The sequence below is a fragment of the Shewanella sp. genome (assembly GCF_013214165.1).
In the GTDB taxonomy this organism is placed as follows: domain Bacteria; phylum Pseudomonadota; class Gammaproteobacteria; order Enterobacterales; family Shewanellaceae; genus Shewanella.
Window position 1 is genome coordinate 1 of the sequence record NZ_JABSSM010000029.1, and the last position, 56,176, is coordinate 56,176.

General features: G+C 46.8%; 65 protein-coding genes and 1 riboswitch (1 of these 66 cut by a window edge). Of the genes, 8 read left to right on the forward strand and 57 right to left on the reverse strand.

Going from position 1 to position 56,176, the window contains the following annotated elements:
* Window positions 1-21: 21 nt before the first annotated feature.
* The 16 genes from HRU42_RS10295 to HRU42_RS10370 all read right to left on the reverse strand — a co-directional run bounded on the left by HRU42_RS10295 (window position 22) and on the right by HRU42_RS10370 (window position 11,553).
* Entirely contained in the window at window positions 22-2,610 is a 2,589-nt protein-coding gene (locus HRU42_RS10295; protein ID WP_295030855.1) for a phage tail tape measure protein, read from the reverse strand.
* Between the two features lie 51 nt (window positions 2,611-2,661).
* Entirely contained in the window at window positions 2,662-2,805 is a 144-nt protein-coding gene (locus HRU42_RS10300; protein ID WP_295030856.1) for a hypothetical protein, read from the reverse strand.
* A gap of 41 nt (window positions 2,806-2,846) precedes the next feature.
* Entirely contained in the window at window positions 2,847-3,113 is a 267-nt protein-coding gene (locus tag HRU42_RS10305) for a putative phage tail assembly chaperone (protein WP_295030858.1), read from the reverse strand.
* Window positions 3,110-3,376: a hypothetical protein gene (locus HRU42_RS10310; protein WP_295030859.1), complete on the reverse strand. Its 267-nt coding sequence runs from the start codon at window positions 3,374-3,376 to the stop codon at window positions 3,110-3,112. Before HRU42_RS10310 ends, HRU42_RS10305 begins: the two co-directional genes overlap by 4 nt.
* Window positions 3,373-3,942, reverse strand: a complete 570-nt coding sequence (locus tag HRU42_RS10315; protein ID WP_295030860.1) for a hypothetical protein — start codon at window positions 3,940-3,942, stop codon at window positions 3,373-3,375. Before HRU42_RS10315 ends, HRU42_RS10310 begins: the two co-directional genes overlap by 4 nt.
* A 2-nt stretch (window positions 3,943-3,944) precedes the next feature.
* On the reverse strand, window positions 3,945-4,493 hold the full coding sequence (locus tag HRU42_RS10320; protein WP_295030861.1) for a glycoside hydrolase family 108 protein: 549 nt from the start codon (window positions 4,491-4,493) through the stop codon (window positions 3,945-3,947).
* Window positions 4,493-4,693: a TraR/DksA C4-type zinc finger protein gene (locus HRU42_RS10325; RefSeq protein ID WP_295030864.1), complete on the reverse strand. Its 201-nt coding sequence runs from the start codon at window positions 4,691-4,693 to the stop codon at window positions 4,493-4,495. Before HRU42_RS10325 ends, HRU42_RS10320 begins: the two co-directional genes overlap by 1 nt.
* A 38-nt stretch (window positions 4,694-4,731) precedes the next feature.
* Window positions 4,732-5,181, reverse strand: coding sequence for a phage protein (locus tag HRU42_RS10330; RefSeq protein ID WP_295030865.1), 450 nt, complete (start codon window positions 5,179-5,181; stop codon window positions 4,732-4,734).
* A 60-nt stretch (window positions 5,182-5,241) separates the two neighbouring features.
* A complete protein-coding gene (locus HRU42_RS10335) occupies window positions 5,242-6,348 on the reverse strand; it encodes a DUF2586 domain-containing protein (protein WP_295030867.1) in 1,107 nt (368 codons plus the stop codon).
* Window positions 6,349-6,380: 32 nt separating this feature from the next.
* Window positions 6,381-7,028 carry a hypothetical protein gene (locus HRU42_RS10340; RefSeq protein WP_295030868.1) on the reverse strand — a complete coding sequence of 216 codons (648 nt, stop codon included), beginning with the start codon at window positions 7,026-7,028 and terminating at the stop codon, window positions 6,381-6,383.
* Window positions 7,025-7,510: a phage tail protein gene (locus tag HRU42_RS10345; protein ID WP_295030869.1), complete on the reverse strand. Its 486-nt coding sequence runs from the start codon at window positions 7,508-7,510 to the stop codon at window positions 7,025-7,027. The genes HRU42_RS10340 and HRU42_RS10345 overlap by 4 nt, the downstream gene beginning before the upstream one ends.
* Window positions 7,507-8,004, reverse strand: a complete 498-nt coding sequence (locus tag HRU42_RS10350; RefSeq protein ID WP_295030870.1) for a head completion/stabilization protein — start codon at window positions 8,002-8,004, stop codon at window positions 7,507-7,509. The genes HRU42_RS10345 and HRU42_RS10350 overlap by 4 nt, the downstream gene beginning before the upstream one ends.
* Window positions 8,005-8,131: 127 nt before the next feature.
* Complete coding sequence (gene gpM / locus HRU42_RS10355; protein ID WP_295030872.1) at window positions 8,132-8,758, reverse strand: phage terminase small subunit; 627 nt, start codon at window positions 8,756-8,758, stop codon at window positions 8,132-8,134.
* 44 nt (window positions 8,759-8,802) lie between these two features.
* A complete protein-coding gene (locus HRU42_RS10360; protein ID WP_295030874.1) occupies window positions 8,803-9,450 on the reverse strand; it encodes a hypothetical protein in 648 nt (215 codons plus the stop codon).
* Between the two features lie 108 nt (window positions 9,451-9,558).
* Entirely contained in the window at window positions 9,559-10,587 is a 1,029-nt protein-coding gene (locus tag HRU42_RS10365) for a phage major capsid protein, P2 family (protein WP_295030876.1), read from the reverse strand.
* Window positions 10,588-10,635: 48 nt separating this feature from the next.
* Window positions 10,636-11,553: a GPO family capsid scaffolding protein gene (locus tag HRU42_RS10370; protein ID WP_295030878.1), complete on the reverse strand. Its 918-nt coding sequence runs from the start codon at window positions 11,551-11,553 to the stop codon at window positions 10,636-10,638.
* A gap of 208 nt (window positions 11,554-11,761) precedes the next feature.
* On the opposite strand from HRU42_RS10370, the gene HRU42_RS10375 reads away from it, so the two are divergent.
* The 4 genes from HRU42_RS10375 (at window position 11,762) to HRU42_RS10390 (ending at window position 15,516) form a co-directional block, all read left to right on the forward strand.
* Window positions 11,762-13,570: a terminase family protein gene (locus HRU42_RS10375; RefSeq protein WP_295030880.1), complete on the forward strand. Its 1,809-nt coding sequence runs from the start codon at window positions 11,762-11,764 to the stop codon at window positions 13,568-13,570.
* Window positions 13,552-14,586 (forward strand): phage portal protein, encoded by a 1,035-nt coding sequence (locus tag HRU42_RS10380; RefSeq protein ID WP_295030882.1) that lies wholly within the window; start codon window positions 13,552-13,554, stop codon window positions 14,584-14,586. Before HRU42_RS10375 ends, HRU42_RS10380 begins: the two co-directional genes overlap by 19 nt.
* Before the next feature lie 100 nt (window positions 14,587-14,686).
* Window positions 14,687-14,938 carry an ogr/Delta-like zinc finger family protein gene (locus HRU42_RS10385; RefSeq protein WP_295030883.1) on the forward strand — a complete coding sequence of 84 codons (252 nt, stop codon included), beginning with the start codon at window positions 14,687-14,689 and terminating at the stop codon, window positions 14,936-14,938.
* A gap of 335 nt (window positions 14,939-15,273) precedes the next feature.
* Window positions 15,274-15,516: a helix-turn-helix domain-containing protein gene (locus HRU42_RS10390; protein WP_367227165.1), complete on the forward strand. Its 243-nt coding sequence runs from the start codon at window positions 15,274-15,276 to the stop codon at window positions 15,514-15,516.
* 221 nt (window positions 15,517-15,737) lie between these two features.
* On the opposite strand, the gene HRU42_RS10395 is transcribed toward HRU42_RS10390, so the two are convergent.
* From HRU42_RS10395 to HRU42_RS10450, 12 genes are all read right to left on the reverse strand, one after another.
* Window positions 15,738-16,043, reverse strand: coding sequence for a hypothetical protein (locus HRU42_RS10395; protein WP_295030887.1), 306 nt, complete (start codon window positions 16,041-16,043; stop codon window positions 15,738-15,740).
* A 27-nt stretch (window positions 16,044-16,070) separates the two neighbouring features.
* Window positions 16,071-16,334 (reverse strand): PapB/FocB family fimbrial expression transcriptional regulator, encoded by a 264-nt coding sequence (locus tag HRU42_RS10400; protein WP_295030889.1) that lies wholly within the window; start codon window positions 16,332-16,334, stop codon window positions 16,071-16,073.
* Complete coding sequence (locus tag HRU42_RS10405; protein ID WP_295030890.1) at window positions 16,334-17,809, reverse strand: DNA cytosine methyltransferase; 1,476 nt, start codon at window positions 17,807-17,809, stop codon at window positions 16,334-16,336. Before HRU42_RS10405 ends, HRU42_RS10400 begins: the two co-directional genes overlap by 1 nt.
* Window positions 17,802-18,029, reverse strand: a complete 228-nt coding sequence (locus HRU42_RS10410) for a hypothetical protein (protein WP_295030893.1) — start codon at window positions 18,027-18,029, stop codon at window positions 17,802-17,804. Before HRU42_RS10410 ends, HRU42_RS10405 begins: the two co-directional genes overlap by 8 nt.
* Window positions 18,016-20,355, reverse strand: a complete 2,340-nt coding sequence (locus HRU42_RS10415; protein WP_295030895.1) for a replication endonuclease — start codon at window positions 20,353-20,355, stop codon at window positions 18,016-18,018. Before HRU42_RS10415 ends, HRU42_RS10410 begins: the two co-directional genes overlap by 14 nt.
* Window positions 20,355-20,918, reverse strand: a complete 564-nt coding sequence (locus tag HRU42_RS10420; protein ID WP_295030896.1) for a DNA methyltransferase — start codon at window positions 20,916-20,918, stop codon at window positions 20,355-20,357. Before HRU42_RS10420 ends, HRU42_RS10415 begins: the two co-directional genes overlap by 1 nt.
* A gap of 205 nt (window positions 20,919-21,123) precedes the next feature.
* Window positions 21,124-21,360, reverse strand: a complete 237-nt coding sequence (locus tag HRU42_RS10425; RefSeq protein ID WP_295030898.1) for a hypothetical protein — start codon at window positions 21,358-21,360, stop codon at window positions 21,124-21,126.
* Window positions 21,361-21,594, reverse strand: coding sequence for a hypothetical protein (locus tag HRU42_RS10430; protein ID WP_295030900.1), 234 nt, complete (start codon window positions 21,592-21,594; stop codon window positions 21,361-21,363). It lies immediately after the preceding gene.
* A 79-nt stretch (window positions 21,595-21,673) separates the two neighbouring features.
* Window positions 21,674-22,099: a hypothetical protein gene (locus HRU42_RS10435; protein WP_295030902.1), complete on the reverse strand. Its 426-nt coding sequence runs from the start codon at window positions 22,097-22,099 to the stop codon at window positions 21,674-21,676.
* Window positions 22,100-22,131: 32 nt separating this feature from the next.
* Window positions 22,132-22,395 (reverse strand): pyocin activator PrtN family protein, encoded by a 264-nt coding sequence (locus HRU42_RS10440; RefSeq protein WP_295030903.1) that lies wholly within the window; start codon window positions 22,393-22,395, stop codon window positions 22,132-22,134.
* A gap of 9 nt (window positions 22,396-22,404) precedes the next feature.
* Window positions 22,405-22,947 (reverse strand): phage regulatory CII family protein, encoded by a 543-nt coding sequence (locus HRU42_RS10445; protein ID WP_295030906.1) that lies wholly within the window; start codon window positions 22,945-22,947, stop codon window positions 22,405-22,407.
* A gap of 46 nt (window positions 22,948-22,993) precedes the next feature.
* Window positions 22,994-23,236 carry a DNA-binding protein gene (locus HRU42_RS10450; protein WP_295030908.1) on the reverse strand — a complete coding sequence of 81 codons (243 nt, stop codon included), beginning with the start codon at window positions 23,234-23,236 and terminating at the stop codon, window positions 22,994-22,996.
* Window positions 23,237-23,307: 71 nt separating this feature from the next.
* Between HRU42_RS10450 and HRU42_RS10455 the strand changes: the two genes are divergently transcribed.
* Genes HRU42_RS10455 through HRU42_RS10465 form a run of 3 tightly spaced genes read left to right on the forward strand, consistent with a single transcriptional unit; the run spans window position 23,308 to window position 25,370 of the window.
* On the forward strand, window positions 23,308-24,312 hold the full coding sequence (locus HRU42_RS10455) for a helix-turn-helix domain-containing protein (protein WP_295030910.1): 1,005 nt from the start codon (window positions 23,308-23,310) through the stop codon (window positions 24,310-24,312).
* Window positions 24,313-24,327: 15 nt separating this feature from the next.
* Window positions 24,328-25,032 (forward strand): BRCT domain-containing protein, encoded by a 705-nt coding sequence (locus HRU42_RS10460; protein WP_295030912.1) that lies wholly within the window; start codon window positions 24,328-24,330, stop codon window positions 25,030-25,032.
* Between the two features lie 59 nt (window positions 25,033-25,091).
* Entirely contained in the window at window positions 25,092-25,370 is a 279-nt protein-coding gene (locus tag HRU42_RS10465; RefSeq protein ID WP_295030914.1) for a hypothetical protein, read from the forward strand.
* Between the two features lie 223 nt (window positions 25,371-25,593).
* On the opposite strand, the gene HRU42_RS10470 is transcribed toward HRU42_RS10465, so the two are convergent.
* The 29 genes from HRU42_RS10470 to dnaB form a co-directional block, all read right to left on the reverse strand.
* Window positions 25,594-27,015 (reverse strand): HEPN domain-containing protein, encoded by a 1,422-nt coding sequence (locus tag HRU42_RS10470; protein WP_295030915.1) that lies wholly within the window; start codon window positions 27,013-27,015, stop codon window positions 25,594-25,596.
* Window positions 27,016-27,861: 846 nt separating this feature from the next.
* A complete protein-coding gene (locus HRU42_RS10475; protein ID WP_295030917.1) occupies window positions 27,862-27,999 on the reverse strand; it encodes a hypothetical protein in 138 nt (45 codons plus the stop codon).
* The gene (locus HRU42_RS10480; protein ID WP_295030919.1) at window positions 27,996-28,553 is read right to left on the reverse strand and encodes a bifunctional adenosylcobinamide kinase/adenosylcobinamide-phosphate guanylyltransferase; all 558 of its coding nucleotides are present in this window, start codon (window positions 28,551-28,553) and stop codon (window positions 27,996-27,998) included. The genes HRU42_RS10475 and HRU42_RS10480 overlap by 4 nt, the downstream gene beginning before the upstream one ends.
* A complete protein-coding gene (locus HRU42_RS10485; protein WP_295030921.1) occupies window positions 28,546-29,376 on the reverse strand; it encodes a cobalamin-binding protein in 831 nt (276 codons plus the stop codon). Before HRU42_RS10485 ends, HRU42_RS10480 begins: the two co-directional genes overlap by 8 nt.
* Entirely contained in the window at window positions 29,373-29,909 is a 537-nt protein-coding gene (gene cobU, locus HRU42_RS10490) for a bifunctional adenosylcobinamide kinase/adenosylcobinamide-phosphate guanylyltransferase (RefSeq protein WP_295030923.1), read from the reverse strand. The genes HRU42_RS10485 and cobU overlap by 4 nt, the downstream gene beginning before the upstream one ends.
* Entirely contained in the window at window positions 29,910-30,920 is a 1,011-nt protein-coding gene (locus HRU42_RS10495) for an iron ABC transporter permease (protein WP_295030925.1), read from the reverse strand.
* Entirely contained in the window at window positions 30,907-31,722 is an 816-nt protein-coding gene (locus HRU42_RS10500; RefSeq protein WP_295030927.1) for an ABC transporter ATP-binding protein, read from the reverse strand. The genes HRU42_RS10495 and HRU42_RS10500 overlap by 14 nt, the downstream gene beginning before the upstream one ends.
* A gap of 59 nt (window positions 31,723-31,781) precedes the next feature.
* Window positions 31,782-33,617 carry a TonB-dependent receptor gene (locus tag HRU42_RS10505; RefSeq protein WP_295030929.1) on the reverse strand — a complete coding sequence of 612 codons (1,836 nt, stop codon included), beginning with the start codon at window positions 33,615-33,617 and terminating at the stop codon, window positions 31,782-31,784.
* 168 nt (window positions 33,618-33,785) lie between these two features.
* Window positions 33,786-33,956: riboswitch (cobalamin riboswitch) on the reverse strand.
* A gap of 177 nt (window positions 33,957-34,133) precedes the next feature.
* Window positions 34,134-35,258 carry an ethanolamine utilization protein EutH gene (gene eutH / locus HRU42_RS10510; RefSeq protein WP_295030931.1) on the reverse strand — a complete coding sequence of 375 codons (1,125 nt, stop codon included), beginning with the start codon at window positions 35,256-35,258 and terminating at the stop codon, window positions 34,134-34,136.
* Between the two features lie 270 nt (window positions 35,259-35,528).
* Window positions 35,529-36,077 carry a BMC domain-containing protein gene (locus HRU42_RS10515; RefSeq protein ID WP_295030933.1) on the reverse strand — a complete coding sequence of 183 codons (549 nt, stop codon included), beginning with the start codon at window positions 36,075-36,077 and terminating at the stop codon, window positions 35,529-35,531.
* Between the two features lie 2 nt (window positions 36,078-36,079).
* Window positions 36,080-37,462 carry a 4Fe-4S dicluster domain-containing protein gene (locus HRU42_RS10520; RefSeq protein WP_295030935.1) on the reverse strand — a complete coding sequence of 461 codons (1,383 nt, stop codon included), beginning with the start codon at window positions 37,460-37,462 and terminating at the stop codon, window positions 36,080-36,082.
* 15 nt (window positions 37,463-37,477) lie between these two features.
* Window positions 37,478-38,134 (reverse strand): ethanolamine utilization microcompartment protein EutL, encoded by a 657-nt coding sequence (gene eutL, locus HRU42_RS10525; protein ID WP_295030937.1) that lies wholly within the window; start codon window positions 38,132-38,134, stop codon window positions 37,478-37,480.
* Window positions 38,135-38,149: 15 nt separating this feature from the next.
* The gene (gene eutC / locus HRU42_RS10530) at window positions 38,150-39,046 is read right to left on the reverse strand and encodes an ethanolamine ammonia-lyase subunit EutC (RefSeq protein ID WP_295030939.1); all 897 of its coding nucleotides are present in this window, start codon (window positions 39,044-39,046) and stop codon (window positions 38,150-38,152) included.
* 10 nt (window positions 39,047-39,056) lie between these two features.
* On the reverse strand, window positions 39,057-40,421 hold the full coding sequence (locus HRU42_RS10535) for an ethanolamine ammonia-lyase subunit EutB (protein ID WP_295030941.1): 1,365 nt from the start codon (window positions 40,419-40,421) through the stop codon (window positions 39,057-39,059).
* Window positions 40,422-40,434: 13 nt separating this feature from the next.
* Window positions 40,435-41,865 (reverse strand): ethanolamine ammonia-lyase reactivating factor EutA, encoded by a 1,431-nt coding sequence (locus HRU42_RS10540; protein WP_295030943.1) that lies wholly within the window; start codon window positions 41,863-41,865, stop codon window positions 40,435-40,437.
* On the reverse strand, window positions 41,865-43,109 hold the full coding sequence (locus HRU42_RS10545; protein ID WP_295030944.1) for an iron-containing alcohol dehydrogenase family protein: 1,245 nt from the start codon (window positions 43,107-43,109) through the stop codon (window positions 41,865-41,867). Before HRU42_RS10545 ends, HRU42_RS10540 begins: the two co-directional genes overlap by 1 nt.
* A gap of 3 nt (window positions 43,110-43,112) precedes the next feature.
* Window positions 43,113-43,952 carry an ethanolamine utilization protein EutJ gene (gene eutJ, locus HRU42_RS10550; RefSeq protein WP_295030945.1) on the reverse strand — a complete coding sequence of 280 codons (840 nt, stop codon included), beginning with the start codon at window positions 43,950-43,952 and terminating at the stop codon, window positions 43,113-43,115.
* Between the two features lie 3 nt (window positions 43,953-43,955).
* Window positions 43,956-45,389 carry an aldehyde dehydrogenase family protein gene (locus HRU42_RS10555; RefSeq protein WP_295030946.1) on the reverse strand — a complete coding sequence of 478 codons (1,434 nt, stop codon included), beginning with the start codon at window positions 45,387-45,389 and terminating at the stop codon, window positions 43,956-43,958.
* Between the two features lie 40 nt (window positions 45,390-45,429).
* Window positions 45,430-45,723 (reverse strand): EutN/CcmL family microcompartment protein, encoded by a 294-nt coding sequence (locus HRU42_RS10560; protein ID WP_295030947.1) that lies wholly within the window; start codon window positions 45,721-45,723, stop codon window positions 45,430-45,432.
* A 62-nt stretch (window positions 45,724-45,785) separates the two neighbouring features.
* Window positions 45,786-46,067 carry an ethanolamine utilization microcompartment protein EutM gene (eutM, locus tag HRU42_RS10565; protein ID WP_367227168.1) on the reverse strand — a complete coding sequence of 94 codons (282 nt, stop codon included), beginning with the start codon at window positions 46,065-46,067 and terminating at the stop codon, window positions 45,786-45,788.
* A gap of 24 nt (window positions 46,068-46,091) precedes the next feature.
* A complete protein-coding gene (eutM, locus tag HRU42_RS10570; RefSeq protein WP_295030950.1) occupies window positions 46,092-46,421 on the reverse strand; it encodes an ethanolamine utilization microcompartment protein EutM in 330 nt (109 codons plus the stop codon).
* A gap of 39 nt (window positions 46,422-46,460) precedes the next feature.
* Window positions 46,461-47,432: a phosphate acetyltransferase gene (pta, locus tag HRU42_RS10575; protein ID WP_295030952.1), complete on the reverse strand. Its 972-nt coding sequence runs from the start codon at window positions 47,430-47,432 to the stop codon at window positions 46,461-46,463.
* On the reverse strand, window positions 47,419-48,294 hold the full coding sequence (gene eutT, locus HRU42_RS10580) for an ethanolamine utilization cob(I)yrinic acid a,c-diamide adenosyltransferase EutT (protein ID WP_295030954.1): 876 nt from the start codon (window positions 48,292-48,294) through the stop codon (window positions 47,419-47,421). The genes pta and eutT overlap by 14 nt, the downstream gene beginning before the upstream one ends.
* 2 nt (window positions 48,295-48,296) lie before the next feature.
* Entirely contained in the window at window positions 48,297-49,013 is a 717-nt protein-coding gene (gene eutQ, locus HRU42_RS10585; RefSeq protein WP_295030956.1) for an ethanolamine utilization acetate kinase EutQ, read from the reverse strand.
* Window positions 49,014-49,043: 30 nt separating this feature from the next.
* Entirely contained in the window at window positions 49,044-49,514 is a 471-nt protein-coding gene (locus HRU42_RS10590) for a EutP/PduV family microcompartment system protein (protein ID WP_295030957.1), read from the reverse strand.
* Window position 49,515: 1 nt separating this feature from the next.
* Complete coding sequence (gene eutS, locus HRU42_RS10595) at window positions 49,516-49,866, reverse strand: BMC domain-containing protein (protein ID WP_295030959.1); 351 nt, start codon at window positions 49,864-49,866, stop codon at window positions 49,516-49,518.
* Between the two features lie 605 nt (window positions 49,867-50,471).
* Complete coding sequence (locus HRU42_RS10600; protein WP_295030967.1) at window positions 50,472-51,800, reverse strand: hypothetical protein; 1,329 nt, start codon at window positions 51,798-51,800, stop codon at window positions 50,472-50,474.
* Window positions 51,801-51,904: 104 nt separating this feature from the next.
* Window positions 51,905-52,981 (reverse strand): alanine racemase, encoded by a 1,077-nt coding sequence (alr, locus tag HRU42_RS10605; protein ID WP_295030961.1) that lies wholly within the window; start codon window positions 52,979-52,981, stop codon window positions 51,905-51,907.
* A gap of 181 nt (window positions 52,982-53,162) precedes the next feature.
* On the reverse strand, window positions 53,163-54,575 hold the full coding sequence (gene dnaB, locus HRU42_RS10610; protein ID WP_295030962.1) for a replicative DNA helicase: 1,413 nt from the start codon (window positions 54,573-54,575) through the stop codon (window positions 53,163-53,165).
* A 110-nt stretch (window positions 54,576-54,685) separates the two neighbouring features.
* Here dnaB and HRU42_RS10615 point away from each other — a divergent pair, with 110 nt between their 5' ends.
* A protein-coding gene (locus tag HRU42_RS10615) for a S46 family peptidase (protein ID WP_295030964.1) crosses the window boundary here: on the forward strand, window positions 54,686-56,176 show its 5' portion. 732 nt of this gene lie beyond the right edge of the window; the window shows 1,491 of its 2,223 coding nt (coding positions 1-1,491); it begins with the start codon at window positions 54,686-54,688; its stop codon lies beyond the right edge, outside the window.

Sequence of the window (56,176 nt, forward strand, 5' to 3'; positions counted from 1 at the left end):
GGCTCTGATTCGTGTCAGTGGTCATCCGGTCATTAACTCCTGTTGGTCGGCGATTTCAGCAAGGCTAAAGTTCTTTGGTGGATGCTTAATGATCACATCGCCAAAGCTCAGGCTCTTGCTGTTTGATTGGCTGGCCGCTCTGCTAGCCTTGGCGCTCATTGCAGCTTGTTGATTAATGCGCGGCTTAATGGCGTTGGCCATAGACTCGTTTGCCACAGGCTTGATATCGAGTTGCTGGGTCATGGCTTCGGGCTGATAAGGAGATAAGGCGCTTCGCTGCATCTCTACTGTTTGAATCAGTGATGGTGCGGCTACCAATGGCAGCTGGTCGCGTTGTATTTCAACAGGCTGAACCATTGGCTGTGTTGACACTGTTGGCAGTTGGCCACCCTGCAGATCCACGGTTTGCATTAATGACTCAGGCACCATAGGCGAAAGCTGGTTTTGCTCAACCGGTAAGCGGGTGACGTTATCGCCTGTTGCTTGCACGACCGGGTTAGTCATAGCAGGCGCATTTAGCCAAGGGCCATTCATGGGGGCCGCGTTCGCTGCATCATTGGCAGCGGTTTGCTGCATCCAAGCAGGCACAGCTTGTTGATTATGGTTTTGAATAAACTCTGGGATCACTTGCTTTGGTATGCTGTCGATGGCTTTGGTCGCTTCGCTGGTATCTACATTGGGGATTAAATCAATATCAATACCTGGCAACATATTAATATTGCCGATCATGAAATTAAGGAAATCAATGACCATGCTTTTTAACGATGCCCACACATCTTTGAACACCTTAACTAGCCCTTGTACCCATCCCCATTCAGACATGGTCGCGACAAGTTCCGCCCAGCCTGCCCCCACAAAATTAAACGCCGCGGTAAAAGCATCACCAATACCGGTGCCAATCCATGCCAACCCGTCCACAATCAAGGTTAACCCATTAACGAGCGCACCGATCCCATAGGCTATGGCACCAAACACGGCCAAGCAAACACCGCCGATTAATTTGAGGGCAAACACAACGACATCAAGCAAGAAACTCGCAAGTGGTTTTAGCGCATTGAATACAGTGGCAACAATACTGAAAAAGCTACCAAACACGCTGAGTGCAATGCCGCCTAAGGTTTTAACTAAATCAGCAATAGCATCTATTGCAAATAGAATTGGCTCACCCCACGCAGTACCTGACATCATGTTGCGTAGGTCGTCAAAATAATAAACGGCCAGCCCTATCACGCCGATTAAAGCTGCAATACCTGCAACAACCAGCCCTATCGGGTTGGCATACATAGCAAGGTTCACCGCTAGCATCATGCCGCGAAGGCCTGCCATACCAGAGGTTAGCACCGCATTGATGCCCGCCCATGCCATAGCGGCAACGCCATAGGCAGTCATGGCCATCTTGCCGACACCCATCATCACGGTAAACGCACCACCTGCGGCAACTAGGCCGAGAATAGCTATGGCGCCATAACCAAGAACACGGGTTAAGTTAGGGAAGGTTTGGGTAAACCAGATTATTTGTTTACCCATGTCTGCTATCCAACCGACAAACTGATTGAAAGCCGGTAGTACTGCAGAGCCAAAGGCAGCGCGGATAACGAACCAAGACTGAGATAATCGTTCGCTTTGGTCTGTCATATCTTTAGCCATCTTCTCAGCTGGCCCCATACCTTTAATATTTTTAAAACTGTCGATATTGGTTTTAAGACTGTCCAAGTCTTTACTCATATTAATGATAGCGAGTGCACCATCACCAAGTCCTGCATCATCAAGGAAGGTGCGGGCATCAAGCCCAGACATACCCTCGATCATCGGTTTGATTTTTTCTATAACATCAATAATGGGCAGCAAGTCGCCCTTGCTATCAGTCAGTTTTACGCCCAGCTTTTCTTGGGCTCCGGCAACACCTTCTAGATAGTTGGTGTATTGAGTAACGGCATCACCCTGTCCCATTGATTGACTCAACATGCCCAGCACAGCAAACTGCTCCTCCATGGAAACACCCATTGTCGATGTTAAGGAGTGCATTCCGTCAGCCATGCCCTCCATATCAGCCATAGATGTGCCGAACAGCTGCTTTGCCATGGCAGTCATGCCCGTTATTTTCTCGATAAACTTATCTTGGCCCATCGCGTCTGCTTGGCCTTTATTGTTGCCGTACAGAGTTTTGAAATACTTAGTTACCGTATCGGCGTCAGACTTCATCACCATGGCAAGGGTTGCGCTAGATGCTGTGGCTGACTGCATCACGTGGACAGGCATATCTCCCATGGCCGCGCGCAATTTTGCGGTGTGGTCCAGCACATCTGTTGCTGCTTTGCCGTACTGTAGCGAAAAATCAAAGGCGGTGGCAGTAACAGCTTTTAAAGCCTCATCAGTTACACCAAGGCCTTTTAAATTGCCCAATTTTCTATCTATCTCGATTGCTGGCATTAACGCGCTTTGCAGTGCGTAACCCGCTGCAGCAATACCGCCCACGCCAGTGGCCATCTGCATGGTCCCGGCTTGGTAGTTAGATGCTAGGCCGCTAAATTGCTGAGTGATTTTAGCAATCGGTTTAGTGATCTGATCAACCAAACCAACGGTGAACATTAACGGTTTTGGTAGGCTCATTGGTGATCACTCTCCTCGTTGCTGTATAACCTAGCCGGCTTAACTGGACTATTAACCAGAGAAGGCCTTGTTCACGCCGTTGGCGGTGACTATTTCAAGGCTCTCTAAATGATTTTTATGCAGCCAAAGCGCTCGGGCTATCGACTGCTCACTGTCGTCTTCGTGCGGTAACAGATGCCGACGAATGATCAGCATTTGCTCCAGCTGGTTGTTATCTATTGACTCAACCAGCGCGGTTATTTTTTTACCGCGATTTCCAGCACCGGTGCGAACTCACCTTTCAGCGCCCCAGCTATCTGCACTTCTGCGCCAGGTGACTCGGCGAGGAGATTTTTCAATTCTTCTTTCTGAGATTTATCGATGGCGCGCATCACAAAGTTGTGCGAAGCACTGCACACGGATCCACCGCGAGATACGCTATCGACAAAATCTGAGTGGTCATTCACGGTCATGTTAAATTTAAACTCTGTGTTGCCTATGGTCAGGGTCACTGTCTTTTTCATGCTGCATCCTTATCTTTTCGATTAATTAATAGTTCTTTGAGGTTGTTAAAGCCGTCTTTCATCTGACGCTCAATGCGGTCACCTAAGTCTTTCATATCATCTTTTGTGGCATAGGTTTCGGCCACATGGGTTTTGTGATCGCTCAGTTCTTTAGCTGTGGTTTTGTGGGCGTTATATAGCGAGATGATCACCGGCACTAGCACACCTAAAATCAAACTCATAAAGGCAATGGCAACCATCACCCAAGTGGCGACTTGATTCATTTTCTCTTCCCTACCAGATTAATCAGACCTGAAAAAATGGATTCAGGGGCGGCATTCGACACGGCCTGATACTTCTGCTGTTTCTCTTTGGTTCGCATGCCAAAGTAAGCACGTAAGAGCGCAGTTGGTGTACCTAAAATGGCAATAATCAAAGGCCAGCTTTCACCAATGGCCGTGATGATTTCGGTATCTTTGTTAAACATGGCCACGGCTAGAAACGAGATAAGCACTACCACAGAGAACGCCACTATTCGGGCCATCATCATGGCAATAGCCGGTCGGGTTGAATTACCGGTTTTATCCACGTCACCCAAGGCTTGGATCACATTGGTGTACTCTTTAATGGCGGTAATTTCGACATCGAATTTTTTGGTTAACACTTGGGCCTGCACTTCGGCTGGCAGTGACGAAACAGCATCTTGTATTTCGGCGCCTGTGGCCTTATCGCCTAACTTGCTGTCATCGGGAAGAAACTCATTAATCACCTTGAGAATAGCGTTACCACCGGGGATCACGTCAGCTAGTATTGAAGTGCCAACTCTTCCAAGAATGCTTAATAAGTTCATAGCTACAACTCTACTATTCGAGATATCCAGCCAAACTGATACTTCTCTTGGCTTTCATCGTTTACAGCAATATCGATACAAAACGCGATTCTTAAGCCGCGTATAGCCTCGGTTAATACGGCTAACCCTTTACGCTTGCGGTGCTGTAAAAACGCGTTGAGCGCATAAATAGAGCGACTGCCCAAGATGCCGTCAGCGGTTAAATCGGCATAAAGGGTTTGCTGCTTGTTCATCACATTAAGCGTGGTTTGTAAGGCCTTGGCGGCATGAAATGGCGCAGAGTTCACCCCAAAATCAAACAACTGCTCGGTGAGTGCTTCACTGTGCTGGCTTATCGCATCAAGCTTTAGCGGGTCCCAATAGGTTTTCTTGTAGATATGAAACGCCATCTCATAAGGCAGCAACTTCATTTCACCTTGATACCCATGAGCACGAGCCGTTTTCAACGTGATGCCATACATGGTTTCACCGCCGCGATCGGTCGGGTCATTGACGTAACCGCCCTCGCGTTCGATCAGTTCTTCAATCAATCTGTTTTTTAATTGGCTCATCATTTACGCTCACTTATCGTCTGACACGCAATACACAGTTCAACACCTGGCACCGCTTGCTGCCTTGCTTGACTGATAGCCTCATCACATTCGATACAAAGGCTGGCACTGGGTTTTGCAGGTTTAGCTAACATGCGCCGCGCCCTGTCTCTCTCTTCTGCCCGTTGTTCATGTTTTACCGCTAAATCTGCATCATCCATTGACTGGCCCTTATTGAACTTTGGTTACTGAACTTTGGTTACTGAACTATGTTTTCGATTTCTTCGGGGCGCAGGTACGGCACACCATCGATATGCACAAAATCGGGACTTGTGATATCGAACGGGATTTTAAACAAGCTGGCACTGCCGCCTTTCGGATCGATATCGAGCAGATCACTCAGTTTGATACGGCACCCGAAGCACTCGACCTTCATTTCGTCTTGTGAAGTTTTGGCATAAAACTGAATATCGAAATTAGGCATTGCTCGCCAAGAGCCCGCTGATTTAGCTTGTTGGCTGATTAATGCAAAATTAGCCGCGTTAACGGTTAGTTCACCACTTCCCGCCACATCGCCATCGACGGCACCGTCGGGCACACCGCCTGTTTGTGACACCCCGCTGTTATCAGTAATCGTTACCGATGCAGAATCGACTTGTATTGCGGTATCACCCAGATGGGTTCTAAAATTCATTCCTGATAAACGCATCTTGTTTGCTCCTAATTCGTTGTGTAGTCGTTACGTTAGTCGTTGCATAAGAATCGGCGTTTAGATAACGCTAAGATCCAACATGATGTTGACTGTAATCGACTTAGGGCTGTTATATGGACGCACAACCATTGTGATAGTGACTTTGGTTTTACTCATCCACACAATTGATATATCGCCCTCGCGTGGCGGCATGATGTCACCAGGGAACGGCACCCCATTTACCGTGGTGGTTTTACTCATCATTCGTAGCGGCTTGATAAAGTAAGCCTTGTTGAGCTCGATGCTGGCAGGCGTTGAGTTAAGGATGCGGTTGGCTACACGCAAGATGCCGCGAACGCGGACTTCACGACTGGCCTTGTGTACCACGCGCAGGTTTTCAATCACCTGAAAATCGCCGCCGTCTACTTCCAAGGTTGAACCATCCCCCCAATAAATTCCGGCCACATCTGGGTACCACTGGGGCACACTGAGTCGCGCCTTGGCTAAGGTGTTGAGGCTGGCCAGCGCTAGCGGGGCGTCGGCTGAATCGGTTGGCATAGCGCCCAATCCGGCAACTGAGCCGGTGGCCACGCGCATGGGGGAATCTGCAATGCTGACACTGCGGTTACATAGACGGCCAGCGAGTACACCCGCGTTATTGCCATTAAGTTGAGGTACCGGCACCACTAACGGCAGGGCTAACCCCGCAACCAGCGCCGTCATCTTGGCTTCATAGACGGCCCACGTTTCGCTGTCTTTATCGATACCAGGTAGTGCAACGATGGCTGAACACCAACGACCGTGTGAGCCTTGCAGGGCTAATACGGCATCTGAAATACCGCTGATAGCTAGGGCTGTGGTTTGAGCGTCACAGACAACGACCGTTTCGAAGCTCTGTACTTCGTTAGCGTGACCGATGGCCGTGGCTATGGTTTCGTCTGTAGCAAGTGGATACGCTGCCGCCGTCCAGTTCTGGCCTGCGTTAAGCTGTGCCGCAATAAGCTGTTTACGCAGGTTACTGTCGACAAACATAACTTTGAGATCACTCTGGGCGTTGACAGAGAAAAGCTGACTCTCCTCTTCCGATTTACCCGCTAAACCGATAAACAGGAAGTGGCGCTCGATTGCTTGCACCTCGCCCTGTCCTTGGTTTTGATTGTTGACGGTCACTTCACCTAATGACATAGGGTTATCCTCTCTATCTGTGAACGGTTCATTTAGTTAATTTGCTCAATAATTTGGGCTAGCTGACGCTGTACGTTGACGGTGCTATCGCCTAAGAATGAGCGCGGAGGTGCTTTTGTTTGCCAACTTGATTTGTCCTCTCTGTTACGAAGCCTTTTTAATATCGCACCTGCTTGAGTCATTGTTAGAGTTGACATAAGTTCTTTTATCGTTGCTCTGCGATAGCCTTTACCTTTGTTTTTTCTAACCTTAAAACCTTTTTTTGATAGTGCTTTTGCCATGCCACGGCTGCATGGTTGATTCTTGTTAAGCTTTCCAAACCTTCGGTCCACCCTTGTTTTGTTCATCGTAAAAGCCCCACCTTCTGAGTGAAAAGCGGCAACCTTACCTACTGATGGATTCTCATGCTTGAGTTCTAATCTGTTCTTATTAAAAACAAATGGCTTAAGAGTTTTGCCTAGTCGTTTTAATAATTTACCCTTGCCACTTCCTTTACGCGGATTGAACGGTTTACCGTTTACGTCTTTCTGTTTTTTAATTCGTTCTCTGGCCAATTTACGTTCATATATCCCTAACGTTTTTAAGATTCGGACACGTTTATTAGCTGGCAGCGATAACAGCAATAATTGGTTTTTAAGGCTTAAGGCCTGTTGCTTATTTGGGGTGATGACTAAACTCATGTATCACCACCAATACTGACCACGGTATCTATGGTTTCGGCCACATTAACCGGCGCAATATCTAAGCTATAGTTCTGAGCATTGAACTTAATACCGCCATTTGCATCGGGGATAATCTCAATGTCATCAAGCAGCTGCAGCTCAATCAATATTGTGGTGTTGTCGTCGCTTTCGGCGTCGATATCGATATCGGGATCGGCCAAGTCATAGGTCTCTCTATCCCAACCACTGTCGATCAGAAAGGTCGCTATGAGCGCAAGCAGGTTGTATGGGTTCACCTTGAGGTGAGGAAAACTCTGTATATGGATAACAGCCGTGTGTTTCCACTTGGCGATGCGGTACCCCTCGAGACCTAAGTCTTGATTGCAGATCACTAGTGTGCCGTGTTCCTGCCATGCATCGATATTATTCGCTTTGATATGCGGTTTAAGGCTGGTCAGTAAAAACTCTGTGACAAGCTGCAGTTGGGTTTTCTGGCTCATAGGCTGTGCACTCCCGCACGGCCAAGACCAAGCAGCAGACGAACGCTTCGATTACTTTGGGCTAAAATGGCATCTTGCTGTTCGGGGTCGCTGGCTTTATTGGCTCCCGATTCCTTTTGGTCTACAGCAGAAAAATAGCCCAGCAGATCGGCATGGGAACGCGCATAAACGGCTCCGCGATAAATGCTTCTCTGCTTCTCTGTAAATACAGGGATTGAATTTTCATTCAGGGTAAAAGAAGCGTCCGTTCCCTGTTTCATGATGAAACTACTAAGTTGCTGTTGAACTTCTTCGCTGCTGCGATTGAGTGAATCGGCGATCACAGCCTCTTCGTAAAACTCAGGAATACGGCGGTGCTGACGAAATTCGCCCGTCGACAGTTCAGGCCAGCCGCTATCACTCCCGTCACCAGAATCGATAGCAATGCTTGTTTGTTCACCTGCGTTAAAACCGAATCCGCTCATATCATTCATCTCACTCTCAATAACAAGCACTCAGTGCGCTCATGGCTGTGCAACAGCTAATTGGGTTCAGTGCGGTTAGCGTCGACGTGGTTATTAACAGTCACCTGTTAAACACTCGGCTAGCGCACTGGAGGGTTGGGAGTCGGTCCCAGCACTATTAACTTTGCTCCTGTGAGCCATAAGCTTCTAATGCACGTATTCTCATATCAATCTTGTTTCTTACTGTCTTAACACCTACGTTTTTATGCAAACTGGCGGCTTTTTCAAGTAGCCCATCAGCTTGCTGTAACGCGCTGATATCACCCACTTGTGTTGGTTTAACATCGCCATTTGTTGCTCGCAGTAGCGCCAAACCCGCGAACTTGTAATATTTTGCGGTGATCTGTTCTGCCAGCTTCCAATCGTTAACCACGCGGTTAAACACCTGGCTGAAATACGGCTCAATGCTGTGGCCATTTTCGGCTTGTTCTTCTGCCCAATCGAATACCGTATCTGAGATAAAGCTCGGCCAGTTGCGGCGAATACCTGTCGGTTGGCCCAGTTCGATGGCCTTAAAGGCGAATTCAAGCGCTCGGCCAAAGTCAGCAATATCGAACAGCCAAATAATGCAACGAGAAAATATAGGGTGATCACTGGGTTCAATCTCCTTTACGGCCACATCGGCCAGATACTTATCAACTATGGGTTGCCACTTGGGCAGCAACACTTCGCGCTTGTGAGTTATCTTGTCTTGCCGTCTGGCGAAGCCCTTGAGCTTTTTCAGGTCGGCATCGAGTTCAATCAACTGCAAATGCAAACTGGGGGCGTATGATGCGCTCCCGGTATGCGCTACCTGTTCAAGCTGCTTTTTGGCTTGGCATTTTTCTCTGAAGGCGAGGATTGAGGCCCCGCCAACGGCTTTTTTAGCTCTGCGGTCACTTCTTTAAGATCGGCTGTGGCTTGGCTTGCCTCCACTGCAGCTTCGGCAATAGTGTTGGCGCTGTCAGCCACATCTTCGGCGGTATGCGATAACTCAGAAGCAGAGCCTGCGGCATCGTTGGCAGCATCATTCAGAGTGCCGGCGGTTTCATTTACCGTGTCTGCGGAATCAGCTAAATCATTAGCGGCAATGGTTGCCGTATCGGCGCTATCTTGTAAGTTGATATCGGTGATGTTGCCGTTATCATCTTTGGTTACTTCTGCGGTAACGGTTTTGTCACCACCGGACGCAGGATCAACACCAATCGTCATTTCAACAAACTGCGCCCTTTGCTCTACTAGCTCAGTCGCTTTGGCAATGGCGTCTTGTTCATCACAACCAAGTAATGCGGCGAGAAGCTCTAATGCTGTTTTCTGTTTGCTTTGCTCCGACAGGTTCTGCAAAGTATCAACTAACTTTTTACCAGCCTTAGCCACTCCCTGACTAAAACGTTCGAGTTCAGCTTTGTTAGCCTTCTCGGCTTGGTGGCGTTTTTTGAAATTGGCAAAGACGCTCATGATGGTCCCTCTGTTGGTTATTGTTATGGTTATGGTTATGCGCTGGCTAATTTAATGGCCTGGCTAATGAGTTGAGCCATTAGCCAGGCAGTGGTAAATATCTAAGCGTTAAGCAGCAGGTGCGGGACCTATGTTCATTGCGGCCTCATCGACTGCGGCATAACCTTCGAACTCTTCGATGGCATAACCTTCCATACGCCAATACTTGTCTTCATGTTGCTTACGATCTTCAACATTCTCCGACTTACGCGAGCGGGTGCCCTTCTGGGTATAGATGTGCAGGTTAGTCAACAGAGTGACCGTGATACGTTTACCGGGGAAGAACGGCGGCGTGTATGCTTTTAACCCACCAATCGATTTATCCATCTGTTGCGCGGCCACTTTCTCACTCGGCTTGTCGGCCTCATTCATCATCTTGGTTTGGGCGGTTGCGGTTAAGTCGCTACCCACCAAGACAACCAAACGCGGGTCATTCCGCAAAGAGGGATGGATCAAGGTGTTTTTAATTTCGGTGACAATGGCATCGAGTGTTTTGTACTCGCCATCTTTCAGTACACCAGTGGCGTCAGGGTTAAAGTAGATAGGATCAGTCATGACTTGCGCAGGCGCTTTCTCTTTAACGATTTGATGCCAGCCTTTGTTGACGTCTTCACCCATGGGGTTAGCCTCAGGATCCGAATCAACCGCGACCGTTTTACCGTTAAAGCCAACACGCAGCATATCGAGAGCAAAACGCAAGGTTGAGTTTTGACTCATCAGCTGCATAAACTGGCCTTGGGTGCCAGCATTAGCCCACACGGCAAGGGTCGCCCACGGCACCGTAGAACAGGAATCGGTTTCAGCTAATTCATATTCATGACCATTGAGGCCATTTTCAGTGAAGAAGCGCCCATCACGCTTACGGCCTGTTGCGATACCATAGTTGCCCACCTTAACGACCTGGCCTTTAATCTGGTCAACGTCCATGGTGGTGATGAGTGATAGAAACTCGACCGAATCAAGCAAGGCGGCTTTGAGTTTGCTTTCCATTGGGCCTGTAACGCTGAATTGATGTTGAACATCATCAACGCCGTAGCTTGTTGCCATGTTGGCGCAATAGGCCAGCAAACAGCCGAGTGCGACTGGTGTTAAATTCATTTTGCTCTCTCTTCTTTAGTGATGAATGTCAGCTATCGATTACAGCGGCTACACAACGGTGAATGATTCACCCTTACCTGCAGGGTCTGGTTCTTGGTTCCCAGCCTCTTGGCTTAATGCATTGAACTTGGTTTCCATACTTTCAAACTTGGCTACCAGTCCCGTGAGGCTTTCGTTTAATGTGCCAAATTGCTCAGCCGTAATCGCTCCGCCTTCTGGCTTACCCTTATCGTCGCCGCCTTTATCACCTTCTGGCTTGCCCGTATCGTCGCCGCCTTTATCACCTTCTGGCTTTTTACCAAAGGCTTTTGCTTTGGATTCAAGCCCATCAAGACGAGTACCAAATGCTGTAAATTGGCCCATCAAGGCTTCAAACTGTTCTTTATTCATGGGTTCTTCCTCAGAAGGTTCGGGTGCCAGATCTGGCGAATTAGATTTAAAGAAGTTCTTCAAAATGCTGAAGAGCTGCTTTTCTTGCTTTGGCTGTTCGTCACTTTCGGCGTGTTCAACATCGGGATAACCGATAACCAGCTGTTCAGGCGCGCCATATTGATGAGTATCAAAGCGTTCTTTAGTGGAGAACTTAAGGCGATCGGTACCTAAACTGGCTGGTTCATCAGTTACGCCCAAACCTGTGAGATAAGCTTTACCCGACTGGGCAAAATTGGGGTCGAGTTCGATAGAGGTATATACCTTTTGGTCTTGCTCGTTAGCAGAGACCAGTTGGGTATTGGGTTTTAATTTGGCGAAAAGACGCAGCTTACCGTCTTGTTCTTCGGTTTTAACTTCGAGCACATCGCCCCAGGCACCATACCAGCGGCGATGATCCGGCCAGATACGTGCGCCATAATTTTTAGGGTCATAGGTTTCAGCAATGTCGACTAGCCATTGACGTTCCATTGGTACATTGCGGTATGTTTGCCCTTCGGTGGCGATACGCAACCAATCTGTTTTCAACTGACTCATATTTGGCCCATCTGTGCTGGTTAATCGATAGTGATATCTGATTTAGGTGGCCAGCATAGCCAGATGAAATGATGGAAGCACTGGGTTTAGTTCTGCTCAATTCGGATAGTTACCCGTATCCGAAACAAGCCGAACTTTAGTCCGTTATAGGCTTGAAACTAATGAATACACTGGGGCCAGTTTTCATTTGTGTGAGCATCATTAACCCTTGGCTAAATACTCTCCCGAAATACGCGAAGCAGCAAAACGGCTCTATTTAAGACGCTGGACCCCGGAAGAGATCCGCCTTGAACTTGAATTCCCCAATAGCCGCATCGTTTATTACTGGGCAGATAAGTACAGCTGGCGCGATATGCTGCGCGAGGAGGAGGTCGACGAGGCGATAGCCCGCCGGATTGTGCTGTTAACCGATATTTCTGAAAAGTCGGGCATGCAGATCAAAGAGCTGGATATGCTTATCGAAAAGCATGTGAAGCTGAAAAAGCAGCGTGCAACACTCGAACGAGCAGCGGCTGGTGAACAGGATAACACTTCATCTAAAAATGGCGGCTCTAGTAATAGATCGGGCAATAAAGGCTCAAGCGAGGAAGCGCAGCAAAGAGGCAAGCGCAAAGGGCGTAAACGTAAGAATGATGTGAGTCATCTCACCGCCGATGATTTTGCCCCCTGGTTCGCCACCCTGTTCGAATACCAGAAGACCATGCATGAGAATTTGCATCAGCGTATTCGTAATATTCTCAAGTCTCGCCAGATTGGTGCCACCTATTACTTTGCGGGGGAAGCCTTCGAACAGGCAGTGTTGACCGGAGATCCGCAAATATTCCTGTCGGCATCACGAGCTCAGGCCGAAGTGTTCCGTACTTATATTGTCTGCATTGCTCAAGAGTTTTTCGAGATTGAGTTAACCGGTAACCCGATTGTATTGCATACCGCCCACGGTGATGCAGAACTGCGCTTCTTAAGTACCAACAGTAAAACCGCGCAGAGTTACCACGGCCATGTGTATGTGGATGAATACTTTTGGATAGGCAAGTTCGATGTGCTCAACAAACTTGCATCAGCCATGGCAACCCACAAGAAGTGGCGCAAGACTTACTTTTCAACCCCATCGACCAAAGCTCACCCCGCCTATACCTTCTGGACGGGAGATCACTGGCGCAGAGGTAAAAGCGATCGTGAGTATGTTGAGTTTCCCAGCTTCGATGAATGTCGCGACAATGGCCGTTTGTGCCCAGATAAGCAGTGGCGTTATGTAGTTACCATCGAGGACGCTGTGCGCGGGGGCTGTCAGCTGTTCGATATCGATGAGCTGCGCGACGAGTACAACGACGATGATTTTAATAACTTGTTTATGTGCATCTTTGTCGATGATGCCGACTCGGTATTTAAGTTTAGTGATTTAGAAAAATGCATGGGCGATGCCGATCATTGGACCGACTTTAAACCCAAGAACCCGAGGCCATTTGCCAGCCGTGAGGTTTGGCTAGGCTATGATCCGTCACGAACGCGCGACAATGCCACCTTAGTGGTGCTAGCGCCGCCCATTAAAAAGGGGGAGAAATTCCGCGTACTGGAGAAACATGCCTGGCGTGGGCTGAACTTTCAACATCACGTTGCCGAGATACAAAAGATTTTTGCCAGGTACCACGTGACCTACATTGGCGTCGACACTACGGGCATAGGCGCGGGAGTATTTGACCTAATACAAACCCTTTACCCACGCGAAGCCATGGCGATTCATTACAGCGTCAGCAGTAAAATTCGACTGGTACTCAAGATGATTGATGTGGTGCAGGCGCGCCGGATCAGCTGGGATGCCTGCCACAAAGATATCGGTATGAGCTTTTTATCGATTCGTAAAACCAATACCGCCAGCGGCGACAACATGACATTCAAAGCAGGCCGAGATCAAACCACTGGCCATGCTGATGTATTCTTCGCGATTGCCCACGCGGTAATTAACGAGCCACTTAACCACGCACATAAAGGTAAATCCACATGGGCAATCTCGAAATAGAAGCCGAAATAGCTGCCAATGATGCAGAAAGTAATGAAACTCCTGAGCAGACTAATGCCCCTGTGGTTTTCAGCCTGCCCGAAACCGTGATGCCAAATATGTGGCTCACCGATTATGACTCACTGTATTACAACCAGATGGATGATTATTGGGAGCCGCCTGTCGATCGGCATCTGTTGGCGAACCTTACCCGCCGTAATGCCCAACATGGCGGCATAGTGCAGAGCCGCGCCAATATGGCCGCAAGCCGTTATGTCTCCGGCGGCTTGAGTGTACAAGATGTTGAAGCGGCCTTTTTGAACCAGATACAATTTGGCGATGTGGCCTTGCTCAAGATCCGCAACGGTTTTCGCCAGGTGGTTCGATTGTTTCCTCTGCCCAGTTATCGCACTCGGGCAGCCAAAGACGGTGGCGCGGTAGTACTTGAGCGCAATCAGCAGGTGAAACGCTACAAAGCCAAAGATGTGATCTGGGTGCGCCAGTATGATCCTGTACAGCAGATTTACGGTTGCCCCGATTATCTCGGCGGACTGCAGGCAGCACTACTTAACGAAGATGCCACCCTGTTTCGCCGTAAGTACTTTCTCAATGGCGCCCACATGGGTTTCATCATGTATGCCACCGACCCGAACCTGGACCCCGAAGTTGAACAGGAGATCAAAGAGAAGATTCAAGACAGCAAGGGCGTGGGTAACTTCAAGAGTCTATTTGTCAATATTCCTAACGGTAAAGAAAAAGGGCTGCAGATCATCCCCGTGGGTAACTTCGAATCTAAAGATGAGTTTATGAACGTGAAGAACGTCAGTGCCCAGGACGTACTCAACGCCCACCGCTTCCCACCTGGGTTAGCTGGCATCATTCCCGCCAACACCGCAGGCCTTGGCGACCCGGCCAAATACGATGAGGTTTACTTTAAAAATGAGACTAAGCCGTTAATCAAGAAAATGATCAATGCCGTAGCGCAAGATCCTGAAGTTGGGGGGAAGTTGGAGTTGGTGTTTGATTTGGAAAAATAAGCAAATATTGTAATCTTTTCTGCACTGTTTAAAAATACAGTGCTATCGCGTAAACTACCGGAGTTAAAGCATTAGCATTCATAGGGATTGGGAGATCGGTATGCGAGTAATTTGTCCGGATTGTGGTTCAAAAGCGATTATTGGTAAGACTAATCGTTTAAGTCCGGCCCATGCCGATTTGTATTGTTCATGTACTGAGCCCGAATGCGGCCACACCTTCGTGGCCAATTTGAGTTTTAGTCACACCTTAAGCCCTAGCGCCCGCACCTCGAGCGCATTAGTCACCGAACTAGCTAGAGCGATGGACCCGACTCAGCGCAAGCAGTTGCAGCAAGAGCTGGCTCTGTTGTAGGGCAATGAGTAGCACACACAGTACGGAACTCATCACAACCCTGCTGAATAATCATCGCGATTATCGATAGTGCCACATCTGCGTCTCTTGGTCTGTTCGTATCAACTCCATTGAGCACCAATTCCATTTGCTGTAACAAAATGCACATCCGTGTAACTCCTTAATATATATATAAATCCATGTAAGATCGCAATGGTACTGGGTTTCAAAAGTGCTTTTAGGCATAATCTGTACATATTTGCTAAAATTAACGGAAGATATTTTCCGATTTTACAAGTGTGATTATGCGTATCAGCCTGGCACTGATCGGGCAAAGGATTGTTGATCAAAGAAAGATGAAAAAATTCTCGCAACTCAGTCTCGCCGATAAGGTCGGCGTCAGCGACAGAACATTGCGTAAAGTAGAAGCGGGTCATGATATGAAACTCAGCGTATTATTAGCGATAGCCGAAGCGCTAGATATCGATGTTGTGCAGTTACTCAGTGCTGATAATTCGTCATTATCAACACTGAGTGAATCCGAGAAGCAGCAAATATGCAGTCATTTAAAAGCAATCTGTGAGCTGCTACCAGATTGATCGCTGTTACGCCACCTCTTCTATTTGTACAGACTCACAGTAATTAGCCATAACCAATGCTTTGGCTAGCAAAGGCGGTACCGAGTTACCACACCTGGCCATGTGATTGGCAGGCCGTCACATCGAGCCACTAAAAAAAATCGTTTTCTGATTGTAGCGCAAGCATGATCACTGGCGATTAATTGCTTCCACTCTACTTTATAACCATGCTGCCGGAGTGACTAATCGTCACCTGGTGGATCTAAGTTCGTTAGTGTTCTTTTTGGTTGATAGCCGCTGAAATACATTTTTATTTCGGTGTGATTACTGAGCGTTACCTTTAAATTTTGTATTACCTCCTCATCACTTATTACTGTTGATTCAATATTTCCGTACTCAAAGAAACCATCATCAGCAACAAATATATGTTCTGACATTCCTGTTTTAGGATTCCGAGAAATAGCCAGGCCTAATGGATGCATGATTTCTCGATTAATTCTCTCGATGAGCCCCAGTTCAGACATTTTGTTCCAGTTAATTGATTTCATAGAATTGCCCTTTTTAACACTAGTTAACTAGTGTTGATTTTGTGGTTTCTTAAAGTCGGTATATTGCATCGCAAGATCGGCCGCACGATTTAACCTGGCTAACGCATCACTGAAATGTTGCTGTGTCACCTGATAACGCCAATATGCACGTTTAGCCGGTAGGCCATCGACTAAATGTGCATGTAGAGCATTAACCTTGGCCTTACTGGTGATGCGGGTTAATTTAATTAACACCGCAACACCCTCTGCAGTTTCATGGCCCTGAACTAAGGTTGGTAATTGTTTTGTCACTAGGCCACCTCTTCTATTTGTACAGACTCACAGTAATTAGCCATAACCAATGCCTTGGCTAACAAAGGCGGTACCGAGTTACCGCACCTGGCCACCTGTTTAGCTTTTGAATATTTCTTACCAGTGTGGTCAACATCGATAATGTAATCACTCGGGAAAGACTGAGCGGCAAACAGTTCATGGGGCTCCAGCATACGCATACCGATATCGACGATTTGATAGGCCTCACCTTTAACCATGACTAAGCCGAAGCAATCACCGGTGCGAATGGTGTGCAATGGTTCGTTAAGTGTTTGGCCAACTCCTGTGCCGTAGTACTTCATTAAGAACGCGCGCACTTCGCCAATATGATTACCACCTGCTGTGATGGTATGAACTGGTTCATCAGTAGGGAAACCGATATTAGTCCCACGCATTTTCACCATGCTGCTAGTGACTAATTGAGACTTACCGCCACCACCTGCTGTGACTGTTCCCAATGGAGAGTCAATTGAATGACCCACACTATTACCAAATTGGCGACAGATAACTGGTGAAACCAAAGCAAAATGACCACCTTTCACCTGGGCGCAAATAGTTCGTAAAGGCTCATCCGCTGGCATGTTGCGTTGGCTGCTGGCATTAGCAAACTCGGTAATGAAAGGAACAATTCTGGCTTCAGAAGGGGCAATGAATGGTTCACTAGCATCGATAACAAACTTCTGCATCCCTTTGGCAATACGCTGCATGGTTTTTTCAGCCAGAGGCCTTTTGCGATTAAATATTGATTTGCATGGAATAGACCAATCGATCACATCCTCCGCTGCGGTTCGCCATGGTTTAAGCACTTTACCGTTAACCGGCTGCTTTTTCGGATTGCCATGTGTGGGCGCTGGCCATGTGATTGGCAGGCCGTCACATCGAGCAACCAGAAAAAAACGCTTACGGATCGTTGGGCAAGCGTAGTCACTGGCGATTAATTGCTTCCACTCTACTTTATAACCATGCTGGCGCAGCTGATGCACGAAGCTGTTGAAGGTCTTCCCCTTTCTCTTCGGGCAAGGTCTGCCATTATCAAGCGGCCCCCAGGTGATAAACTCTTCTACATTCTCAAGCATGATAATACGCGGGCGAACGGTAGCAGCCCAACGCAGAGTCACCCACGCCAAACCCCGGATTTTCTTCTCTACTGGTTTACCGCCTGCAGCTTTAGAAAAGTGCTTACAGTCCGGGCTAAACCAAGCCAAACCAACAGGCCGTCCAGCACACAGTTCAACTGGGTTAACATCCCATACTGATTCACAATGATGATTGGTTAATGGGTGATTAGTTTTGTGCATCGCTAGCGCCGCAGGATCATGATTAATGGCATCATCTATCGGTCGGCCAATCGCTAGCTCAATACCAGTAGAAGCACCGCCACCGCCAGCAAAATTATCTACAATAAGTTCGTGTTGCTCTATATTCAGCGAAAACTGATTATCACCTCTAAACATAACGCCTCCCTTTTTCTTGCTTTTGCTTACGGACCATAACCAGATTATTCAATACCACACGGCACAGTTGGCGTTCGTCTGCCGACAGGCGTTCTAACCAATTTCGTACCATGGGTCGATTACAGCTATCGAGCTTCTGTTTACACCTAAGGTACCTGGCAAGACATTCTTCTTTTTTGGCTTGTTCGGCTTGTTGCTCGTTGCGATTAAAAGAGCTCATATTCATCTTCCTCAGTTTCAACATGCCTGTCGGCATGGGCCTGACTTGAACGGTGTTTTTCAAGAGAATTATCAAATTCTTGCAGCTCGATCACTTCCTGCAACTGCTTAAGGGCGCGGCGCTGGTGATTGACGGGGATATCGGCTAGCCAGAGCTCTACATCGCCATGTCTATCATTATTTTTCTTGTCGAGAAGTGCCCAGGCCTGTTGGCGCAGTAGCTTGTTCCAGCCAGCATCTTCTTCGCGCTTGATTGAATCGATAAGCGGATCACTGTGGTTGTAGTGCCAACCATCTAGCTCGGCAGCCCTGGCGCCTTTTGACATCGGCGGCTGTTTGCTGGTGATCAACATGCCATTGCGCAGGCTCACATACTGCCTGGCACCATCAACAGAATTGTCAATAACAGCGCCCGCACGTAGGCGAGAGATACTGGCCTTGTCTAATCCCAGTTTTTTACCTTCTGCAATTAACTGTCGGTCGTTCAAATCGATCCCTTTTCGATCCTTCTCAGGGGTTTTGATCAACCCCGTACAGTTATTGTCAGAACTCCAAGGTGCGCGATTGTCATCGCTTTTAGAATCAAAAGAACAATCAAGAGCCAGATCAAAAGCATCTGGCTCGCAGTTGTCACGAGGCGCGCGTATCTCCCAGCCATCGATGCGGGTATTGAATGGGGTGTGATTCTCGCGTGACATCACGCCCATGATCTTACTGACATCCTCGCCATACTGATTGGCGGCATCATTGACTACTTTGGCCAATATCACAGTGCGGTCGGCACGTTTACAACATGCACCGCCCATGATCTCGATATAGCGTTGCCAGTTACTGCCATCACATGCGGCGCGAGCGCGCTCGAGTATTTCATCACCTTCGACCTCTTCACGCAGTCGGCGCAGTTCGCGCCATACCGTGACAGATGGCCCGCCAATTTGTTGAAACTGGCGGATATTCCAAGTACTCGACCAAGCGGCAACGCCTTGAGCACCATGCTTACCCGATTCCTCACTCTCAAAATCATCATCGATATAGGCACCATCAATGTTCTTAGCTATGTATTTAGCGATATAGCCAGTGGCGCTGCCCTTTTCAGGATCAATAGTTTTAAAGTCGAAGCGAGGGCGGTAACCGGTATGCTTAGGGTGCTTCTTGCCTTTTGCCGGTGCCAGATCATGTTTGTCATGTTGCAGTGCGTAGCGGCGCATAATTGAGCGCGCTTGCCTAAGTTGGTCGGGGCGAATGAATAGCAATAGATGCCAGTGGGGTGTGCCGTCGTGGTGCGGCTCTACCACGCGAAAGCCAAACAGCTCGATCTCCTCGCGAGCTAATTTGGCGCGAGCCTTGGCCCATTGGCCGCAGAGGTAGGCTTGAGTATCTTTAGGGTTAGCCCCTTGATATTTGCCGTTAGCGTAACTCGGGCCTTTTTTGCTTTTCTTCCATGAGTGAAAACGACTTGGCGCAGTCCAGGTGTAAAACTCTCCGACAAAGCCAGTTTCCTCGGCTACATCTTCGAAGCCGCGCATGCGCACCATGAGTTCGGCGCGGCGGTTCTCTGGATTGGCAACTGATGCGGCGACCGCATCGGCCAGACTCATCTCTAGACCAAGTTCCTCGTTAACCACCTGCATCTCTTTTAGCCAAGCGGCCGCGGCGAGTTTGCGCTGCTTATAATCTTTGAGGCAATGATGAGACACATACGCCGAAACGCCAGCGCGGACTTTGCCTGTAACTATGGCGGCATGCTCTTGATACTGGCGATAACTGCGCTCTAACTTTCTAAGCCACCAAGCCTCATCAGTCAAACGCGCAATGGCGCCAGCTATCATGTTGTACATGGTCGGGTCGGCATCAAACTCGCCTTCATTCTTGCGCGTTTCATACTCTCTAAAGCTTGGTAGAACAGGGCAAAACCCCCACTGACCGGCAGGCTGTTTAACTATGATGATCAGTTCGAGCGCGTCTAGCTGCTTGCTGCCAAACTCAGTGGCATTGTGTAGCAACGTGGCACAGCGGTCGGCCCATTCGTGCGCTATGGCGCTGCGGCGAACTTCGGTAGCAATATGCCAAATAGGAATGGGGAATTTATGCAGCATGGCTTTAAGCGCGGTGACTCTGCGTCTTAACCAAATATTAGCGCTGCGATGGGCGCGAGAACTCTGCCCACGCCACCGGCGTAGGTATTCTTTAAATAGGCTGGCCGCCACGTCATCGGGCAGGCCATTGAGTTGTGCTTGTGACCATTTCAGATCGGCTTGGGCATTCTCAGTGCAAAAAATGGCCGAGATGTTAATCTCGGCCAAGCGTTCTAGTTGGGATAAGTCCATCAGGCAGCCTTTTTCCCTTTGGTTTTTCTAGGGAGATCCGCACTAATGATGTGACTTATGCCTTGGGGAATATTGGGGAAGCGATTACCTCTGTCGTAGATGAACCAGCTGTATTCACAGCTATCACTGCCACCACCAACAAAGCGCGGGCGTGGCACTATGATTGGCGTCTTATTGGGAAAGCCAACTTCTGCCCAAAATGGGACCCGGAGCTTACTGCCTAAGAAATTAACTCGTTGCAGATAAGCCAGCGTTCCATCTGGTGCGAGCTCACTCAATGATTTAGTCAAAAACTCAACCGTGAGTGAAAACGGTGGGTTCGTGATGATCACATCTTGCCGTTCAAATTCAGTGGTGAGGTAATTCACTCCACGATCAAGTTCAGCCCAACTCTTTTGCGATTCAGGTAAATCGATTTTGCTGTAAATGGCATCGGTACCACGACAAGGTTCTAAGAACTTTTCTGAACCTCTAAGAACTAGCTGAGCCAGTAAGGCATCTACTACAACGTCAGGTGTGGGGTAAAGTTCATTTGCTCTAACATTTCCGTGAGTGCTGCTCATTGAACACCCCCGCAAAATTCGTGTACTGAAATCCCTAAAATACGGGCAGCTTGAATGTCTTCTATCTGACGGCGACAAACTGCAGCGCGTCTATCCTCTGCAGTCACCTTCGCAGGCGCTCTAGGCGTAACATTCAAAAATGCAGTGCGGATATTGAAGTTTTGGCTGTTAATAGTGTCGGGGTCTCTCAACTTAAAATTAATGCTCATGCTTGTGCCTCCGCTTCGTTTTCTTTCACCTCTTGAATGCATTTAGGACAAGCAGTAGAACAAACCTCACTATCTGTTTCGTAGCCGTGCCAACCTTCCTTAGCAGCGTACTCAATCGCCTCTCTTACCGTTTTTACTCTCGATACGTAATGCGTGTTTGCACACATAAAACAATTGATAACGAAAACGGATAACACTTCGACTTCAGTTGGATCAACATTAAGTAGCTTCATCTAAGCCACCACTTGGTTAACGTGAATGTTATTGCGGATTGCAATCAGTCGAACGTGGAGGGTTTTAGCGACTGGCAGATCGAGTGCCTCGGCAATAGTCTGCAATGACTCGATCACCGACTCGGCCACTACGGGGTCGATTGGATAGTGGGAATGGTTTAAAGCGGTGATCACTCTGTTCGCTTCATTGCGAATAGCGGCATCAGTTGTTACACTCTGTTTTGTCGGTTTCATAATTTAAATCCTTGAAGGTCTATTGATTGAGTCGACACGGCCACATCCGCTGCGAACGGAAGTGGCTTTTTTGTGCCCGTTAATGTCCGATACGGTCCATGACCGTCATGCTTTGCGCTAATTGAGCCGCAAGCTCTTTGTTGCTGGTTTCATCAGGTGTGGATATTTTAGACGTGACAAATTGGTCACGCGAAAGCGGAATCGACACAAATGTTTTGGCCATATCTCGCAATGCGATTATTGATAAACGAACTTGCTCCTGCTCATCAAAGCTCATGCTTTCAAGGGGTATGTGAATATGAGAGCTAGGCTTAAGGCGGGCGCCAAATAGAATTATCGCTTTTTGCTGATTCGAGAGTTTGCTGTAAAGGCTGGCTGCAGTATTGCGCCCCAGCTGCAAACGCATAGCGCGAATGGCTGCGGCACCCGCCGGAATATGTTCATCGCTATTTGCAGCGCTTAACATTTGCGTTGGTTTTATCGTTTGTACTAATGCCGAATTCATAATGCTCCCCTCATCTATCGGTAAATGTTAAGTCAGTGCTTGGCCTGCTGAATAACATCCCAATCAACTTTTGATGCCAGGTAACACTTATCAACGTGAGCAGCCAAGTCAGAAACCTTGACCAACGACGGCGAACGCTCTGAATCGCGCAACTTGAAAGTGGGGACAGGCAAGTCTTTCGCCTTGGCTTTTTGCTCTGCTGTTTTCGGTGTATAGCCGAAGAACTCTTGGCAGATAACTTTAAGTTCAACAGTCGGTGACTCGAATCGAGCCAATAAAGCAAATGAGGTATTCATATTCTTTCCTTACATCAGCCCTGGCATTGGCATTGCTTGCAATGCATCACTAGCAACAGCGAGCACGGGGATGGCTTGAAACTTCTGTTCAACGTCATGTACAAAAATGGCAAGCTCTGTCATGACATACGTGGCACGTTTGACGGTTTCGTGACGCATACGCTCTGTCACACGCTTGGTAATTTTCACATCTAATGCCAGCGCCCCAAGTTGAGCAGCGTTGACCGTGATATCTAATGCCCTATCGGTTAGATCCATATCATTGGCCGAAGCGAATTCAGCTAACGAAACAGAGGCTGCACAATCTAAGTCCAGCAGCACACCATCGATAATGCTGCGATTACCACTGGCGCGAGTAATGGCGACCAACTCCATCACCGATAACTTATGTGGCTGGTCTAAGCACAACTTGTTGCGCAATATCTGCGGGCTAGAGATATCAGCCTCCGCCGCCACTGCTTTTAAATTCTCATCTGCAGCGAATTGGCGAAACGCACCATTCAAATGACAGCTATCTGCATTCGTTTGTGTACTAGTATTAGTCGTATACATAGATGCAAAACTCCATTTTGCTATTCTTTATTCATCAAATAAGCAATTAACTTGTGAGTTGGGCGGCTTCGATAAGGGCTTGTTGCCTGACTAATTCAAGTTCTGCCGCTTCAATCACTAGGGCTTGAACATTGATAAGAGGCTTGTCGCGAGGGTCTTTCTTAGGACGAGTGGGGAGGCGACCTTCATACACCATCTTCTTGACGGTGTTGTAGGGCAGGCCTGATGCGCGGGCATATTCCGCATAGGTGAGATAAGGTGTTGTAACCTGTAGAGTAATATTTACCATTGTGATACCTTTTCCTTATTAGCCCGTGTTGAATCTTGGCGGATTTACGGGCATTTAAATTTGGTGAGACAATGATTGATCAAAAAAATCGACTTGTCAATTTGATTGACGAAGAAAAAGAACTAACTCTTAATAAACCATTAGAGTGCGATGGGGGTAAAACGGTTATTTTACGTTTGCTTCGATTATTCAATCTCAGGAATAGAGTTGAACTATCGGCTCTAATCGGTGTTTCAACTGGCTCTATAGCCACCTGGCAAACTCGCAACACAACTCCATTTGAGTTATTGATTCGTATACATTTAGCAACAGGTGTAGATTTAGATTTTTTGCTTTTTGGTAAGAACGAAGAGAAGCAAAACGTATTAAAATTGTGTTCACCTCCAAATCAAATCCCTGACTACGCCACCATTAACCAAAACTTGAAAAGTTTCAGGTTCAGTATTACTCAGCCACTAAACTATGATGGTGGTAGAATTATTATTGACCGTTTGATCACTTTGTTTAGGTTGAGGAGCAGGGTTGAATTTAGAGAGCTAACATCTGTTAATGAGGGGTCTATCGCAACGTGGCAAACGCGCAACGTCACCCCTTTTGAACTCCTCGCCAGAGTGCATTTAGCCACTGGCATACCTATGCTTTTTTTGTGTTTTGGCAAGCATGAATACCCAAGTCGTGAACCTAATAAATTAGTCGAACCGACCACTATTGATGTGCAAAATCCCACTGCAACGGCTGATATATATAAACTTAAAAAATTCTCGATTGCTCACGGTAATAAAATACAGGTTGGCGACTACAGAGTAAGTCACGACTTTTTAAAAGACTGTGGCTTAGCCATAAATAGTGACTTTGTTGTTAAAGTAGAATCATCGACTTACTTTATCAATACCGATATAAAAACAGTCACTAAAGGCCAGTACTTATTTTCCATCAACGACAGCTATCAGATAGGCGAACTCCGCCAGCTACCCGATGGCAATGTCTACCTCATCGACGGCCATGACAAATACCCGTTTAACACGGACACAACCAAGATCCACGGCAAAGTGGTATCAATTTTACAAAGCGTTTAATACAAGGAGTGTTTTATGGATGCATTAGAGATATGTTTTACAGGGTTTGCAAAACAGCAAAGAAAAGACCTAGAAGAGTTGGCAACCGAAAGTAGTTTTATTGTTCGTAAAGCGGCGACTAAAAACCTTCACATCCTGTGCGTAGGTGGTAATGCTGGCCCTAAAAAAGTTGCCACAGCCAAAGCTAATGGTACGGTTATCCTGTCACCTGAAGGCTTCATTCAATTGGTTAGAACTGGTGAGATATCTAGTGCAGATGCTGACAAGTTAAGTAACCTCCTGAACGGTAGAAATGAAAAAATATCTAAATTACAAGATGAGCAGTACTTATCTCTTTATCAAGGGTATACAGAGCACGACCTAAAATTTACACTTGTTTCTAATCTTAAATCTTCAATTAAACTCTTAACACATCCTTCCATTAAGTTTACAGAACCCGCAGAGGTTACTGTTTCAAACTCCTACTTTTGTTTCACTGGTGATTTTAAGTCTGGAGAAAGGTCTTTAATTCAAGCCTTCACCAGAATGTTCAATGGTTTTATTGATGAAGAGGTTACGCTAAAGACTAAGTACTTAGTCGTCGGTGGTCTGGGTAGTGAACAGTGGGCAAACGAAAATCATGGACGAAAAATAGAAAAAGCCATAATGCTAAAAGAAAGTGGTCACAAGGTTCATATAATTTCAGAGGATCAATGGTTAATTGCCTTAATGAAAAATTGAATACTGCGACAGCCGGAACTAAACTCTAGCGACAAGCCATAAATTACAAGGATGTAACTATGCCCAAAGCCACAACTCCCGCTATAGATGTACCTAGCCCTCGCCAATCCAGAAGCAAGTTTCACTATCTACAGGCACTATTCGTGTTTCTGGTGTTCTCTGTAGGCATAGGAGAAATTCAGGTTTTCTTCAACCCACTATCTGGCTTCGCGTTCTTAGCAATCGCGTACCTGATCAGATACATAAATAAACCCATACTCCCACCCAAAGCATGGCTAACAGTCAAAGCGATCACATACCTGGCATTAATCCTGTCACTAGGCATCACCCCCAGTTAAAATGCACCCACAAAAAAGGGCACCAACCGGTGCCCTTTTTATCAAGGCTCATAAAGACACCCATCATTGTTTCACTCTATCAAGAACAGCTTAGAGCAATTATTCTAAGCCATATCTGGACAGAAACGTGTTACGAAGCTACGAAGAGTCGGATAATCTCAGCTACGTCAAATTATATAGATCACCTACAAATTGATGACCAGTTTCAGTCATCCACTACACTTTAATAATTGTGGTTTTGAATATGGTGGTATCCATCTAGTCTATAAACGACCTTAGATCCTACTTCTGGGTGGATACCAATCCTTTCAAGCAACGCTAGATAGAGAAGAACGTTAATGAAAGACGTGTATTTCTCTAATTCTCTATCATTAATAGTGTAAGCATTGGCGTGGGTAATGTTATTCCTTAGATTAATAATATCTTGAACATCCTCATCCGTAACTACCATTGATCTCCTAATATCTTCTGGTAATTTTTTGAGGAAGTCTTCTATACACTTGGAAGTGTTGTACTTCATCGTGTTTAACCTACCAATTCGAGAAATTAGCTTTTTGATGTCCTTATTCGTGCCTCTATCTTTTAATTTTTCCAGAATACATGCTTTAGATTCTTTCAAAAAAACCTCTAAAGATTCAGGTTCTACGTAAGAACTAGATTTAGTTGTTAGGCTCTCTAGCAATCGGAAAAATCCTAAGAACTTCTCCTCATCAGATTTCATTCTTTGATATCTAAGATACCTAGTAAAAATTATTCTCTCTTTTTCTTCTAGAAGGTAGTAATTACTAAAAGCCTCCAGAGGAAAATCAGGAAGACCTTGATCATTAAATCTCAAGTTCAAGCCAAGAGGAAATACAGGATAGTCACGCTCATGAGTTCGATGAGTCGTTGGGAAGTAAACACTTGTGTTAGATGAAAATGTCTGACTTCCAGATGTTACGGTAACTTCATTTACTTTAAAGTCCGAACCGATAAGCAAAGTCATTAAGTGATAAAACTTCTTATACTCAAAATGCAAATCGCTTATCGATACTAGTGAATCAAATTGGATACTAAGCTTAGGTGGAAAGTTCAATCCCGAACTAAACTCATGCACATTATGGTGGGTTTGAAAATGATAAAATAACCTAAGTTGCCCATAGCCTTTCAGTATTTGATTAAACTCTAGGGAATCAGATATTGGGTTAAGTGTGCGAGTGTGGAACTTTTCAACAAGCTCTTGCTGTAGTTCTGTATAACCGACCCAGTTTTTAGTCATTTCAGATTTAACACAAAAGCCTATTGCGTCATCAAATGAGTGACAGTGACCTTCGAAACATACTACAAAACCCACCTCAAATTCATACTCAAAAAAACCTACTTGCTCATCAACAGTAGACTGTAAACTTTGACTACTCTGATAATGATTGGATAATTCAAACAAAAGGAAGTTCATATCAAACGCACTACATTCAATCTTTGTCGATTGACTAAAATCGTATGATGGCCTTCTCTCCCCCATTACCCTCAAAGTACATCTATCAGGAGAAAGGCTAAGCTTACCAGCAAAAAGCTTGTCCATATCCCTTACTGAAACAGTATAAGTATATGTCTTTCCAAGATTTAGTACTTTATCATCATCAAACAACTGCTTTACTCCATCCATTAAGATTTAACCATATGATATAACTCACGTAGCTAATAATGTAAACAGAGAAGCCCTAGAAGTATCCATTGAAAGCCAATTGGTTCAGGTCTTACTTGGGGGGGGGGGGCGTGCCCATTACTTTTTGTATATCAAAACCAATAAATTATCTGACGTAACAGGACGAGCCTTAGCTCATTTTGGGGCAAAAGCGACTTAGGGCGATCACTCTAACTAGTTAATGGACACAAGGACCATAAAAAATCTTCAATACAAAAATGGGGACCACACCGGGATCCCATTTTTACAGGTTCACCAAGGTGTACCATTTAGATTGAAAATATTCAGCAGTGATCCATAAGAGATCCACACACCTCTACAGCTCTTTAAAACAAACAAAATACGTCCAATCCAGCATAGGCGCAATCGAGAAGGTGCGATTGATTGAATTTATTGGTGTTACTGGCTTCACGCCTGATTTACTTGATACTGTCATTTGTTCCGAACTGTCCTGAATTGCCTGTAATTTCCGTTGAATTTCATTGTATGGTGTCCCATATTGGCCCCACGATGGGGTAGGACGATTTAGCAAAATTCACTGATATGGCATCTTTTACAATAGAGAAACGCGCAAAGGCAGGCGGCGAGTTTAGTTACCTAAATACTGTGCGCGTCAAAGAATCCGCCGAAATTATACATCGAGACACTAAAACATTCAGTAAAAAAGAGGCCGCATGTGTTTACTGCCATCTTTGGATAACCTAAACAGCCTGGGTGATTGGATTAATACTCTTGGTGACACGAGCCAAGAGTGCGGCGCTTGTTTCACCTTCCGGCGGAGTATCTTCGAAGGGGTCGTGCCAATATTTAGAGTAACCTTGCCGTACCGCGCTGCATCTGCTGCCAACCTAGTGCCGTTAACGCAGGATTGCTACGCCCCAATAGATGTCCGGCTTGTTCTGGCAAGCCATGGCGAAGCTGCAAAAAATGAGTAGTATTGATCATGTGTTTCTGTCACTAAGTGCCACAGTTCGCACGGTCCCGTCTTTCAATACTGGTTTCTTAAGCACCAAGGCAAGCGCTCCCTGACAAAAGATCACCCTGTCGGCAATAGTGGCAATTTTTTGCAGCATTTCACCGCTCGCGCTGACAAACTCCTGGCTCATGTCATCGAGTGGAATAAGACTTTGACCGACTTCGGTAGCCACCAGCACCACATGGGATTCCATGGCCAATAATGTTTGGCAGAGTCGGTCTATCTCAGTATCTAGACACGCCTCTTCCATGAGTTGATTGGTGAGCCACAGCGTTAGACAATCGATAATAATGCAACGATTAGCACAATCAATATCCCGAAGCGTACCGCTTAGTTCGATCGGTGTTTCTCTTGTGGTCCATGCGCTGGGCCTTTGATGCCGATGCAGGGCAATTCTTGCCTGCATGCTGGCACTATTGAGCGCGGTGGCTATATAGGTTGTCGCCTGCTGCAATTGGCCAATTTCTTTTTCAGCCAAATATGACTTTCCGCTACGGGCACCGCCAATATATAAGCTAATCATGATGAAGTTTCTGCTGACGAGCAGTGTCGATGATTGCACAAATTTGCATCATACCTTGCAATACTCGAGGTCCGGTACGGTATATTAAATCGCCATCTATATTGATGATTTGATGGTTAGCGACTGCGGGGATTTCCGGCCATGCTTGCCATTTAGTATCCATTTGGCTTCTGTCACCATGAACAGGTTTGATAATCACTTCAGGAAGGGCTAATAAAACTTGTTCGACACTCACTTGAGGGTATTCATTGACACTGTTGGAAAATACATTGCTGCCGCCACAATCCTGGATGATCTCATTCATCCAACTGCTGGCCGATGTCGTCAACGGCTCGGGCCAGATCTGTAAAAACACATCGATAACGGCTCGGTTTCGATATTGGTGTTTAAGCGCCTCTAGTGTCTGATTGAACTCCTGGGCAGCGCGGGATGCTTGACTCTCATGCCCCGTCTCCCTCCCCAGCTGAAGTAAGCGCTCTGGAATTTTTTCAATCTGAGTAACCTTGGTATCAATCAGCGCAATACCAAACTGTTCGAGGCGGTTCATCAACATTTGCGAGATTGAACCTGAGTCCATGACCACAGCATCAGGATTAAGCAACAGCATGGCTTCAAAGTCGATAAAGTCATATCGACCAATACGTGGGATCTGCTTTGCCGCTTCAGGATAGTCAGCATAGGCAACTGTACCTATGATGCTATCACCAGCCCCTATTTCAAACAGCATTTCTACGGCATTGGGAGACAAGACCACCAAACGTGGCGATGCAGCCACTGCGCAGTAACTCAGCAGCCCGAGAAATATGCCCCAAACTATTTTCATCTATCCCCCTCAGCAAGCTGCTTTAACACTAGCGGCAGCCCCGCAATAACGGTTGTAACTTGGTCGACCTCGCTCGCTAGGCTTTGATTCAACCATCCCGACTCATCGACAAATTCTCGAGATAACTGCCCCAGAGGTACCACGCCCTGGCCGACTTCATTGCTGATAAAGATCACTTCACCAGCAAGTTGACCGACAATATCCACTAAGCCTTGTTTTGCCTGCGCCCAACTCCGTTCACTCAATAGGATGTTTGATAACCATAGGCTCAAGCAGTCAACTAGAATCAAGTTATCGGCTTGGCTAAACTTGCTCAATGCCGCCGTTAAATCTAGCCTGGTTTCTACCAGTTCCCAATTTTGGGGGCGGTTGATTTTATGGTGTGCGATACGCTTTGCCATCTCCCCTTCTGTGACTTCTGCCGTCGCGATAACGATAACCTCACCTAAGGTACGCGCCTGCCAATTAACGGCATATTGTTGCGCAAGACGGCTTTTTCCTGAACGGGCACCACCTATGATTAACTGTTTCATTTATTTATGCCCTTGTTTACGTTTAATCAGCAAACCGATGAAGAAGACGCTACCCAACATAGCCGTCATCACTCCTACCGGTAGCTCTTGAAAAGGCAATATCTGCCGAGCGAGTAAATCAACCCACACCATAAGTACCCCGCCGAGTAAGGCCGTCACTATGAGTGAACTAGAGCTCGCCGAGCCGACCAGTATGCGTACAATATGGGGTACCATCAGGCCAACGAAGCCTATTCCACCACAGGTTGCAACCAGAGATGAGGTCATAAGAGCGGTTAATATCAGCATCCCTAAGCGCAGTGGCAATACGCTAACCCCTTGGGTGTGGGCACTTTCGTCACCGGCTACCAGAGCTTGTAACGGCCGATGAAATTGATAAATAATGAGGGTGGAGGTGATCACGATGAATGCCGGCAGCATCAGAGAGGACCAGGTTGCTCGGCTGAAGCTACCTAAAGACCAAAAAAGCACCATCTGAGTCGCTTGAGGATCGCCGAAATACAAAATAAGGTTTGCCGCCGACGATAATAGAAAAGAGATGGCGACACCGGATAACACTAAGGTTTCAACTTGTCCATCCCGAGCCATCACCATCACTACCGCAACGGCAATCAAGGACCCTAAAAATGCACAGAAAGGCAAGGGGAGCAGAGAAATCCCCCCCGTTAACGCTAATATAGCGCCGAGTGATGCACCCGCAGAAATACCAAAAAGATAGGGATCGGCAAGAGGATTTCGAGTCACGCTTTGGAGTACCGAGCCCGATAACGCCAGCCCAGCTCCACACACCATGGCCATGAGGACGCGTGGCATCCTAAGTTCTACGATAATACGGTCGGACATACTTGCCGTAGCGGTCGGTTCAATGAACGCATTTAAGCCGCGCCATACGGCGCCTAGCACATCGACTAGGCTAATATTGGCAGTGCCTAGTGCGATAGCGATTAAGGGAGAGATGACGGCAACCGGGATCAAGACCGCAAGGAAGTGTCTTGGGTTAAATGGCCCCATGACGAACCCCATCAAAATGATAGGTCACCCTGGGATGAACACCTTTAGGATGCCTGTCTACATCAGTTTTGATGCCGTAAATATTCTCTATGCTCTCGGGAGTGAGTACTTGTGCCGGAGTGCCACTCTTGACGAGTCGACCCTGCCTAAGTAACAAGAGTTTATCGCAAAATGCGCTGGCAAGATTAAGATCGTGGATAGTGGCAACGACTGTGATGCCTAAACATTTTATGAGTTTTAGTATTTCGACTTGATAACCTACATCGAGGTGGTTGGTTGGCTCATCCAGTAAGAGTATTTCAGGCTTTTGTAATAACGCCCGGGCGATGAGGAGTCGTTGTTGCTCTCCACCAGAAAGAGATTCGAATAATTGCTGGCCTTTATCGGATAAGCCTACTAGGTCTAATACCCTATCTATCTCTATTCGCTCTTGGGCATGATTAATGGCTTGCCACCATTTTTGTTGGTTAATCAGTCCGGTTGCCAGCAGTTGTCTTGTTGTCATCGAAAAGCCTACCGGCGTGTGCTGTAGCACCACCGCGACTTTCGAGGCAAACTCTTGCTGAGAAAGCTGTTGAATGTTTTTACCATTGAGATAAACCTCCCCGCTATCTGGACACATGTATTTATACATACACCTTAATAATGACGATTTTCCGACACCATTGGGTCCCAAGATACCCAAAAAATCACCTCGTTCTATGGTGAAGGATATGCCGTCGAGGACTTGTTTATCCGGGGTCGCCCAACTCAAGTTATTCACTCTCATATGGGAACTGGGCTGAACCATGGTTATCGGCATTATGCTCTGTATCCAATAATGCGCCAAGCGGGTCGGCGCTTTGCTTGTAACAATAGAATTTAAAAAGCCTGGTAGCTCAGGCTTAAGAAAAACTGGCGTCCAGGACTAAAATAGTTGCGGTCTGAGATGATATCTTCATCGAGTATGTTGTTTGCCTTGAGACGAAGTTGCCATGCCTCGGAGAACTTATAGCCGAGACTCAGGTCCACTTGATGGTAAGCATCGAGATAGTCGACGACGCCATCATAATTATAATCACCGGCATTTCGCTCCCCCTGATAGTGATAGCTGACTAACACGTCAATTTCAGACCAGGTATAACTGAGTGAGTAATCAAATTCGTGTTCACTGCGGCCCACTAACTGACTGTCAGTTTCCCCGTCAATGGCATCTATGTAGCTATAGCCCAGTTGATGCTCTATGCCCCAGGTACTGAAGTTAAGTGAGAGTTCGACTCCGGTGATCCGGGCATCCTTGATATTATCGGGTAGAAAAATGTCGAAGCCATCATCATCTTTCTCTCCGGTTGGCGCCCATTGGATCAGGTTATCAATTTTGTTTTGGTACACGCTGAGGTAACCACGAAGCTTGTCGCCGGTATAATTAACGGTGAAATCCAGATTTTCCGATGTCTCAGATACCAGATCCGCATTACCTGAGCCAGGCCAATAGAGATCGTTAAAGCTTGGCGCTTTAAAACCAGATCCCGCACTCGCAGTGACACGCCATTGTTCGTTTAGCTGATACGCCAGACTTGCGTTATAAGAGGTTTCGCTATCGATATTTTCAACATCATCATAGCGGATCACGCCTTCGAGCAGCAGCTTGCCATATTGATAACGTGCCAAGGCATAGATCCCCACTAGATAACGTTGATCGATGGCGTAGTCACCCGCAATAGATTCTTGTGACCAGTCGACGCCACCAATGAAGGTCAAGTCATCGCTTACCCCATAGCGATTACTCCAATTGATTTGCTCTCGAGTCGTTTCATACACGGAAATGCCCAGACTGGGGTCATCGGCGCGAAAGTTTTCATTAAAATCGCGGGATTGCCCTACCGACAACTTGCTCGTTAGCTTATCGTTTTTATATTGTGCCGCGAGATTCCATAGATAGTTGTCATAGTCGGCCTCGTTGGCTTCACTATTGTCATATTCGTAGTTGCCGGTTTCGAGTTGACCCGACCATGATACTAGCCATTGTTGACTGAAGTTTTGCTGGCCCTTGATACTGATACCAAGACGGTCATAACCATCATCGTCATCTTCGGCATCATTTTTAATATCGTAACCATCACTTTTTTCTCGGTTAATACTAATGCTGGTGTGCCCATCGCCATGACTGACACCTGCGCCAGCACTGGCACGCATATAAGCATCACTGCCATGCTCCGCCGATGCAAACCATTCGCCGCCTTCTAATGTACGGGTGAAAATTTGAATGACGCCACCGATAGCATCACTTCCCCAGATAGCAGCTCTAGGGCCCTTTACCACTTCGATTCGTTCAATATTTTCAGGCGATAGGGTATTGAAACTAACTGTACTTGATGTGGCAGAGCCGATACGAATACCATCGACCAGGACCAACACATGACCAGAGTTGGTACCGCGCATGCTGATAGAGGCCAATTGCCCAGCACCACCAGTACGGGTAACACTCACCCCTGGCAAGGTTTCTAATATATCGACAACGGACTTAGGATTGAGTCTGGCGATCTCTTCCCTCTCGATGGTATTGATAATTGAAAGCTGTTGATCAGGAGTCCTGTCAAATCTGTCCCCGGTCACAGTGATGACCTCAATGGCTGGATTGGCAGGTACCGCCGCAGAGGCGAAAAAAGATTGGCATATAGCCATTGATAAGACAGATAGTCGCAGTTTAAAACTCATGGTTTCACCTTAAGATAATTGAGTTTAATTTGCGGGTAAATGTGCAGAAAACAACCAGAAATATTACGATTGCGGTTTGCAAAATAGAAAAAGTTGGTCAGAACGATTCATCAATAAGAGATTTACGTGCACACCTTCATTGCCTACTGTTCTCAAGAAACCCGCTTGAGTAATAAGTAACATTAAGGTCGGTCTCCTGGCTTACAGCATCTAAAAACATTCCTTCCCGGTACTACCAGTGGTGATAATGTTTCGCTCTGTTTACAGTTGCAGGTACAGCTGTGGATTTTCACCACATTCCCGATTAAGTATGTTAACACCTTAACGTGTCTTGAATATAGCAGTTATGGTATATATAGACTGTGGTCATGATCACAACTGGCAGTATATTTTTAACTTTAACTATTATTCTATTTTTATATAGCCTACTTAACTTTTAAAATAAAAATAAAAATGGTGAACATTGAAGGTACTTCAAGTGCACCATTTTTATTTTATGCAATTAAACTTATTAAGCTATGAGGTCACATCATTTTTAAGTGTCTCAGTGCTTGATTCCACTTCAGTAGTTACCGCCATATTACGGGTAACATAGATAGCAATAAATAATGCTGTTACACCACCGACTAATTTGCCAGCAACAACGGCTGAAATCATTTCGCTATTAACCGCAGCGGTGAAACCTAAATGATCACCAAATACAAATGCGGCACATACGGCAAAAGCAACATTGATGACCTTACCTCGGTCATCCATGTCTTTTAGAATATTTAACATCGCGATACTATTAGCTAGGCTAGCGACTAGACCCGCGGCGGCGACCTCACCCATTCCCATAGATTTGCCAAGCTTCAACAATGGCTTATTAAAGTGCTTAGTAATGAAGTGCACCATAGGGAATGCACCAGCAAGTACGATCGCGATTGAGCCTACAATTTCGATACCATCTGAAATTGGCGCCATGCCCGGAATGACCACAAAACCGGTTAATGTTTCAACCACAATAGCGGCAAGTGCGAGAGTAATAATGGCAATAACACCTTTACCAAATATTTCAAAACCACGGATCATAGCAGCGGGTTGCAACCATAAGCCTATCGCAATAGCGCCAGCAACGATCACGATTGGCACCAAGTTAGCTAAGATCATCATCAAATCGAAGCCTGCGACTAACCCACCCACTAGAGAACCGACAGGAATAGCCGTTAAACCAATTAAGACACCGCGTGCAAGAAATTGGGTATCACTCTTATCGATAATCCCCAGTGCCACTGGAATGGTAAACACTAAGGTAGGCCCCATCATAGAACCTAAGATCAAGCCGGAAAAAATTCCCGCTTCAGGTGTTTGAGCCATGCTCATAGCGAGTGGATAGCCCCCCATATCATTTGCCAATAAGGTACCAGCAAACATTGCTGGGTCCGCGCCCAATGCCGTATAAATAGGAACAACAATTGGGCTTAATAACGTTGCGAGTACAGGAGCGAGACTCACCACACCAACCATGGCAAGAGCTAACGCTCCCATTGCCATAAAGCCTTCATCAAATTGTTGACCATATCCCCAACGGTTACCCAGTGCTTTATCGACTGCACCAAGAACCATAAACCCCACCATAATATAAATGATAATGTCATTCATGATATTTTACTTCCTGATAATTATTTTATTATTGCAATAGAATAACGCCAAGCAAAAACTGCCAGCGACTCTTAAATATATGTGGACAAGTATAAGTTTGACTTCAACAACAATTAACAACCGAAAATTAATTAAAGCCACCAAACATAAGTGTAAATATAATATTATTTCAATCGAAATATTATCGATGTGCGCATTTAAAATAAGCGGGACCATGGTTGACCAGCATATAATAAATATTCACATCGTAATTTCAGTAAAAAAACAAGTTTAAACTTTACCTTGCAGTATTGCCTTACTCGGCTGAGCGATAACAACTTTATCGACCAAGACACCTTTCCCCTTAATCTGTTGTGCAGCAGCTTCAACCGCGGCCTCTACAGCTGCAACATCTCCAGTTAAAGTGACAAACCCTTTACCACCAATCGCCATTGCCATATGAACTTCGAGCAGTTCAACATTGGCGGCTTTAACAGCCGCATCGGCCGCTTCGATGATGGCTGCAACCGAGAAGGTTTCAACAATGCCTAGTGCCCCAGTATGTTCAACAACACGAGTGCCCGATATTGCAGGGAACACATCAGGATGAACATTAGGGATGATTAAATCATCGACGACTTCACCGCCACCTACACGTAATCCGGTTTCAACAGCGGCATTGATTGACGCCACATCACCAGCCACCATAATCATAAATTTGCCAGGACAAATCGTACGATTAAAAAGAATCTCCACATTCGCGGCTTTCACCATAGCATCGGCGACTAAAAAGCCACGAGCTATCGAATTCAGTTCAATACAACCTATTGAATTTATCATCATTAACTCTTTTCTAAAGTTCGTTCAATAACGACAACATTGCTTACTGCCGTCACTTTCCCATCGATACTGGCATGAACCGAAACACTCAAAGCTTCTGCATCTGCCTGACCGATCAATTGGCCTTTCTTCACGCTATCACCCACTTTTACCACTGCCGTGGCAGGCTTGCCTATGTGTTGCGATAGCGGGATTTTAACTTGAGAGATTACGACGGGCTGAATACGATTCTGTTGACGACTCTGTTGCAGTAAATAATCAAATTCGACAAATTTCGCTTTTTTAAGCGCATACTCAGTCAATTCGAGTCGGCGGGTCAAGCGCTTCGTTGGCACACCACGGTATTCCCGTAACGGATGTACATCCGTTGTTTGCGCCTGTAACTCTTGTGGGCTGAGTAGTTGATTGCTATCACGCAAATCACGCTTAGTGATGCCACAGACTCGACTAGGATCTAATCCTTCAGGGCAAGACCACATGGTGCATAAATTACACCCACTGCACGCTTGCGCGGCTAATGTGTACGATAAATGATTATCACCAGAAGCTTGCAACCCTCGCATAGCAAGATGTGGCTGGATCGGATAACCTAATAATCCACGAGGACACATGGAACTACACATGCTGCATTGATCACATGCCGCCTTACCGATACGAAGCAGTTCGTCTTCACTGCGCATTTTAAAACGCGCAATCCGCGACTCCCGTGGTAGCACCAATAAACCACTCGATATCTTAGTCACAGGCTGAGTCAAATCTTGTGTCACCGACCCCATCATGGGTCCACCTTCGACCACGACAAACTCATCACAAGTGATGCCACCCGCTAAATCGATAGCCTGTTGGTAAGTTATCCCCACAGGTAACCAAGCTGTGTATGGCCTAACGACTTCACCGTGCACAGTTACCATAGTTTCAGTGACAGGAATGCCTTTAGAAGCTCGGAACACATTGATAAAGGATTCAATGTTATTGACCATTACTCCGATCTCTTTCGGCAAGCCCCCTGATGGAATTCTTTTTCCGGTAACTTCATACACCATTTCGACTTCATCACCTGCTGGATACACGTCTTCCATCAGGTATAATTCGATGAGATCAGGCAATGAAGCTTGTAATACCGCTATGGTGTCAGTATTTTTCTTTTTGATACCAATCACACCACGACTAGCGCCGACCTGCTTCATAGCAAGCAACATGCCAGCAGCAAGTTCATCGGCCCAGCACTGCATCAGCACCTGATCTTTATACAATAATGGCTCACATTCGGCACCGTTTGCCAGTACCAGGTCTACTTGACAGTCCAGCTTAACGTAGGTGGGAAATCCAGCCCCACCTGCGCCAATTACGCCGCCGTCCTGAACCTGTTTTAAAAACGGATCCATTTTAGCTCTCCAAACTTAGGTAGCGATAGGACAACGGGCAACCTCAATTACAGCGGCCTCAAACGCATCACAAGCGGCACGACATGCTGCCTGTGAACCCGTTAAGTGGCCACCACCAAAGTTAGTTTCAGATGGTGGAGCAAACAAGTTAACGAGTTTGACATCCGCGGCTTTCAGGGCCGCATCTAAGGCATACATGGCTTCCAAAGGTGGGGCTATCAGGTAAGCTAAGGCTTCACCTTGCTTGACACCGGCTTCTTCAGATAAGAAGCTGCCGGTTGATGAAACTAGGTGAGCAAAATAGGCCAGCTCACCACTGTCATCGGCACATTGAAATGCGGCTTCAAATTCAACGAAGGATTTCACACGTTCAAGGCCAGCAATAACATCGGCAGGATTCGTTGCAGCAATAATGCCGATAACTTCACCCGATGTAGGGCCTGAAGAATACCCTGCACCAGCATAGAATGACTTGGCGTAGACAACATCTACGTTGGCCGCTTTCGTTGCCTCATCAAGAGCACAATATGTCACATCATCACAATCGGCAGTAATGATACCTATGCTGTTGTGGTGTGGCTTAAGACCTAATTTTTTCTTATAAACTGGATCAACCGAGGCTATGACCCTAGTTGCCAGTACCGCTGGTTGGATTTTATCAAAGATAGCCATTGTTCATCTCCTATATTAGCGTTTTAAGTTAATACCGCTGGTTTTGTGCTTCAGCATATCTTTTACCAAATCAACGATAACCGCAGCCGCTTCAACCGGTGGAGTACCACCTGCATGAATATTTGAAATCACAGTTCTATCTGATTCGACAGTATTCTCGGTGGGTTTATAAATCGCATAGCAGCTCAATGATTCAGACTGGCCTAAGCCAGGACGTTCACCAACGAGTAAGATGTTCACCTCGGCATCAAGCAACATACCTATTTCATCCTGTGCCTTTACACGACCGTAGCGTAAGAAGAATGGGGTGCCGACATCCAATCCAGCATTTTTTAAACCATTCAACAATGCGGGTAATATTTCATCATAATTGGCGGTTACGGCATCGAGACTCAAGCCATCAGATAGGACAACTTGTACTTGAGGCGCTTGTTTGCACTTGTCCTTGATTAAGACTTTCGCGGCATCATTTAACTTGCGTCCTAAGTCGGGACGAGTGAGGTATTCATCCTTATCACTCGCAGCGCTCTGCACTTCCATTAAACCACGCTCTTGTAACCAAGATGATTCAATGTTCTTGATAACAGTGTCTTTCGAGCGTGAATGGTCGGCTAAAAAACGCAATAAAGGAATGGTGCGAGGACGAGGACCGGTTCGACCAGTCCCCATACGAGCATTGGTTTGGCTCATCAGATCATCCACTATGCTAGGATTTTTCGCATCTTTGACGCCGTTCCACTTCTTGAAACACGAGTCACCCAGATCCGGAAGTGAATCGTCTGAGATGACTGGTTGACCAGCCACATTAGAAGCAGCATCGATCACCTTGGTGATAGTCGATGCCTGGATATTGTTTTCGCCAAGTTGGGCTAAAACAGTCGCTACAATATTCTGAATTCTTTGATCGTTCATTACCACACCCTTACTTGAAGAAAATTGATGGATCGCCAGCTTTAGCCGTTAGGCGACCATTTTCCATCAGCCCCATAGTTTCCATCCAGGCTTCAAACTCTGGCGCAGGACGCAAGTTCAATAGCTGGCGGGCCGTTGCTGTATCATGGAACGCGGTAGTCTGGTAGTTCAGCATGATGTCATCGCCCATCGGCATACCGATAACGAAGTTCACTCCTGAAGCAGCCAATAACACCAATAAATTTTCGTTGGAGTTTTGATCAGTATCTGCGTGGTTGGTGTAACAAGCATCAACCCCCATAGGCATACCAGATAATTTCCCCATGAAGTGGTCTTCGAGACCGGCACGAATGATCTGCTGATGGTTATATAGGTACTCAGGACCAATGAAGCCGACAACGGTATTCACTAGGTGCGGCTTATAACGACGAGCCAGTGCATAACAACGAGCTTCCATCGTCATCTGATCCGCACCATTATGAGCGTTGGCCGATAATGCTGAACCTTGACCTGTTTCGAAGTACATCATGTTCTCACCGGCGATATTGCTGTACTGCTTACCTATCTCGTAAGCTTCATCCAGCATCTCGACAGTGACTCCAAATTCAGTCAACCCCTTTTCAGAGCCTGCAATACTTTGGAATAACAAACCAGCCGGAGCCCCTTTACGCACGGCCTCCATCTGGGTAGTGATATGAGATAACACGCAAGGCTGAGTTGGAATGTTAAACTTATTGATAACATCCTGAATCGCGTTGAGCATTTGTGTGGTATTTTCGACGCTGTCAGTCACCGGGTTTACACCGATAACGGCATCACCACAACCAAATGATAAACCTTCATAGATCTGAGCCAACATAGAGCTGATGTTATCGCGGGTATCGTTAGGCTGTAGTCGACAGCTGAAATGACCAGGTAGACCCACGGTTGCATTAGCCTTGGTGACCACGGGTAATTTCTTACCACCATACATCAGATCGCTGTTGGAGCTCAGCTTAGCAACAGCGGAAACCATCTCTGCCGTTAACCCCTTACGCAGACGCTCAAACTCTTCATGACTTGGAGTATCAGACAGTATGTATTCACGTAACTCGCTGACGGACCAGTTTTTGATCTCCTGAAACACCGATTGATTCAGGCTATCTTGGTCAATCCGCGTGATGATGTCGGATTCATAGCTGACCACAGGGTTTTCACGTAAGTCATTCAAGGTCATTTCAGACAAAACATGTTTAGCCGCAACACGTTCTTGAGCTGTGTCAGCCGCAACTCCCGCTAATACATCTCCTGAGCGCAGTTCAGAGGCTTTCGCCAGGACTTCTTTTACATCCCCGAATTGGTAACTTTGACCAAATAGGCTAGTTTTCAACTTCATAAAACAACTCCATTTAAGACGGAAAGGCTAGTGATTTAACAGTCAAAGGGACAATTTCACCGCCAAAATAACTTTTACCGATATCTATATAGTCACCCTCATGGGTGGCTACTTCATCTATCACACTCAGTGCTTGGGCTCCGAGTAACGGTTGTAATTCCATGCCTAACGCCTTGCCGATATCGTTATGCATGATGACCAAGGCCGTTGCGTGATGATTGCCATGGTCGCGATAAAACAGCGCCAACTCACGTGCAACATGCTGTACCGCGTGGTAACGGATGGGCATATTGGCATCGAATGAAATAGCGTAGAGATCACACCCTAAAGCCAGATCCATGCGCTCTGCTGCGATAATGATCTCGGAGCAAATTGCAGGGCTTGACTGTTGCCAGTCGATGGCTGGATGCACTACAGGTATATTTTTCAAAGGTAAGTCATTGCAATTAAGCCAAATCGTTGACCCGGAAAGTGTCAGTGAATAAGCCCCGGCACCAATAACCGTTGCCCGCACGGTTTGATTAGGTTTTTTCACCGTGTACTGATCTAAATCTTTGTGACGCAATAAGGCTCGAGCCAACAGGGGCCCAATATCTCCAAACTGAGTCGGTTGCATTGCTTCTTGCTGTTGGCGATAAAAGCACTCACCGACACCACCGCTTAAAAAAATTGCATCAATATCAGCAATAGCTTTAAGCTCAGGGGTTTGCAGCAAATGGGCAGACAGTTTAGTCAAGTTCCCAGTGATCAACTCGACAATCAGATCGGCCATACGTACCACTATACGGTTAAGATGATCTTGACTAATCTGTCGCGGTGATAGAGATTCACCGAAGAGATCTTGCACCACTGCGACTGCAGGCTTATGAACATAGCTAATCTCACCTTGAGGATTAAGCTCGATCAAGCGCCCACCGATATTTAAGCAAGCGGTATCAACCACACGCCCACAATCAAAAATGACATAGTTTGATGTGCCACCACCAATATCAACATTCATCACTTTCAAGTGATTCTGCTCGGAGAACTCCTGGGCACCACTCCCCCGGCCGGCGATAACCGACTCCAGATTGGGTCCCGCCGTCGCCACGACAAAGTCACCTAAGTCATGTGACAAGTCCATAATAGCTTCACGGGCATTATGGGCTTTGGCCGTTTCACCGGTAATAATGATGGCCCCTGTCTCTATGCCTTCGGAGGCAAAACCCGCAAGCTCAATCTGCTGATCAATAAACTGACGCAAGGCTATCGCGTCGATCCTGCCATGGTGATCTATAGGGGTAAATTCGACTGGGCTCTGATAGCTTATTTCACGGTCTACAAATTCATACACGGGCACCTGAGAGGCTGGGGCTCGATTAACCACAGTGAGATTTGAAAAAATCACCTGGGTCGTTGTGGTACCAATATCGATGCCAATACTGTGTATAACCTTGCGTTCCATTAGCAATCTCCCAAAGGTAATTCACCGCTCGACGCTTGCTCAAGCAATGCCACTATCTGTCTCACAGAGACTTGGCGAGGATTACCAATCAAGCAAATATCTTGCATGGCTCGCTCGGCGATATCGGCAAAATCTCGTTTCGCCACATCGAACTCAACCAAGGTCGTCGGTAATCCCAAATCAATCACTATTTGACGAACCGCTTTAATGGCGGCATTACAACGTTCACGTTGGGTCATGGACTCACGACTTACATTTAATGCACCAGCCAGTTCGGCATACGCAGACTCACAACACAGGCGATTAAAGGCCATCACATAAGGCAACAAAATGGCATTTGCGACCCCATGTGGAATTTGATAAAGGGCCCCTATTTGATGGGATATGGCATGGGCTAAACCTAAACCGGCATTACTGAAAGCTAATCCGGCTTTATAGGCAGCAATAGACATGTCATAACGCATATCCATATCTTCACCACAGCCGACGGCTATGGGTAATGCGTTTACCAGCATTTCCAGCGCGTGATAGGCATAAGCTTGAGATAAAGGATTGGTCTGTCTTGAGACATAAGCTTCAATGGCGTGTGTCAAGGTATCTACACCTGTCGCGGCTGTGATACTGCTTGGCACTCCCAGCATTAACGCCGGATCTAACAATGCAAAATCAGGCACCAAGGACGCACCTTTTATGGGCACCTTGATGCTATTCGCCAGATCTTTTATTACTGTGATATCTGTCGCTTCAGAGCCGGTACCGGCAGTTGTTGGGATTGCCCCTAAGCCCACTTTGCGTGAAGCCAAGCCGCCAGCCTTAAATTCTGCCAGAGGGCCCTGATAGTCGCCCAGCACCGCAATGCCTTTCGCAGCATCTAAAGCAGACCCGCCACCAACACCTAATACAAAATCGGCGCCACTGGTTTTGAGTGCCGCGACGCCTTTAGCAATCATTGCAGTATCGGGCTCACCCTCGACATCCTTGAATACGGTAAGTCCTAATCCTGCTATTTTGATAGCCGTTTCACAACCCGCTACCAGCCCGAGCTGATGCACCATATTATCGGCAACCAATAACACGTGACGAGCTCCAAATTCTTTGAGGATCTCACCAAGCTGGTTCACACAATATGGCCCGGTAACCGTGACTGCCGGAGAGCGAAACGTAAAACCTTTGCTCGGATTATATTGTTGCAATGTTTGACTAACGATGCAGGCAATATCTCCTGCTGAAATAGTACTCGTCATGATTTATTCCTCACCTGCCAATGTCAGGCCATAGCTCGCAATCGCAAGAGGTGTTAAATACAAGGCTCGTGATAGCTCTACAATTTCAATGTTGGGGAAGGTCTGCCTAAAAATATCGGCGAATCCTTTAATTAGCGTCCCACCCCCAGTCAAATAAATAGCGTCCGGTTGATGGTCAGCGATATGGGTAGCAACAATATCAGACATTTTTTCAATCACAGGTTTAGCCATTGCCGCGATCATAGGGTCCTCATGACTTCGGCGTTTACACTGCTCCGCCTCAGCCATGTCGATTCCTAAACCACCTGCAATGGTTAAACTGACATGTCGACCGCCAGAAGGCTCATCGAGAGACAGTATTAACCTGCCGTTTTCGATGACTGCCGTCCCTGTGGTGCCACCACCGACATCGACCACGGCACCGCTGTCAATATGAAGTAAGGCAGCAACACTGCATGGCTCATCTATCACATGGCTAACCACAACACCGGCCGATTCCACCACATTAATTGAAATCCTAGGGTCAGTACCCGGCGGATATGACGTGATAGCCTCTTTCGGTTCTATGCCTAATTTGAGCTGCACTTTCTGTAACTGGCTGCGCACGATTTGGCAGGCACCGGCATAATCGACCACCACCCCATCTCGTACGACGTCAGCCCAATCGAGGAACGCCGCTATGGGGACTCCTCGATCGTCGATCACCACAGTCTGAATATCTGCCGTTCCCAAATCGATTCCAATATGCACATTTTCCGGGGCTGTAATCGGTGTCTCATCGTTTACAATCTCATCGATAATGAGCAAGTTTTGGTTGGTCTGAGCCAGATAATCTGTCTTCATAACTTATACAATCCTGAATGAATCAACGACGGTACAGCGACGCTTACGGGTAAAGGTCAACGCATTAGTTACCCCTTCTCCAGTGGGAGTCGATATGGTCATAGTCGTCCAGCCTTCACCACCCGCGCCAATGGCTGCAATCGCAGGACCATTTTTAGCGAGTAAACTACAATCCATTTCATAAGCCATACGTGTAAGGACATCGATATTCTTAGAGTGAATGGCAGCGGTATGACGATTCTCGTTTTCCAGCTCCACCGCCCAATCGATTGCTTGATCGGCGTTAGCGGCACGAATCAAAGGCAAGATCGGCATCATTTGTTCAATGACGGCAAATACATGGGATCTGTCTGCTTCAAAAATGAGCAAACGAGTTTCAGCTGGAACATCGATACCCGCAGCAGCGGCAAGTTTTGCCGCGTCACGACCTACCCACTTAGGGTTGGCTGATGGCTTGTCGCCTGGGTACCCTTTCAAGACCACTCGCGCAACGGCTTCGGCTTGTTCGGCTGTAAGTAGGTGTGCACCGTTACGGCACATTGCTGTTTTGAGTTCATCAGCAATCGAGTCAACCGCGATGATTTCTTTTTCTGTTGCGCAGACAATATTGTTATCGAATGATGCACCTTGCACGATAGAGATGGCTGCACGTTCAATATCGGCAGTTTCGTCAACGACTACTGGTGGATTACCAGGGCCCGCTGCAATCAAACGCTTATCCGTCACTGCACGCGCTGCGTCAACAACAGCATCACCACCGGTAACGACTAACAGACGAATACCTGGATAGACAAATAATGCCTGAGCGTTTTCCAGTGATGGTTTGGCGACTGTGGTACAAATATATGCCGGGCCGCCAACACTTTCACTGGCTTTATTCACTAACTGAATCGTGTACTGAGAGACGTTTTTTGCTGCGGGATGTGGGGCAAACACCACGGCATTACCCGCTGCAATCATGCTAATCGCATTATTAATCACAGTACAAGTCGGGTTAGTACTCGGTGTTACCGATGCAATTACTCCCCAAGGGGCATTTTCCATCAGGCTCAGGCCTAAATCGCCAGAAGCGGCTTGCGGAGAAAGAATTTCGGTACCGGGAGTACGCTCTGCGACCAAGATGTGTTTCTTTATTTTATCTTCGACTCGACCAAAACCGGTTTCTTCTACCGCCATTTCAGAGAGTTCACGCGCATGTTTCTTCGCCATACGACGAATAGCAGTGATAATTTCGTCGCGCATAGCAATCGTTCTTATCTGTTTTTGCGCCGCGCTAGCTGCCGCAACGGCACCATCCAAGGTAGCAAACACACCGTAATCGCCTTGCTCGGCCAAGGTGTTTTGATTCAAAGCATTGGCAGAAGATGCGATTGCAGGATTGTTATTTATCTGCAATATCACATTCTTAACAATTTCTTCTATTTGCTTTTGATTCATGCTCTATCTTCTCCACTTTGTCTACTAACAGCTCAATGGGTCATTTACCATAACAGCGAACATTTGCTGCAGTTACGGCGTCAATGATACCGACAATACAAAGGTCAATTGGAGATCCATCATCAGCGTCACCATATGCTGCACGAGCTGAACTTCCAGCCACCACCATCACCCATTCCCCTTCACCAGCACCTAGCTGATCCATCGCGATATGTATATCTCCGGTGGCTTCGCCGCACTGGTTGATAAATTCGACCAAACACAATTTATCCATCAGCATGTTATGACTGCGAACCGTAGCTATCACATGACCAATTACGCGAGCAATTCGCATGAGATCTCCCTCTTATTCCTGAGTTTTGTTCCTTGGTTGTATACACCCCCAAGGAGGCTGTTTTACTTTAATTTAATTGGAAATACTTTTTCTAAATCAGCAGATGGGCGCGGAATAACGTGCACAGCCACCAATTCACCTAGACGTTGAGCAACGACAGAACCCGCATCAGTCGCCGCTTTACAAGAGGCGACATCGCCTCGAATCAAAGCACAAACATAACCAGAACCGATCTGCTGGTAGCCAACTAGCTCAACACGTGCGGCTTTAACCATAGCGTCTGAAGCTTCGATCAGAGCAGTCAAACCTTTTGTTTCTAAAATTCCTAAAGCATCCATTTTTATTTCCTTCTATATATGAGTTATGTATTATTTATTCGGACGTGCAGGCTTAGCCGTGTTTACTGCCTTTTCTTCTGAACTATCAGCAAACTTAATGGGGAAAATGGCTTCTAAATCAGCATGTGGACGAGGGATAACATGAACAGCGACGACTTCACCTAAACGTTGCGCGGCAGCGGCACCTGCATCGGTTGCCGCTTTACAGGCTGCAACGTCGCCACGCACCATGGCAGAAACGATACCTGAGCCAATTTGCTTGTAACCGACTAACTCAACGCGTGCAGCTTTGACCATAGCATCAGATGCTTCAATCAATGACGTAAGACCTTTTGTTTCAATAATTCCTAGTGCTTCCATTAAAAATTCCTCTAAAATATCAGTTGGTTAACTTACTTACTATAGGTTGGATGCGAGTACTGAAATATCCAAAATATCATCGGCACTACATCCACGAGACAGGTCATGCACTGAGCCTGCAAGCCCTTGTAGCATTGGTCCTAGGGCCATATATCCACCTAAGCGCTGCGCCACTTTATAAGCGATGTTGCCAGCGTTAAGAGATGGGAAAATAAATACGTTGGCAGACCCTTCGAGTGGGCTGCCTGGCATTTTTTGCGCCGCAATTGCAGGCACTATCGCCGCATCAAACTGCACTTCTCCATCGATGATCAGGTTCGGTTCACGCTGACGAACCAACTCGGTCGCTTCGGTGACACTATTGATCGTCGCATGCGATGCGCTGCCTTTAGTCGAAAATGACAACATGGCCACACGGGGTTCTTCACCCGTTAATTTCTGAAAATTGCGCGCGGTATCGATGGCGATATCGGCCAGTTGTTCAGCCGTAGGTAAAGGAATGACACCCGCATCTGAAAATGCAAAAGTCTGGTTTCCATCGGGAGAAAGCATCATGAAGAAGCTAGATACGGTCTTAGATTCAGGGGCTACGCCAACACCACGTAACGCGGCACGAATAACATCACCCGTCGATGAGATATTGCCTGCAATACAGATATCTGCGTAACCTTGATCAACCATCATCATGGCAAAATTCAGCGGTTGCTTGAGTCGGATAATGGCTTCTTCTCGCTCCACAGGTTTACGCTGTTTAGCCATATAGCTATCGACCATTTCATCGAAACAACCTGCAAATTCAGGCGCTAAAACCGTTAAACATGGCATAGCAATACCGCTACTATGTGCGTGATCGCGCAGCTGAAACGGACTGCCCAATAAAATGGGCTCGGCCAATCCAGCCATCTTTAGCTCATTTGCAGCGTGTAACAATCGCACGTCATTAGCATCCGGAAAAACAATGCGTTTCGGTTGCTTTAAACATGCCTCTCGGCACTTATCAAGCAGTGTCATTGGTTAATCCTTGTAACGATATTTCCTGGCCGTTCTGGCACTGCCACACTAAGACCATCACCACGTACACGGCGCTCGATAAACGATTCAAGCCAGCGACGATATCTTCACGGTTAATGCCACCGCTAGATAACTGCATGCTGTCGTCTATAAACACCTTGGTCGCCGTTAGCTCTAATTCGCGCACTAGCGCACGCAGATAATTGAGCTGTGCCACCAATGCACCATAAGCGATATCCGGTAACATATGATCGTGTCCCAAATGCTTGAGCGGATGATGCGACCACAGGTGTATCACAGCGGCACTGAACTCACCTAGACTCGGTTCTGGCAGCAGCTGCCCAGTCACCTCGGCTTGCAAAACCTGCCCCAAATAGGAACGAATATCGGCCATGAAATTTTTCAGCAAGTCGGGTTGTTGGATCATTTCACACTGAACCAATACGCAATAACTGATACAAGTATCCAATTTCCCACGCAGGGAAATACGCGGATGTGTCTTGGGTACCAAGATCTTGTCGTCAAGGTGGGTCATCAAGGCAGGTTTATCGGACACATCAGAACTGCACAACATGCAAGCATTCGTTGGGCGCACATTATTGCTTTTAAGCGGGTGTACTCTTTCGAGTTTAGGCGCTGCGTCATTCGACCCTGGTTGAGCTGGCGAATGAGATTTGTCGACAAACACCTGACCTTTTTCATCACGCCAGCGTACTGTGATATTTTTATCGTTAAGCATCTGCTGGGCAGCTGGAGTAAAGCGAGTACCAGGCTCTAATTGAATTTCACCACAGTGACGCATACCAAAATGCTGTAGCAGATAATCTTCAGTAATATATTTAGGCAAGGCATGCTTATCCATACTTACGACCATTCAACAGGGTAAGTGACATAGACATAACGAACATGAGTCGGCGTGCCAAATTCTACGCTAGTATTTTTGGGGATGAATATGACTTCGCCAGGTTTAGCTATGGTCGTTCCCGATGCAGTTTTAACGTGTAATTCACCTTCGAGCACAACGTTGACTTCATCATAGTTAAGTGTCCATGGGAAAAAAGCATTCTCCCATCCCATATAGCCCACCCCCATGTTGCTACCATCTTCGGCCCCAATCACATCAGTCACGCCGATGTTTTTACCCGGGACGCCATCGAAGGTCTCGAGTTTGACGGCATTACCTCGAACCAAAACAATCCCATCATCATTAATCTGACGAGGTGATTCCGGAGCTTTCTGCTTAAAATCTCCCATGGCTCTGGCTATTAATTTTTGAATTTTCGCGCTCTGCTCGGAATCAACATGGGGTAAATGTGATTCGATTTCAGCTTGAATAGAAGCCACATTTTGAGTCGATACAGGCAAGGTAGTCGCAGGCGTAGCTGGCAAGGTAGTCGCAGGCAAGGTAGCTGGCGTAACGCAAGCTGGCTCTGGCGTTGAATCCAGCAGTTCAATGCCTTCAGCCTTAGCAACTTCACGCGCTTCTGGAGTAATAATAAAATCTTTAGCCGGGGCAACAATAAAAGTCTTTTTATCAGACTTAGCCTGTCGTATATCCGCAGCTGAAATAAGTTGTTTCATAGCTTCAATCCTTGTAGGTTTTCAGACAAATCACGCCAGCACAGGTTGCTGGAGTGACAATAAATAGTGCGATAGCTGCTCAATGGATTTTGGATCGAAAATGGAGGTTTTAAAGTAAGGTTCGGGTATCCCATTTTGGCGTAATAACTTAATCGCCCTGTCTACATCAGCACCTGACGCATCCACTTTACTGATGACGCCAACAATATTTTTGTTTGAATAGACTCTTAATAACCCACTTGAAGATGAGAAGTTTTTCGCATTAGCCGGATGGACTAACACTATGGTTTTCACGTTGCATATCGTTGTGAGTAATGCCCCATTCAAGGCACGATTCACAATGAATTCACCCGGGGTATCGATAACTTTACCGGGATAATAAATGGGTGCTTGAGTCTTCCCTGTATTGGCGTCTTGACTAATTAATTGATCAACCAGAGCAGATTTACCCGCATCTACCTCACCAACAAAAACAACGCTATCTAAGTTTTTATTTTTCATGCTAGGTTTTTGTTAGTGTGCAGGTATTGTAAGACAGGACTCTATTTAAAGTTTCATTGACACTATTTAATGCTTCTTCTACAGCTGAAACGGAGCCGGTGATAACAAGAGCGCCGGAAAAACGGTCAAGAAAACCAATATTAACGTCGGCCGCCTTCACTGCGATATCACCAGCAATAATGGATGTTTCACCCGGTGTTAACGTCAGAATGCCGATGGCACCAGACCCCTCAACACCAACACGCTCACACAACTCCTCGGTTGGATTAGCAATTAAATGTAAGAGCGTTACCTGTTTACCAGGTACAAATTCTTGAATGATTCTTTCTTTTCCAGCATTAAAATTTAACATATAGTTATCAATTTATATCGTCATGCTAATTTGCCATTGAAAACAAACTACTCCCAAATGGGTACCATGACAACAGGGCCCACACATGCAAATCCAAACCATTTCTAAATTTGTGAGGGGTGTCTCAAGATTCTATTGCACGGGTAAGTTTTACCGAAAAGATGACAAAAGTGGTTATTTGTCACGGTTATTTTTACAGGCCGCGAACCATAACACTCAAATGCGCAGCATAAGTTCGGGATTAGTAACCCAGCGACCATGAGTCTTAGCTAATTCAGTGCAGTTTTTACGACGCCGGTGAGATGACTTCTGAATACGAGTGATGTTTTTGCCGCCGAGGAATTATTTGCCATGCAAACTAAGTCGTTTACACTTAGTGATGTCATGTTGAGGGAGTATTTATCTAGCACAGCAAGAAATTGCTATCGCCGTTGGCGTATCTTGTAACTCTAAGGGGATATACTCGTCACTACGTGTAATAGGCCGCCCGTTAAACGCGATGGACGCGCTTAACGCAATAAGTTCCCGCCTTAACACCACACGACTAAAAGCGTATTTACATGTTAGGCGAGCCGCAGTCTACAGATTAAAATGAAGCCAATAGATTAGAAGGGTTGATTAACCATCACCCAAAATTGACTGGAGCCCTCACCTTGGGCAAATTCGGCTCTAACCACGACACTTTCAACTTCGAATCTTACGCCCACACCTAAGGTCCATTTCATATCATCATGAAGTTCACTGGCACTGAAGTTGTCGGCGACCTGTCCCGCTTCTGCAAAAATCACCCACTGCCACCAAGGTATATTATAAAGATTAAACAAAGGCAGATTTTGCAGAGGTTGCCACTCAGGTTGCACTCGGTACTCGGCAGAATAAAGCACGGCACTACGACCGACAAACTGCCTGCTAGAGTAACCCCTTAAGTGGTCGAATCCGCCCAAACTGACGCCCGCAAAAGAAGGCGGACGATGGTAGTTATTTGAGGTTGAATCATATTCGTTCCATGTTGGCGTATCGGCAAGATAGAAATTCAATGCCAAGATCTGCTGTGGAAACCAGGCACTGCTCCCAAGAGAAAAGAAGGCACTCTGCTCAAACTCCCACATGGACCAGCGTTCACGACTGCCGGTTCCATCAGCCGAGCCCTTAGAGCCAAAATCACCAGTAAAGGTCAGGCTAGTTTGGCCTCCACGTGTACTATTTTTGCCATTATCGCGATTATCCCAACCCAGTTTTATTTCGAGCCCTTGAGCCTTAGTGGGCAGCTCTTCATAGCCCACTAATTCCTGAGTTTTCACGAAAGGCGTAAACTCTATGCTGCTAACACCCGATTCTCTCGGGTCCCAACTCAAATCGTCACTAGGCTTCGAGGGCATCAAGCTATTTGCGGCACCACTAGCCCCCTTGCCCCAAGGCAGTACATACTTGATATGCAGCTTAGAATATGTCTCTTCTCCCTGTGTCACGATACGATTTGTTTGGCTCGAATCGGTGGCGCTGGGGACTAAACTCCCCCCACCGGATCCTTCCGGGACGAAGTAGATCCCCTGTTTATAACTGGCCCGATAGAACTCACCCGAAAACAGCCACTGATCTAGCTTAGGCAATTGATAATTACTCAAGCCTAGGTAGCTAACCCAACTATCGTTGCTGCTATAGAGGCCGATACCTAATATGGATGCTTGTACCTGCCCCGCGTGCTTGAGCACGGCGGCACCACCCACAGTAGTGCTTAAGGTTTCGGTTGAAAAAATAAAGGGTACGGCGATAAATTCAGGCTCAAATTTATCTGTTGCCCTCTCGGGAGAGACACTGGCAACGGGTTCAATGACATTGCCGTCATCATGAACATCACTGCCAGTAACACTTATTCCAGGATTAGCGAGTTTTTCTGCCGCAACAGGAGAAATGGCAATGACACTAAAGAGCATCAGCGCAGTAAGGAGGATATTGTGGTATTTCAAAATTTATCTCATTCGATTACGAACATCCGGTTCATTGAATCGATACAGCTAATAAAAATAGGCCTAGGTGTTTATTCCATGCACACGGCAACACGAGGCGTTAATTTTGTCACCAGCTCATAGGCAATGGTGCCTATGTGTTCGGCAACGACTTCAACCGGTAAGGCATTTCCCCACAATATGGCTTCATCACCTATGCAGTCGCTTGAGTCCAACCCAAGGTCGACAGTCAACATATCCATAGAAACCCGTCCCACTATGGGTACCAGACGCCCATTCACCCACACCGGGGTTCCCTCTGGCGCATTTCTCGGATATCCGTCACCATAACCGATTGCGACAACGCCTAGTTTAGTATCGGCTTTAGCTCGCCAATAGCTGCCGTACCCCACAGGATCACCTGCCTTATGTTCACGAATGGCAATCAGCTGAGATATCAGCTCCATCGCCGGTTCCAGACCATGATTCTTACCCAGGTCTCCCGTCACAGGGGAGATACCATAGAGGGCGATACCCGGGCGAACCCAGTCCTTATGGCTATCCGGCCAATATAAGGTTCCTGCCGAGTTGGCTAGTGTAGTGTCGCCCGGAGCATTGGTTGCCAAGCGATTAAATGTATTCAGTTGTTCTTGAGTGTAGGGGTTATCTGGCTCATCGGCACAGGCAAAATGAGACATCAACTTGATGGGTTTAGCCACCTGAGGACATGCTTGAAGTCGCGCATAAACCTGCTCAAATTGCTCAGGAGTGAAGCCTAACCTGTGCATGCCGGTATCTAGCTTTAACCACACGCTAGCGGGCTTAGACAGGCTTGCCTGCTCTAGCATCTCCAGCTGTTGCTCATTATGCACCACTGTCTCTATGTCTTTCATCACTAAGGTGGTTAAGTCTACCGGCCTAAAGAAGCCTTCCAGCAAGATGAGTTTAGCCGTCACGCCGCCATCTCTTAATGCTATAGCCTCCTCTAAACGGGCCACACCGAACCCATCGGCATCTTCGATGCATTGAGCCACGTTCAACAAGCCGTGGCCATAACCATTCGCCTTAACGACCGCCATGATTTTACTCGATGGCGCGATCTGACGCAGGCGAGCTAGATTATTTTTCAGCGCTTTACAGCTGATCTCTGCACGTGGGAATGGCTTCAAAAATTGACCTTATCGATGGATCAGAACCTTAGGCCCGATCCCGCTGTGATATTAAAATGAGCATTGAATCTATATAGAGTGATGCCAATGATCAATTATCTGCACTGTATGTGAAGCAAGATTAACCTCGGCTTAAGCGCAACCTCATCCTTGCGCCTTGCCTATTGGAAAGTGCTAACGACTAGTCTTCATCAAACTTAGGGCCGGCATAATTATCGAAACGAGAGAATTGCCCCTGAAAGGTCAAAGGAACACGGCCAATGGGCCCGTTACGTTGCTTACCTATGATAATTTCTGCGACACCTTTATGCTCAGTATCGTGGTTATACACCTCATCACGATAGATAAACATGATTAAGTCGGCATCTTGCTCGATCGCGCCCGATTCACGTAAATCTGAGTTAACAGGACGCTTATCGGCACGTTGCTCCAATGAACGGTTGAGCTGTGACAGCGCAATGACTGGGATCATTAACTCTTTGGCTAATGCCTTGAGTGAGCGGGATATTTCAGAAATTTCTAAGGTACGATTATCTTTCAGAGCGGGCACCTGCATCAACTGAAGGTAATCGATCATGATCATCGACAGGCCGCCGTGTTCACGGGCGATTCGTCTGGCCCTGCTTCGAACATCGGTCGGAGTCAGACCTGAGCCGTCATCGATGTACATCTTACCTTGCTCCAGCATGATCCCCATGGTTGATGAGACACGCGCCCAATCATCATCATCCAGCTGTCCGGTACGTATCTTGGTCTGATCCACTCGGCCCAATGAGGCCAACATACGCATCATGATCTGCTCAGCTGGCATCTCCAGGCTGAAAATCAGCACAGGTTTATCTTCATTGAGCGCCGCCTGCTCACACAAGTTCATCGCAAAGGTCGTCTTACCCATAGATGGACGCGCGGCGACAATAATCAAGTCACCGGACTGGAAACCCGCCGTCATCTTATCGAGATCGTGAAAACCACTGGAAATGCCGGTCACACCACCCGTAGGGTTATTATAGAGTTCCTCAATCTTATCGACTGTTTTCTCTAGAATCGCCTTGATGCCTTTCGGACCATCGTTGTCATTAGTGCGAGACTCGGCAATCTTAAACACCTTAGTCTCTGCAAAATCCAGTAATTCACTGGAGTTACGCCCTTCGGGATTAAAACCTGCATCGGCAATCTCGTTGGCAACCTTGATCATGTCACGTACCACGGCACGCTCACGCACAATACCCGCATAAGAGAGTATGTTGCCCGCGCTGGGAGTATTCTTGGCTATCTCACCAAGATAGGCGAAGCCGCCAGCATCTTCTAGCTGATCTTCAATCTCTAATTGCTCAGAGACGGTGATGAGATCGATAGGATGACTGGCACCGATTAAGGTCGCCATCGCATTGAAAATCATCTTATGAGAGCGAGAATAGAAGTCTTCTGCAACCACAGCTTCAGACACCCTATCCCAGGCATCGGAATCCAGCATTAGACCACCGAGAACAGATTGCTCTGCCTCTAACGAATGTGGTGGCATCTTGAGAGCATCCATCTGGATATCTCTAGGCTTATGTTTGGCCTTGAAGGCACCTTGACCTTGCTGTGACATTTAATCTCCAAATTCCCAACGATTACACAAAATATGATATAAAACTGACTCAACAACAACAGGAAATAAACAACTTCCTATCCATACAACGATTAAAATAAGGAATCACTATGCGCAATGCATTGATCTCAGCATTTGTGCTGTCATCTGGAGTCGCATTAATCTCTCTCGAGACCCATGCAGATGAGGGACAATGGCAGCCTTATCAAATGCCATCGATTGCAGACAAACTTAGCGAAAGAGGAATCGACATACCGGCAAAACAGTTAGCCGACCTCACTCAATATCCAATGAATGCGGTTGTCGGACTCGGCTATTGTACAGCCAGTTTCGTCTCCCCCCAAGGGTTAGTTGTCACAAACCATCACTGCGCCTATAGAGCCATACAATACAACAGTAAAAAAGAGCACAATTATATTGCCGATGGTTTCCTGGCAACAAGTAAAATCGATGAGCCGAGCGCGGGTCCTAACGAAAGATTATATATTACCGAAGCTGTGACCGATGTCTCCGAGCAAGTAACCCAAGACTTGAGCCAAGATCCTCTGGTGCGTTATGAAGAGATCCAAGCAAATAGAAAGTCTTTGATAAAAAGCTGTGAGAGTGATGACAACTATCGCTGCTCGGTCAGAAGCTTCCATAACGGCCTCGAATATTACCTTATCAAGCAGCTGATTATCCGTGATGTGCGTCTGGTATATGCACCACCTAAGAGTGTCGGTGCCTTCGGTGGTGATATCGACAACTATGAATATCCACGCCACGCAGGAGATTTCACCTTCTTGCGCGCCTATGTAGGCACAGATGGACAGCCTGCGGCATATGCCGAAGACAATGTGCCGTTCGAGCCTAAGAGTTATCTGAAGATAAATGCCGACGGTGTAAAGGCTGGCGATGGCGTATTTGTCGCCGGGTACCCAGGTTCGACCAGCCGCTATCGTTTAACCAGCGAACTTAAATTTGCCAGTGACTGGCTCTACCCCACCTTAGCGTCTCGATATCAACTGCGTATCGACACCATAGAAGCCATGGGAGACGAGAGTAGTGAAATTGAAATCAAATATGCCGGTACCTTGGCCTCTATGGCCAACCGCATGAAAAAATATAACGGCCTACTCGATGGTTTTAAGGCCACCGACATAGCAGGCATCAAGCAGAGCCGTGAAGATGACTTCAAGCAATGGCTGGCAACCGATAAGACCTACCAGACTTATCAAACCCAGTTCACCCAACTCGAGCGCCTACTCAGCAAGAAGCGTATCGATAGCCAGACACGATACTATTATGAAAATGCCCAGTCTAGTACGCTTCTGGCTGCGGCCAACAAGCTATATAGGCTGTCGAAAGAGAAGACTAAGCCCGATGCGGAGCGTGAAGAAGGTTATCAAGAACGAGACATGAAGATGTTCAAGGCTCGTCTCAAACGCATCGATGCCAGCTTCGATACTTCAGTAGATAAAGCCCTATGGCTACAGGATTTACACGCTTACAAGGCTCAAGACAACCGAGTGGCCGCTCTGGACGCTATGCTTATCGATAACCAAGCGTCCACCTCTCTATCTGAAAAACTAGATGGCCTTTACTCGCTTACCTCACTGACA

What these genes read in the sequence shown, in the direction of transcription:
- HRU42_RS10295 (WP_295030855.1), bottom strand. Translation starts at nt 2,610, where the DNA reads ATGAGCCTACCAAAACCGTTAATGTTCACCGTTGGTTTGGTTGATCAG.
- HRU42_RS10300 (WP_295030856.1), bottom strand. Translation starts at nt 2,805, where the DNA reads ATGCTGATCATTCGTCGGCATCTGTTACCGCACGAAGACGACAGTGAG.
- HRU42_RS10305 (WP_295030858.1), bottom strand. Translation starts at nt 3,113, where the DNA reads ATGAAAAAGACAGTGACCCTGACCATAGGCAACACAGAGTTTAAATTT.
- HRU42_RS10310 (WP_295030859.1), bottom strand. Translation starts at nt 3,376, where the DNA reads ATGAATCAAGTCGCCACTTGGGTGATGGTTGCCATTGCCTTTATGAGT.
- HRU42_RS10315 (WP_295030860.1), bottom strand. Translation starts at nt 3,942, where the DNA reads ATGAACTTATTAAGCATTCTTGGAAGAGTTGGCACTTCAATACTAGCT.
- HRU42_RS10320 (WP_295030861.1), bottom strand. Translation starts at nt 4,493, where the DNA reads ATGAGCCAATTAAAAAACAGATTGATTGAAGAACTGATCGAACGCGAG.
- HRU42_RS10325 (WP_295030864.1), bottom strand. Translation starts at nt 4,693, where the DNA reads ATGGATGATGCAGATTTAGCGGTAAAACATGAACAACGGGCAGAAGAG.
- HRU42_RS10330 (WP_295030865.1), bottom strand. Translation starts at nt 5,181, where the DNA reads ATGCGTTTATCAGGAATGAATTTTAGAACCCATCTGGGTGATACCGCA.
- HRU42_RS10335 (WP_295030867.1), bottom strand. Translation starts at nt 6,348, where the DNA reads ATGTCATTAGGTGAAGTGACCGTCAACAATCAAAACCAAGGACAGGGC.
- HRU42_RS10340 (WP_295030868.1), bottom strand. Translation starts at nt 7,028, where the DNA reads ATGAGTTTAGTCATCACCCCAAATAAGCAACAGGCCTTAAGCCTTAAA.
- HRU42_RS10345 (WP_295030869.1), bottom strand. Translation starts at nt 7,510, where the DNA reads ATGAGCCAGAAAACCCAACTGCAGCTTGTCACAGAGTTTTTACTGACC.
- HRU42_RS10360 (WP_295030874.1), bottom strand. Translation starts at nt 9,450, where the DNA reads ATGAGCGTCTTTGCCAATTTCAAAAAACGCCACCAAGCCGAGAAGGCT.
- HRU42_RS10365 (WP_295030876.1), bottom strand. Translation starts at nt 10,587, where the DNA reads ATGAATTTAACACCAGTCGCACTCGGCTGTTTGCTGGCCTATTGCGCC.
- HRU42_RS10370 (WP_295030878.1), bottom strand. Translation starts at nt 11,553, where the DNA reads ATGAGTCAGTTGAAAACAGATTGGTTGCGTATCGCCACCGAAGGGCAA.
- HRU42_RS10380 (WP_295030882.1), top strand. Translation starts at nt 13,552, where the DNA reads ATGGGCAATCTCGAAATAGAAGCCGAAATAGCTGCCAATGATGCAGAA.
- HRU42_RS10385 (WP_295030883.1), top strand. Translation starts at nt 14,687, where the DNA reads ATGCGAGTAATTTGTCCGGATTGTGGTTCAAAAGCGATTATTGGTAAG.
- HRU42_RS10390 (WP_367227165.1), top strand. Translation starts at nt 15,274, where the DNA reads ATGAAAAAATTCTCGCAACTCAGTCTCGCCGATAAGGTCGGCGTCAGC.
- HRU42_RS10395 (WP_295030887.1), bottom strand. Translation starts at nt 16,043, where the DNA reads ATGAAATCAATTAACTGGAACAAAATGTCTGAACTGGGGCTCATCGAG.
- HRU42_RS10405 (WP_295030890.1), bottom strand. Translation starts at nt 17,809, where the DNA reads ATGTTTAGAGGTGATAATCAGTTTTCGCTGAATATAGAGCAACACGAA.
- HRU42_RS10410 (WP_295030893.1), bottom strand. Translation starts at nt 18,029, where the DNA reads ATGAGCTCTTTTAATCGCAACGAGCAACAAGCCGAACAAGCCAAAAAA.
- HRU42_RS10415 (WP_295030895.1), bottom strand. Translation starts at nt 20,355, where the DNA reads ATGGACTTATCCCAACTAGAACGCTTGGCCGAGATTAACATCTCGGCC.
- HRU42_RS10420 (WP_295030896.1), bottom strand. Translation starts at nt 20,918, where the DNA reads ATGAGCAGCACTCACGGAAATGTTAGAGCAAATGAACTTTACCCCACA.
- HRU42_RS10425 (WP_295030898.1), bottom strand. Translation starts at nt 21,360, where the DNA reads ATGAAGCTACTTAATGTTGATCCAACTGAAGTCGAAGTGTTATCCGTT.
- HRU42_RS10430 (WP_295030900.1), bottom strand. Translation starts at nt 21,594, where the DNA reads ATGAAACCGACAAAACAGAGTGTAACAACTGATGCCGCTATTCGCAAT.
- HRU42_RS10435 (WP_295030902.1), bottom strand. Translation starts at nt 22,099, where the DNA reads ATGAATTCGGCATTAGTACAAACGATAAAACCAACGCAAATGTTAAGC.
- HRU42_RS10440 (WP_295030903.1), bottom strand. Translation starts at nt 22,395, where the DNA reads ATGAATACCTCATTTGCTTTATTGGCTCGATTCGAGTCACCGACTGTT.
- HRU42_RS10445 (WP_295030906.1), bottom strand. Translation starts at nt 22,947, where the DNA reads ATGTATACGACTAATACTAGTACACAAACGAATGCAGATAGCTGTCAT.
- HRU42_RS10450 (WP_295030908.1), bottom strand. Translation starts at nt 23,236, where the DNA reads ATGGTAAATATTACTCTACAGGTTACAACACCTTATCTCACCTATGCG.
- HRU42_RS10455 (WP_295030910.1), top strand. Translation starts at nt 23,308, where the DNA reads ATGATTGATCAAAAAAATCGACTTGTCAATTTGATTGACGAAGAAAAA.
- HRU42_RS10460 (WP_295030912.1), top strand. Translation starts at nt 24,328, where the DNA reads ATGGATGCATTAGAGATATGTTTTACAGGGTTTGCAAAACAGCAAAGA.
- HRU42_RS10465 (WP_295030914.1), top strand. Translation starts at nt 25,092, where the DNA reads ATGCCCAAAGCCACAACTCCCGCTATAGATGTACCTAGCCCTCGCCAA.
- HRU42_RS10470 (WP_295030915.1), bottom strand. Translation starts at nt 27,015, where the DNA reads ATGGATGGAGTAAAGCAGTTGTTTGATGATGATAAAGTACTAAATCTT.
- HRU42_RS10475 (WP_295030917.1), bottom strand. Translation starts at nt 27,999, where the DNA reads ATGATCAATACTACTCATTTTTTGCAGCTTCGCCATGGCTTGCCAGAA.
- HRU42_RS10480 (WP_295030919.1), bottom strand. Translation starts at nt 28,553, where the DNA reads ATGATTAGCTTATATATTGGCGGTGCCCGTAGCGGAAAGTCATATTTG.
- HRU42_RS10485 (WP_295030921.1), bottom strand. Translation starts at nt 29,376, where the DNA reads ATGAAAATAGTTTGGGGCATATTTCTCGGGCTGCTGAGTTACTGCGCA.
- cobU (WP_295030923.1), bottom strand. Translation starts at nt 29,909, where the DNA reads ATGAAACAGTTAATCATAGGTGGTGCCCGTTCAGGAAAAAGCCGTCTT.
- HRU42_RS10495 (WP_295030925.1), bottom strand. Translation starts at nt 30,920, where the DNA reads ATGGGGCCATTTAACCCAAGACACTTCCTTGCGGTCTTGATCCCGGTT.
- HRU42_RS10500 (WP_295030927.1), bottom strand. Translation starts at nt 31,722, where the DNA reads ATGCCGATAACCATGGTTCAGCCCAGTTCCCATATGAGAGTGAATAAC.
- HRU42_RS10505 (WP_295030929.1), bottom strand. Translation starts at nt 33,617, where the DNA reads ATGAGTTTTAAACTGCGACTATCTGTCTTATCAATGGCTATATGCCAA.
- eutH (WP_295030931.1), bottom strand. Translation starts at nt 35,258, where the DNA reads ATGAATGACATTATCATTTATATTATGGTGGGGTTTATGGTTCTTGGT.
- HRU42_RS10515 (WP_295030933.1), bottom strand. Translation starts at nt 36,077, where the DNA reads ATGATAAATTCAATAGGTTGTATTGAACTGAATTCGATAGCTCGTGGC.
- HRU42_RS10520 (WP_295030935.1), bottom strand. Translation starts at nt 37,462, where the DNA reads ATGGATCCGTTTTTAAAACAGGTTCAGGACGGCGGCGTAATTGGCGCA.
- eutL (WP_295030937.1), bottom strand. Translation starts at nt 38,134, where the DNA reads ATGGCTATCTTTGATAAAATCCAACCAGCGGTACTGGCAACTAGGGTC.
- eutC (WP_295030939.1), bottom strand. Translation starts at nt 39,046, where the DNA reads ATGAACGATCAAAGAATTCAGAATATTGTAGCGACTGTTTTAGCCCAA.
- HRU42_RS10535 (WP_295030941.1), bottom strand. Translation starts at nt 40,421, where the DNA reads ATGAAGTTGAAAACTAGCCTATTTGGTCAAAGTTACCAATTCGGGGAT.
- HRU42_RS10540 (WP_295030943.1), bottom strand. Translation starts at nt 41,865, where the DNA reads ATGGAACGCAAGGTTATACACAGTATTGGCATCGATATTGGTACCACA.
- HRU42_RS10545 (WP_295030944.1), bottom strand. Translation starts at nt 43,109, where the DNA reads ATGACGAGTACTATTTCAGCAGGAGATATTGCCTGCATCGTTAGTCAA.
- eutJ (WP_295030945.1), bottom strand. Translation starts at nt 43,952, where the DNA reads ATGAAGACAGATTATCTGGCTCAGACCAACCAAAACTTGCTCATTATC.
- HRU42_RS10555 (WP_295030946.1), bottom strand. Translation starts at nt 45,389, where the DNA reads ATGAATCAAAAGCAAATAGAAGAAATTGTTAAGAATGTGATATTGCAG.
- HRU42_RS10560 (WP_295030947.1), bottom strand. Translation starts at nt 45,723, where the DNA reads ATGCGAATTGCTCGCGTAATTGGTCATGTGATAGCTACGGTTCGCAGT.
- eutM (WP_295030950.1), bottom strand. Translation starts at nt 46,421, where the DNA reads ATGGAAGCACTAGGAATTATTGAAACAAAAGGTCTTACGTCATTGATT.
- pta (WP_295030952.1), bottom strand. Translation starts at nt 47,432, where the DNA reads ATGACACTGCTTGATAAGTGCCGAGAGGCATGTTTAAAGCAACCGAAA.
- eutT (WP_295030954.1), bottom strand. Translation starts at nt 48,294, where the DNA reads ATGGATAAGCATGCCTTGCCTAAATATATTACTGAAGATTATCTGCTA.
- eutQ (WP_295030956.1), bottom strand. Translation starts at nt 49,013, where the DNA reads ATGAAACAACTTATTTCAGCTGCGGATATACGACAGGCTAAGTCTGAT.
- HRU42_RS10590 (WP_295030957.1), bottom strand. Translation starts at nt 49,514, where the DNA reads ATGAAAAATAAAAACTTAGATAGCGTTGTTTTTGTTGGTGAGGTAGAT.
- eutS (WP_295030959.1), bottom strand. Translation starts at nt 49,866, where the DNA reads ATGTTAAATTTTAATGCTGGAAAAGAAAGAATCATTCAAGAATTTGTA.
- HRU42_RS10600 (WP_295030967.1), bottom strand. Translation starts at nt 51,800, where the DNA reads ATGCTCTTTAGTGTCATTGCCATTTCTCCTGTTGCGGCAGAAAAACTC.
- dnaB (WP_295030962.1), bottom strand. Translation starts at nt 54,575, where the DNA reads ATGTCACAGCAAGGTCAAGGTGCCTTCAAGGCCAAACATAAGCCTAGA.